Source organism: Leucobacter allii, assembly GCF_022919155.1.
GTDB lineage: Bacteria > Actinomycetota > Actinomycetes > Actinomycetales > Microbacteriaceae > Leucobacter > Leucobacter allii.
This window is the reverse complement of sequence record NZ_CP095045.1, coordinates 3392051-3448541: the sequence shown is the minus strand read 5'-3', so window position 1 is coordinate 3448541 and position 56491 is coordinate 3392051. Positions and strand designations below refer to the sequence as shown.

48 protein-coding genes, 2 pseudogenes and 1 riboswitch (2 of these 51 cut by a window edge) are annotated in these 56491 nt (G+C 72.6%); of the genes and pseudogenes, 15 read left to right on the top strand and 35 right to left on the bottom strand.

What is annotated here, in order from left to right; translation table 11 throughout:
• Positions 1-810 carry the 5' portion of an aldehyde dehydrogenase family protein gene (locus MUN78_RS15995; RefSeq protein WP_244727738.1) on the bottom strand. It extends 567 nt beyond the left edge of the window, so 810 of the gene's 1377 nt are visible here — the first part of the coding sequence; it begins with the start codon at positions 808-810; the stop codon falls past the left edge of the window.
• A gap of 123 nt (positions 811-933) precedes the next feature.
• Positions 934-1371 carry a MarR family winged helix-turn-helix transcriptional regulator gene (locus MUN78_RS15990; RefSeq protein WP_244727737.1) on the bottom strand — a complete coding sequence of 146 codons (438 nt, stop codon included), beginning with the start codon at positions 1369-1371 and terminating at the stop codon, positions 934-936.
• Positions 1372-1588: 217 nt separating this feature from the next.
• On the opposite strand from MUN78_RS15990, the pseudogene MUN78_RS15985 reads away from it, so the two are divergent.
• Positions 1589-2857, top strand: a pseudogene (locus tag MUN78_RS15985) (MFS transporter); the annotation flags it as partial.
• 74 nt (positions 2858-2931) lie between these two features.
• Here MUN78_RS15985 and MUN78_RS15980 read toward each other — a convergent pair.
• Entirely contained in the window at positions 2932-4626 is a 1695-nt protein-coding gene (locus MUN78_RS15980; protein WP_244727735.1) for an ABC-F family ATP-binding cassette domain-containing protein, read from the bottom strand.
• Between the two features lie 267 nt (positions 4627-4893).
• Positions 4894-5904 (bottom strand): NADP-dependent oxidoreductase, encoded by a 1011-nt coding sequence (locus MUN78_RS15975; RefSeq protein ID WP_244727733.1) that lies wholly within the window; start codon positions 5902-5904, stop codon positions 4894-4896.
• A gap of 80 nt (positions 5905-5984) precedes the next feature.
• On the opposite strand from MUN78_RS15975, the gene MUN78_RS15970 reads away from it, so the two are divergent.
• Positions 5985-6569 carry a TetR/AcrR family transcriptional regulator gene (locus MUN78_RS15970; protein WP_244727731.1) on the top strand — a complete coding sequence of 195 codons (585 nt, stop codon included), beginning with the start codon at positions 5985-5987 and terminating at the stop codon, positions 6567-6569.
• Here MUN78_RS15970 and MUN78_RS15965 read toward each other — a convergent pair.
• The 10 genes from MUN78_RS15965 to MUN78_RS15920 form a co-directional block, all read right to left on the bottom strand.
• On the bottom strand, positions 6550-8016 hold the full coding sequence (locus MUN78_RS15965) for an MFS transporter (RefSeq protein ID WP_244727729.1): 1467 nt from the start codon (positions 8014-8016) through the stop codon (positions 6550-6552). The genes MUN78_RS15970 and MUN78_RS15965 overlap by 20 nt on opposite strands.
• Positions 8017-8240: 224 nt before the next feature.
• Positions 8241-8891, bottom strand: a complete 651-nt coding sequence (locus MUN78_RS15960; protein WP_244727728.1) for an NAD(P)-dependent oxidoreductase — start codon at positions 8889-8891, stop codon at positions 8241-8243.
• 139 nt (positions 8892-9030) lie between these two features.
• Positions 9031-10059: an LLM class flavin-dependent oxidoreductase gene (locus tag MUN78_RS15955; protein WP_244727726.1), complete on the bottom strand. Its 1029-nt coding sequence runs from the start codon at positions 10057-10059 to the stop codon at positions 9031-9033.
• Positions 10060-10312: 253 nt separating this feature from the next.
• Complete coding sequence (locus MUN78_RS15950; RefSeq protein WP_244727724.1) at positions 10313-11449, bottom strand: LacI family DNA-binding transcriptional regulator; 1137 nt, start codon at positions 11447-11449, stop codon at positions 10313-10315.
• A 324-nt stretch (positions 11450-11773) separates the two neighbouring features.
• Positions 11774-11935 (bottom strand): hypothetical protein, encoded by a 162-nt coding sequence (locus tag MUN78_RS15945; protein ID WP_244727723.1) that lies wholly within the window; start codon positions 11933-11935, stop codon positions 11774-11776.
• 355 nt (positions 11936-12290) lie between these two features.
• Positions 12291-13046 (bottom strand): TIM barrel protein, encoded by a 756-nt coding sequence (locus tag MUN78_RS15940; RefSeq protein ID WP_244730141.1) that lies wholly within the window; start codon positions 13044-13046, stop codon positions 12291-12293.
• A 38-nt stretch (positions 13047-13084) separates the two neighbouring features.
• Complete coding sequence (iolG, locus tag MUN78_RS15935; protein WP_244727721.1) at positions 13085-14107, bottom strand: inositol 2-dehydrogenase; 1023 nt, start codon at positions 14105-14107, stop codon at positions 13085-13087.
• Between the two features lie 123 nt (positions 14108-14230).
• A complete protein-coding gene (locus MUN78_RS15930; protein WP_244727719.1) occupies positions 14231-15067 on the bottom strand; it encodes a hypothetical protein in 837 nt (278 codons plus the stop codon).
• Positions 15049-15642 carry an RNA polymerase sigma factor gene (locus MUN78_RS15925; protein ID WP_244727717.1) on the bottom strand — a complete coding sequence of 198 codons (594 nt, stop codon included), beginning with the start codon at positions 15640-15642 and terminating at the stop codon, positions 15049-15051. Before MUN78_RS15925 ends, MUN78_RS15930 begins: the two co-directional genes overlap by 19 nt.
• Before the next feature lie 30 nt (positions 15643-15672).
• The gene (locus MUN78_RS15920; RefSeq protein WP_244727716.1) at positions 15673-16710 is read right to left on the bottom strand and encodes a LacI family DNA-binding transcriptional regulator; all 1038 of its coding nucleotides are present in this window, start codon (positions 16708-16710) and stop codon (positions 15673-15675) included.
• A gap of 187 nt (positions 16711-16897) precedes the next feature.
• On the opposite strand from MUN78_RS15920, the gene MUN78_RS15915 reads away from it, so the two are divergent.
• The 3 genes from MUN78_RS15915 (at position 16898) to pnuC (ending at position 20140) form a co-directional block, all read left to right on the top strand.
• Positions 16898-18088, top strand: a complete 1191-nt coding sequence (locus MUN78_RS15915; protein ID WP_244727714.1) for a Gfo/Idh/MocA family protein — start codon at positions 16898-16900, stop codon at positions 18086-18088.
• Between the two features lie 79 nt (positions 18089-18167).
• Entirely contained in the window at positions 18168-19169 is a 1002-nt protein-coding gene (locus tag MUN78_RS15910; RefSeq protein ID WP_244727712.1) for a sugar phosphate isomerase/epimerase family protein, read from the top strand.
• A gap of 50 nt (positions 19170-19219) precedes the next feature.
• A riboswitch (FMN riboswitch) is annotated at positions 19220-19360 on the top strand.
• Positions 19361-19432: 72 nt separating this feature from the next.
• The gene (pnuC, locus tag MUN78_RS15905; protein WP_244692218.1) at positions 19433-20140 is read left to right on the top strand and encodes a nicotinamide riboside transporter PnuC; all 708 of its coding nucleotides are present in this window, start codon (positions 19433-19435) and stop codon (positions 20138-20140) included.
• Positions 20141-20483: 343 nt separating this feature from the next.
• Here the strand turns inward: pnuC and MUN78_RS15900 are convergent, their stop codons facing one another.
• Together MUN78_RS15900 and MUN78_RS15895 are read right to left on the bottom strand one after the other, a co-directional pair.
• The gene (locus MUN78_RS15900; protein ID WP_244727710.1) at positions 20484-21524 is read right to left on the bottom strand and encodes a Gfo/Idh/MocA family protein; all 1041 of its coding nucleotides are present in this window, start codon (positions 21522-21524) and stop codon (positions 20484-20486) included.
• A 30-nt stretch (positions 21525-21554) separates the two neighbouring features.
• A complete protein-coding gene (locus MUN78_RS15895) occupies positions 21555-23033 on the bottom strand; it encodes a sugar porter family MFS transporter (RefSeq protein WP_244692216.1) in 1479 nt (492 codons plus the stop codon).
• Positions 23034-23208: 175 nt separating this feature from the next.
• On the opposite strand from MUN78_RS15895, the gene MUN78_RS15890 reads away from it, so the two are divergent.
• Positions 23209-23952 carry a sulfite exporter TauE/SafE family protein gene (locus tag MUN78_RS15890; protein WP_244692215.1) on the top strand — a complete coding sequence of 248 codons (744 nt, stop codon included), beginning with the start codon at positions 23209-23211 and terminating at the stop codon, positions 23950-23952.
• Between the two features lie 141 nt (positions 23953-24093).
• On the opposite strand, the gene MUN78_RS15885 is transcribed toward MUN78_RS15890, so the two are convergent.
• The 8 genes from MUN78_RS15885 to iolC all read right to left on the bottom strand — a co-directional run bounded on the left by MUN78_RS15885 (position 24094) and on the right by iolC (position 33711).
• Positions 24094-24966 (bottom strand): sugar phosphate isomerase/epimerase family protein, encoded by an 873-nt coding sequence (locus tag MUN78_RS15885; RefSeq protein ID WP_244692214.1) that lies wholly within the window; start codon positions 24964-24966, stop codon positions 24094-24096.
• Positions 24967-25202: 236 nt separating this feature from the next.
• Positions 25203-26219 (bottom strand): Gfo/Idh/MocA family protein, encoded by a 1017-nt coding sequence (locus tag MUN78_RS15880; RefSeq protein WP_244692213.1) that lies wholly within the window; start codon positions 26217-26219, stop codon positions 25203-25205.
• Between the two features lie 45 nt (positions 26220-26264).
• Positions 26265-27188 carry a sugar phosphate isomerase/epimerase family protein gene (locus MUN78_RS15875; protein WP_244692212.1) on the bottom strand — a complete coding sequence of 308 codons (924 nt, stop codon included), beginning with the start codon at positions 27186-27188 and terminating at the stop codon, positions 26265-26267.
• 181 nt (positions 27189-27369) lie between these two features.
• Positions 27370-29295, bottom strand: a complete 1926-nt coding sequence (iolD, locus tag MUN78_RS15870; RefSeq protein ID WP_244692211.1) for a 3D-(3,5/4)-trihydroxycyclohexane-1,2-dione acylhydrolase (decyclizing) — start codon at positions 29293-29295, stop codon at positions 27370-27372.
• Positions 29292-30254 carry a 5-deoxy-glucuronate isomerase gene (iolB, locus tag MUN78_RS15865; RefSeq protein WP_244727708.1) on the bottom strand — a complete coding sequence of 321 codons (963 nt, stop codon included), beginning with the start codon at positions 30252-30254 and terminating at the stop codon, positions 29292-29294. The genes iolD and iolB overlap by 4 nt, the downstream gene beginning before the upstream one ends.
• Positions 30255-30284: 30 nt before the next feature.
• Positions 30285-31796 (bottom strand): CoA-acylating methylmalonate-semialdehyde dehydrogenase, encoded by a 1512-nt coding sequence (locus MUN78_RS15860; protein ID WP_244727706.1) that lies wholly within the window; start codon positions 31794-31796, stop codon positions 30285-30287.
• A 51-nt stretch (positions 31797-31847) separates the two neighbouring features.
• On the bottom strand, positions 31848-32732 hold the full coding sequence (locus MUN78_RS15855) for a class I fructose-bisphosphate aldolase (protein ID WP_244727704.1): 885 nt from the start codon (positions 32730-32732) through the stop codon (positions 31848-31850).
• Position 32733: 1 nt separating this feature from the next.
• Positions 32734-33711, bottom strand: coding sequence for a 5-dehydro-2-deoxygluconokinase (gene iolC, locus MUN78_RS15850; protein ID WP_244727702.1), 978 nt, complete (start codon positions 33709-33711; stop codon positions 32734-32736).
• A gap of 238 nt (positions 33712-33949) precedes the next feature.
• Here iolC and MUN78_RS15845 point away from each other — a divergent pair, with 238 nt between their 5' ends.
• Positions 33950-34708, top strand: coding sequence for a GntR family transcriptional regulator (locus tag MUN78_RS15845; protein WP_244727701.1), 759 nt, complete (start codon positions 33950-33952; stop codon positions 34706-34708).
• On the opposite strand, the gene MUN78_RS15840 is transcribed toward MUN78_RS15845, so the two are convergent.
• On the bottom strand, positions 34705-35967 hold the full coding sequence (locus tag MUN78_RS15840) for a glycosyltransferase (RefSeq protein WP_244727699.1): 1263 nt from the start codon (positions 35965-35967) through the stop codon (positions 34705-34707). The genes MUN78_RS15845 and MUN78_RS15840 overlap by 4 nt on opposite strands.
• Positions 35968-36052: 85 nt before the next feature.
• Here MUN78_RS15840 and MUN78_RS15835 point away from each other — a divergent pair, with 85 nt between their 5' ends.
• The 3 genes from MUN78_RS15835 to MUN78_RS15825 all read left to right on the top strand — a co-directional run bounded on the left by MUN78_RS15835 (position 36053) and on the right by MUN78_RS15825 (position 38434).
• Complete coding sequence (locus tag MUN78_RS15835; protein WP_244727697.1) at positions 36053-36493, top strand: YdeI/OmpD-associated family protein; 441 nt, start codon at positions 36053-36055, stop codon at positions 36491-36493.
• 260 nt (positions 36494-36753) lie between these two features.
• Complete coding sequence (locus MUN78_RS15830; protein WP_244730138.1) at positions 36754-37689, top strand: cation diffusion facilitator family transporter; 936 nt, start codon at positions 36754-36756, stop codon at positions 37687-37689.
• A 100-nt stretch (positions 37690-37789) separates the two neighbouring features.
• Complete coding sequence (locus tag MUN78_RS15825; RefSeq protein ID WP_244692202.1) at positions 37790-38434, top strand: MIP/aquaporin family protein; 645 nt, start codon at positions 37790-37792, stop codon at positions 38432-38434.
• Between the two features lie 75 nt (positions 38435-38509).
• Here MUN78_RS15825 and MUN78_RS15820 read toward each other — a convergent pair whose 3' ends face one another.
• Genes MUN78_RS15820 through MUN78_RS15800 form a run of 5 tightly spaced genes read right to left on the bottom strand, consistent with a single transcriptional unit; the run spans position 38510 to position 45002 of the window.
• Positions 38510-40171 (bottom strand): CocE/NonD family hydrolase, encoded by a 1662-nt coding sequence (locus tag MUN78_RS15820; protein WP_244727695.1) that lies wholly within the window; start codon positions 40169-40171, stop codon positions 38510-38512.
• 23 nt (positions 40172-40194) lie between these two features.
• Positions 40195-41508: an LLM class flavin-dependent oxidoreductase gene (locus MUN78_RS15815; RefSeq protein ID WP_244727694.1), complete on the bottom strand. Its 1314-nt coding sequence runs from the start codon at positions 41506-41508 to the stop codon at positions 40195-40197.
• 17 nt (positions 41509-41525) lie between these two features.
• Positions 41526-43328 (bottom strand): ABC transporter permease, encoded by a 1803-nt coding sequence (locus MUN78_RS15810; RefSeq protein ID WP_244727692.1) that lies wholly within the window; start codon positions 43326-43328, stop codon positions 41526-41528.
• Positions 43325-43861 carry a nuclear transport factor 2 family protein gene (locus MUN78_RS15805; RefSeq protein ID WP_244692198.1) on the bottom strand — a complete coding sequence of 179 codons (537 nt, stop codon included), beginning with the start codon at positions 43859-43861 and terminating at the stop codon, positions 43325-43327. Before MUN78_RS15805 ends, MUN78_RS15810 begins: the two co-directional genes overlap by 4 nt.
• A gap of 58 nt (positions 43862-43919) precedes the next feature.
• Complete coding sequence (locus tag MUN78_RS15800) at positions 43920-45002, bottom strand: ABC transporter substrate-binding protein (protein WP_244727690.1); 1083 nt, start codon at positions 45000-45002, stop codon at positions 43920-43922.
• 330 nt (positions 45003-45332) lie between these two features.
• Between MUN78_RS15800 and MUN78_RS15795 the strand changes: the two genes are divergently transcribed.
• From MUN78_RS15795 to MUN78_RS15775, 5 genes are read left to right on the top strand one after another with little or no spacing between them, the layout of a single operon-like run.
• Positions 45333-46856 (top strand): GMC family oxidoreductase, encoded by a 1524-nt coding sequence (locus MUN78_RS15795; RefSeq protein WP_244730136.1) that lies wholly within the window; start codon positions 45333-45335, stop codon positions 46854-46856.
• Positions 46857-46869: 13 nt separating this feature from the next.
• Positions 46870-48318, top strand: a complete 1449-nt coding sequence (locus tag MUN78_RS15790) for an aldehyde dehydrogenase family protein (protein ID WP_244727688.1) — start codon at positions 46870-46872, stop codon at positions 48316-48318.
• Positions 48319-48321: 3 nt separating this feature from the next.
• Positions 48322-48870, top strand: a complete 549-nt coding sequence (locus MUN78_RS15785) for a MarR family winged helix-turn-helix transcriptional regulator (RefSeq protein WP_244727687.1) — start codon at positions 48322-48324, stop codon at positions 48868-48870.
• Positions 48871-48904: 34 nt separating this feature from the next.
• Complete coding sequence (locus MUN78_RS15780) at positions 48905-50059, top strand: flavin reductase (protein WP_244727685.1); 1155 nt, start codon at positions 48905-48907, stop codon at positions 50057-50059.
• 29 nt (positions 50060-50088) lie between these two features.
• Positions 50089-51141 (top strand): ABC transporter ATP-binding protein, encoded by a 1053-nt coding sequence (locus MUN78_RS15775; protein ID WP_244727683.1) that lies wholly within the window; start codon positions 50089-50091, stop codon positions 51139-51141.
• A gap of 22 nt (positions 51142-51163) precedes the next feature.
• Here the strand turns inward: MUN78_RS15775 and MUN78_RS15770 are convergent, their stop codons facing one another.
• From MUN78_RS15770 to MUN78_RS15750, 5 genes and pseudogenes are all read right to left on the bottom strand, one after another.
• Positions 51164-52264, bottom strand: coding sequence for an NAD(P)-dependent alcohol dehydrogenase (locus MUN78_RS15770; RefSeq protein ID WP_244727682.1), 1101 nt, complete (start codon positions 52262-52264; stop codon positions 51164-51166).
• A 159-nt stretch (positions 52265-52423) separates the two neighbouring features.
• Positions 52424-53779 carry a dihydrolipoamide acetyltransferase family protein gene (locus tag MUN78_RS15765; RefSeq protein ID WP_244727680.1) on the bottom strand — a complete coding sequence of 452 codons (1356 nt, stop codon included), beginning with the start codon at positions 53777-53779 and terminating at the stop codon, positions 52424-52426.
• A gap of 50 nt (positions 53780-53829) precedes the next feature.
• Positions 53830-54831, bottom strand: a complete 1002-nt coding sequence (locus tag MUN78_RS15760; protein WP_244692191.1) for an alpha-ketoacid dehydrogenase subunit beta — start codon at positions 54829-54831, stop codon at positions 53830-53832.
• Positions 54828-56008: pseudogene (locus MUN78_RS15755) on the bottom strand (thiamine pyrophosphate-dependent enzyme). The gene MUN78_RS15760 and the pseudogene MUN78_RS15755 overlap by 4 nt, the downstream one beginning before the upstream one ends.
• A gap of 227 nt (positions 56009-56235) precedes the next feature.
• On the bottom strand, positions 56236-56491 hold the 3' end of the coding sequence (locus MUN78_RS15750) for a histidinol-phosphate transaminase (RefSeq protein ID WP_244727678.1). Its footprint extends 833 nt past the window's final position; 256 of the gene's 1089 nt are visible here — the last part of the coding sequence; its start codon lies off the right edge, out of view; its stop codon occupies positions 56236-56238.

The following is a 56491-nucleotide window of genomic DNA, read 5'->3' as shown; positions in this document are numbered from 1 at the left end:
GAGGCGCTTGTTCGAGTTGCACACCTGCCCCGCGTTGTAGACGCGGAAGTCCCATGCCTCCTTCGCGACGGCCGCGACGTCGGCGGCGTCGAGCACGACCATGGGGTCGATGCCGCCCAGCTCGAGCACGCACTTCTTGAGGTGCTCGCCGGCCTGCGCGCCGATGATCGCCCCGGCGCGCTCGGAGCCGGTGAGCGAGACGCCCTGCACCCGGGGGTCCGCGATCATGGTCGCGATCTGCCCGTGCGAGGCGAAGACGTTCTGGTACCCGCCGACCGGGACGCCGGCCTCCTCCATGATCTCCTGGATGGTGAGCGCGGAGCGCGCGCAGATGTCGGCGTGCTTGAGCAGGATGGTGTTGCCGAGCACGAGGTTCGGCGCCGCGAAGCGCGCCACCTGGTAGTAGGGGAAGTTCCACGGCATGACGCCCAGCAGCGTGCCGATCGGCAGATGCTCGACGATCGCCTTGCCCGGGATCGTCGACGGGATCTCGGAGTCCGTGATGAAGCTCGGGCCGTGCACGGCGTAGTAGTCGATGATCTGCGTCGCGAAGTCGACCTCGTCGAGGCTCTCGGCGATCGACTTGCCCATCTCGAGCGCGATGAGCCGCGCGAGCTCCTCGCGGCGCTCGGCGAAGAGCTCGGCGACGCGCTTCACGACCGCGGCGCGCTCCTGCACGCTGCGCTCGCGCCACTCCTTGTACACGGTGTCGGCGGCGTCGAGCGCCGCCTCGATCTGCGCATCGGTGGCGGCCTCGAAGGTCTCGAGGATCTCGCCGGTGGCAGGATTCTGTACCCGGTACTTAGACATGCATATCGTTTCCTTCAGATAGGGGTTCACGGCGCTGTCGGCGGTGGATACGCGACGCGCCAGTTGAAAGCTACCACCCCGCCCGGGGGAAATCACGGGGCGTCGGCGGCCCGCGGGTCCCGTTCAGCCGGCGCGGCCCTCGCGGTAGCGCTCGATGGAGTGATTGAAGGCCCGCAGCAGCTCGCCGAAGCGCGCGACATCGGCGTCGGGCCAGTCCGCGAGGATGCGCTCGAGCGCGGCGAGCGAGCGCGCGCGGGAGGCCCGCAGCCGCTCGCGGCCGTGGGCGGTCAGGGCGAACTTCCTCGCGACCCCGCCCGCGGGGTCAGGGATGCGCTCGAGGAGGTCGGCGCGCATCGCGGCGCCCGTCTGCCGCTGCAGGGTCGACGCGTCGAGGCGGAAGAGCTCGCTGAGTTCGCCGATCGAGAGCGGGCCGTCGGCGTCGATGCGGCTGAGCAGGAGGTAGACGCTGCGGTCGAGCCCGTCATCGCCGCGGTGCTGGGCGATCGTGTACCGGCTGAGCAGCATCTGCTCGTACTCGATGTCGGCGATCGGGCGATCCATCGGCTCCCCCTTCGTGGCTGCCTGGCGTTCATTCTACGGATGCGTCACGCGCCATCGTCAGTAATGTGTATGATGCACATATTATGCATCATACACACTTTCCCCCCTCCCTCGCCGCCCGACGCACGGACGCCCCGTGACCGCCGCCGCCCGCCGCCCGGGGCTCGTCGTCGCCGTCCTCGCCTCCGCGGGGATCGCCTCCTCCATCACGCAGACCATGGTCACGCCCCTCATCGCGCAGCTCCCCGCGATCTTCGCCACCGACGCGGCGAACACCGCCTGGATCGTGACCGCGACGCTGCTCGCGGCCGCCGTCGCGGTGCCGATCTCCGGCCGCCTCGGCGATCTCTTCGGCAAGAAACGGATGCTCCTGATCCTCGCGCTGCCCCTCATCGCCGGCGGCATCGTCTGCGCGCTCGCCCCGAACGTGCAGCTCATGATCGCGGGCCGAGCGCTGCAGGGCATCGGGTCGGGCATGGTGCCGCTCGGGATCGCGCTGCTGCGGGACGTCGTGCCGCGCGAGCGCCTCTCCTCCGCGATCGCGACCGTGAGCGCGACCCTCGGGGTCGGCGGCGCGATCGGCATGCCGCTGTCGGCCGCCGTCATCGAGTACGCGGACTGGCGGGTGCTGTTCTGGATCGGCTCCGGCGTCACGGTGCTCGCCGCGATCGCGATCGCGGCGCTCGTCCCCGACGTCCCCGCGGGCGCGCGCGGACAGCGATTCGATGCGCCGGGCGCGGCGGGCCTCGCAATCGGGCTCGTCGCCGGGATCCTCGCGATCTCGAAGGGAGCCGAATGGGGCTGGGGGTCGGGCCTCACCGTCGGTCTGCTGGCGCTCGCGCTCGTCTCCTTCGCGCTCTGGGGCGTCTGGGAGCTGCGCGCCCGCGACCCGCTCGTCGACCTCCGCACGACCGCGCGGCCGCGCGTGCTGCTCACCAACCTCGCCTCGATCTTCGTCGGCTTCGGCATGTACGCGAGCATGCTCGTGATGCCGCAGGTGCTGCAGCTGCCCGCCATCACGGGGTACGGACTGGGCCAGTCGATCCTCGCCGCGGGCCTCTGGATGGCGCCGGCCGGCCTCATGATGCTGCTGCTCTCCCCCGTGGGCGGCCGGCTCAGCGACGCCCGGGGGCCGAAGTTCACGCTCGTGCTGGGCGTCGGCATCCTCGCCGCGGGCTACGGGATCGGGCTGCTCGGGATCGGCAGCACCTGGGGCGTGCTGCTGACGGGGCTCGTCATCAACGGCGGCGTCGCCCTCGCCTACGGCGCGATGCCCGCGATCATCATGGGCGCCGTGCCGCGCTCCGAGACCGGCGCCGCGAACGGCTTCAACACGCTCATGCGCTCGCTCGGCACGACGATCGGCGCCGCAGTGATCGGCGCCGTGCTCGCGCGGATGACCGCGCCGCTCGGCGGGGCGCAGGTGCCCTCGGAGGCGGGCTTCCACGTCGCGCTCCTCATCGGCGCGGGCGTCTCGCTCGTCGCAGCGATCATCGCCGCGTGCATCCCCGCCGCGCGGGACCGGGCGACGGCCCCGGAGGCGGGCGGCGGGGACTCCGACTACGCGGGGAGCGACGGGAGCCGCACCAGCCGCGCGCCCGGCGCCCCGTCGCCGGACGCCCGCTCGCCTCGCGGTCCCCGATCCGGCTCGAGCTCGAGCACCGTGTCGATCCCGATCCGCTCGAGGAAGCCGGTGTCGTGGCTGACGACGAGGATCCCGCCCCGGTAGGCGTCGAGCGCCTGGGCGAGCTGCTCCACGCTCGCGATGTCGAGATTGTTCGTCGGCTCGTCGAGGACGAGCAGCTGCGGCGGCGGCGCGGCGAAGAGCAGCCGCGCGAGGGCGACGCGGAAGCGCTCGCCCCCCGAGAGCGTGCGCGCGGGGCGGTCGACGCTCGCCCCGCGCAGCAGCAGCCTGGCCAGGCCGTTGCGGATGTCGCCGGGCGTCGAGCCCGGCGCCGCCGCGCGCACCTGGTCGAGCGCACTCGCCTCCTCGTCGAGCACGAGGCGCTGCGGCAGATAGCCCACGCGCTCGGTGCGCAGCGCCCCCGCCGGACGGCCGGGCGCGGGCGGCGCGCCCGTCACGAGTTGGGCGAGCAGCGTCGACTTGCCCGCGCCGTTGGCGCCGACGATCGCGACCCGCTCGGGGCCCTGCACGACGATCGGCGCCCCGGCGTCGGGCCCGCCCGGCTCGGGCGCGCGCGCCGTGAACTCGACGAGGCGCCGGCCCCGCGGCACCTCGGGGTCCGGGAGCACGAGCGAGATCCGCTCCTCCTCGCGCACCCGCGCATCGGCGGCGTCGACGGCCTCCTGCGCCGCGCGCACCCGGTCGTCCAGGTTCGTGCGCATGGCCCCCGCCGAGACCTGGGCGGCGTTCGCGCGCTTGCCCGCGAGGATCTTCGGCAGGCTGCCGCTCGCCTGCACCTTCCGCGCGGTGCGCTCGCGGCGCGCGAGCTTCGTCTCGGCCTCCACGCGCTGCCGCTTCTCGCCCTTCAGCGACTGCTGCGCCGTGCGCGCGGCCTGCTGCGCCGCCTCCTGCTCCGCATCGCGGTGGGCGCGCCACGCGCTGTACGGGCCGCCGAAGCTCGTGAGCGCGCCGGCGTGCAGCTCCGCCGTGTGCTCCATGCGCTCGAGCAGTTCGAGATCGTGGCTCACCACCACGAGCGTGCCCGGCCACTCGTCGACGAACTCGGCGAGCCGGGCGCGCGTGGCCCGGTCGAGGTTGTTGCTCGGCTCGTCGAGGAGGGTGATCGGGGTGCGGCGGATCCGGAGCCCGGTGATCGCGATGAGCATCGACTCCCCGCCGGAGACCGCGGCGACGGGCCGGTCGAGGTCCGACGCGGAGAAGCCGATGCGGTCGAGCGCCTCGTCGGCGCGGGATTCGATGTCCCAGTCGTCGCCGACGGCGTCGAAGTGGCGCTCGGAGACGTCGCCGGTCTCGATCGCGCGCAGCGCGGCGAGGGTGCCGTCGATGCCGAGCAGCTCGGCGATCGTCGTCTCGGGGCGCAGGGCGATGTTCTGCGGCAGGTAGCCGACCTCGCCGGCCGTGTCGATCGCGCCCGAGCTCGGGCGCAGCTCGCCCGCGATGAGGCGCAGCAGCGTGGACTTCCCCGCGCCGTTGCTGCCGATGAGGCCGGTGCGGCCGGGGGAGAAGACGCCGGAGACCTCGGTGAGCGCGGGCGTGCCGTCGGGCCAGGCGAAGGAGACCCCGCGCAGCGCGATCGCCGAGGCGGAGGGGGAATGGGGGTGCGGAGACATGCAGAACTCGATTCTGTCGCCTCGGGCCGCCTCCGCATCGGAGGGATCGGGCGCCGAGGAGCGTACGGGTGACTCGTCGTGCCGCGACGGGGGCGGGCGATGGCGTGCATCCTCCCGCACCGGGAACCGCGAGCTCCGGCAGGCGCCGGCTCAGCGGGTCCGCGCGACGGCGGCTAGATTCTGTCGACCTCGATCTCCATGGCGATCAGTATAGCGCCCCGGGCGCGTCGCGGGCGGGTCCCGCCCGCGACGCGCCCGGCCTCCGCCTCAGACGCGGACGAGCATCTTGCCGGTATTGGCGCCCCGCATCATGTCGAGGAAGGCGTCGACCGTGCGCTCGATCCCGTCCACGATCGTCTCGTCGTAGGCGATCTCGCCCGCCGCGAGCCACTGCGCCATCCGCGCCTGGAACTCGGGGGCGTGCCCGAGATGATTGCCGATCGTGAAGCCCTCGAGCTTCAGCCCGCGAGTGATGATGTTCGCGAGATTGTCGGGGCCCGGGACCGCGGTCTCGCTGTTGTAGCCGGAGATCGCCCCGCACAGCGCCGCACGCCCGCCGTCGGCGAACGCGTCGAGCGCCGCCTCGAGGTGGTCCCCGCCGACATTGTCGAAGAAGACGTCGATGCCGTTCGGAGCTGCCTGCGCGAGCTGGCCGCGGACGTCGCCGTCCCGGTAGTTGAATGCGGCGTCGAAGCCGTACTTCCCGGTCAGCAGCGCCACCTTCTCGGCGCTGCCCGCCGAGCCGATGACGCGCCCGGCGCCGAGCAGCCGTGCGATCTGGCCGACGGCGGTGCCGACGGCGCCGGCGGCGCCCGACACGAAGACGGTGTCGCCCTCCCTGAGCTGCGCGATGGCCGTGAGCCCGACGTAGGCGGTGAGCCCCGTCATCCCGAGGACGTGCAGGCGGAGGGAGAGCGGCACGCCGGGCGTTTCCGGGACGACCCGGAACGTCGCCGCATCCGCCTGCACGAGGTCGGACCAGCCGTGCTGGTGGAGCACCGCATCGCCCACGGCGAAGCCGTCGGCAGCGCTCGCGACGATCCGTCCGATGGCGCCGCCCTGGATCGTCTCGCCCAGCGCGTAGGGCGGAACGTAGCTGCGGACGTCGTTCATGCGACCGCGCATGTACGGGTCGACGGAGAGGAACTCGTTCTTCACCCGCACCTCGCCCGCGGCGAGCGGGGCGAGCTCGCAGCGCACCGTGCGGAAGTCGTCGGGGGTCGGCCAGCCGTCCGGACGGGCGGCGAGGTGGATCTGGGTGCTGAGCGCGTCGGACATGGGGGCCCTTCTGAGATCATCTGTTTCGGGAACGATCGTTCCAATATATACTGGAATGACCATTCCCGAAAGGCGGCTCCATGGCCCGCACCGCGTCCTTCGATCGCGACACCGTCGTGCGCGCGGCGCTCGACGTGTTCTGGCGGGTCGGCTACGAGGCCGCTGCCATCCCGGAGATCGAACTCGCCACGGGCCTCAGCCGATCGAGCCTCTACAACACCTTCGGATCCAAGCGCGGTCTCTTCGACGCCGCGGTCGCCCTCTACCTGGACGGCGTGATCCGCCCGCGGCTGCGTCCGCTCCAGGCCGATCCCGTCGCGCCCGGAGCGATCGCCGAGTACCTCGCGGGCCTCCGCGATGCACTCGCCCGACCCGATTCCGCCGCCGCGCGCAGCGGCTGCCTCCTCGTGAACACCGCCGGCGCCCCGATCGCCGAGGACGCCGCGGTCGCCGGCATCATCACCGCCTACCGCGCGGAGCTCCGCACCGCCCTCGGCCGCGGCATCGCCGCCTGCCTGCCCGACTTGCCGGGGCCCGACGCCGCGCGCCTCGCAGACGCCTGCACCGGGCAGCTCCTCGCCGCCTACGCGCTCGCCCGCGTCGACGCCGCGGCGGCGGCCGCGGCAGCGGACACGGCCCTCGCGCTCATCGAGGCCGCGGCATAGCACCCCGCGCGCTCCCGCGGAAGGACCGGCTCAGGCTCAGCCCGCCCGCCGCGAGGACGCACGCCGCGCAGATCCCGAGCACGAGCGCGAGCCCCGCCCCGCCGGTCCCGCCGAGCAGCAGCAGTCCCGTGCCGAGCGCGATCATCAGCGTCGCCGCCAGCCGCTGCGTGAGCTGCAGGAAGGACGCGGCGACCCCGGCCATCCCCTCCGGGGCGTGCGCCAGCACGAGCGCGCGGATCGAGGGCTCCGACAGGCCGCTGCACACCCCCTGCACGAGCTGCAGCACCGCCGCGACCGCGACGAACGCGACGGGGGCCAGGAGGAGCGCGGCACCCGCCGTGAGCAGCATGCCCGTCCCCTCCGCCGCCATGCCGAGGGCTACGATCCGCGGGCCGACGCGCGCGTACGTGCGGGAGCTGAGACGCGCCGCGAGTAGCCGCGCGAACGCACCGGGCAGCATGACGAGCGCGAGCACGAGCGGCGGGACCGCGAGCGCCTGCAGCAGATGGACGGTGAGCACGGTGCCCGCGGCGAGGACCGCGCCGAACCACAGCAGCGCGACGAGATTGCCGAGGAGGTACCCGCGCCGCCGCATGAGCGGCGGCGCGAAGAGGGGCAGCCTGCCGGTGCGGGCGTACCGCCGTTCCCAGAGCACGAGCAGGAGGGCGAGGAGCAGGACCGCCGCCGCCGCGGCGACGAGCCGGGGCCCGGGGATCCCAGGGTCGATGACGGGGATGGTGACGATCACCACGAGGGCTCCGGTGAGCCCGATCCCCGGCAGATCCAGCGCGGGCCGCGGACGGCCGGCGAGCGGGGCCTCCGCCGGCAGGCGACGGGCGACCAGCCACATCGTCGCCGCGACGAACGGCACCGGGAGGAGCAGGACCGCACGCCACGCGGCGTCCGCGGGCAGCGCCCCGAGGGCTGCGCCGGCGAGCAGCGGCCCCGCGATCGCGGCTGCCGCGCCCGCCGCGGAGTACGCCCCGAGCGCGCGGATCCGGTCGATGCCTCCGAAGTGATCCTGGATCAGACCGAGCACCTGGGCGCTGATCGCCCCGGCGCCGAGCCCCTGCACGAGCCGCCCGGCGACGAGCGTGACGGCGCTCGGCCCGAGCGCCGAGACGAGAGCGCCGAGGAGGAAGAGAAGGAGGCCGACGAGCATCGGACGGCGGCGGCCGAACGCGTCGCCGAGCCGACCGGCGGGCACGAGCCCGAGCCCGAAGGTGAGCGAGTACGCCGCGAGGTACCACTGCAGGATCGCCGGGGACTCCGCGATGCCGCGGCCGAGCGCCGGGGCGGTGTAGGCCACCACGGCGGAGTCCAGCAGCGTCGCGAAGCCCGCACCGACGCAGGCGAGAAGCGCCGCCCGGGCGGCCGGAGGGACCGGAGGGGCCTGGGCGGGCCCGGAGACGGGGGCGGCGGTGCTCGCGGGCCGATCCGTGCGCACCGCTCCCCCGTTCCCCGCAGCTCCGGCCGTCGGGCGCGTGATCGACGCGACGGCGGGATTCGAACCCGCTGCTCACCGGTATGACCCGTTCACCGGAACCATCCGGATCGCCGCGATGATTCTTATCGTAGATATTCGGCGACGTTATCGGTGGCGCATGACCGAGTGTTGCAGCGGGGCCGGTCGCGCCGGACCGGCGGTCCCGGGGCCCCGGGGTCCCGGCCTCAGCCGATCGCGGTGAAGCGGGCGCGGTGGTGCGCCGGCTGCTCGATCTCGTCGAGGATCGCGAGCGCGAGATCGGCAGCCGAGATCGTCGAGACGCCGGCCTCGTTGCGCAGCAGCACGTCGCCGCCGAGCGTGTAGCGGCCCGTCGAGGGCGTCTGCAGCCACGCGCCGAACTCCTCGGGCGGGCTGACGTAGAACCAGTCGACGCTCTCCGGGCTCTCCCGCAGCAGCTCGAGCGCGTTCAGCCCGGTCACGATCTCGGGCTTGACGTCCTCCGGGATCTGCGCCTCGGTCTCGTCCCACAGCCGCGGGCCGCCCTCGGCCACGAGCAGCGACGAGGCGCCGCCGACGTAGCCGAAGCGGGTCGGGGTACCGACGATCCGCTCGAGCAGCTCGCCGACGATGCCCTCGAGCTTCCCGGCCATGTCCCCGCGCGGCGACAGCGCGAAGAGCACGACGTCGCTGCCGTCGATCGCCTCGGCGAGCACGGACGCATCGAGCGCCGAGCCCGCGAGGTAGCGCACGCCATCGACCGGCGCTGCCGGGAGCGTGCGGCTGAGCGCGACGACCTCGTGCCCGCGCTTGCGCGCCTCGGCGACGACCGCGCCGCCCGCGTAGCCGCTGCCGCCCAGAACTGTGATCCGCGCCATGTTCGTCCTTCCCTCCGGGGCTCGCGCCCGACCGCTCGTGCCTCATCACAACCTCGGGGGCGCGGCGGGTATTCCGACCGCGACCCGTCACGGATCGGGCACGATCCGGTGTGCGGAGATCCCGAGCCGCCGAACGAGCTCAGCGGGCGGGGCGCCAGCCCAGTGCCGGCCCGATCCGGGTCGCGAGCTCGTGCAGGATGTGCTTCCAGTCCGCCAGCTCGAACTCGAAGGGGAGCTCGAAGAGGTAGTCGTCGGCGGCGCGGAAGGCGGCGTCGTCCTCGATGTGCGCGACGATCTCGTCGAGCGAGCCGAGCACGTCGCGGGCGATGATCGTGTTCTTCCCGTGGACCCGCTGCGTGCGCGGCGTGCGCGCCTCCGCGTAGTCGCGGTACTTCGCCCGCTGCGCATCGGTGGCGCCGTCGGTCGGCACGATCACCCGGGCGACCGTGGCGCGCGCCGCCTCGCCCCGCGGGCTGGCCGCGCGGAACGCGTCGATCTGCGCGCGCTGCGCGAGGGCGAAGTCGGCGATCCCGTTCTCAGTCGAGCTGATGTTGCTCACGAGCCAGTTGAGGTCCGCGGCGCCCGCCCACGCGGCGGAGCGGAGGGAGCCCCCGCCGTACCAGAGCCGATCGGCGAGCCCGGGGCTGTGCGGCTCGACGCGGGCGGAGTCGATGTCGCCGCCGATGCCGCGATACTCGGGCACCTCGCGCAGCGGATCGCCCGCGAGGAAGGAGCGCAGCCGCTCGATGCGCCCGTAGCCGTAGTCCTCCGCGCGCCAGCCGGCGTCGTGCACGAGATCATTCACGGCGTCGTCGCCGTAGCCGGGCGGGTGCACGCTCAGCCCGGCGCGCACCCGGCCGCCGGAGAGGACGTCCGCGGTCGCGAGATCCTCGGCGAGTCGGAACGGGTTCTCGTGTCCGACCGGGATCACGGCCGTCCCGAGCGCGATCCGCTCCGTCGCCTCGGCGAGCGCGCCGAAGAGCACCGCGGGCGAGGGGAGGCCGCGCTGCAGGTGGCGCGTGCGGACCCAGCCGCTGTCGAGACCGAGCTGCTCGGCGTAGCGGAAGAGCTCGATCGCGTCGCGGAAGCCGCTCGCGGGCGCCTCGCCGTCGAAGGGGACGAGGTGGATGAAGCCGAGGTGCCGAAGCGTGCGTCGGGGGGTGCTCATGGGGCGCTCCTTCCGGGTGGGTGATGCTCAGCGTAGGAAGCGCGCGCCCGAACCCCAAACCGGGGCGTCACATTCCGCCCCGCCCGGGGCCGTCGGCTGGACCCGGCACCGAAACCCTCGGAAGTCATCGACACCCTACGAACCTCGCTTCGCGTTTCGTAGGGTGTCGCGCGGACCGTAGGGTTTCGCACGGAGACAGGGGCGGACGGGCACCCGGACGCACGAGCGTGCCAGTGGTCCGGCGGAGCGCGCCCTACGCGGAGTCGCGCACGACGAGGCTCGGCGGGATGAGCACCTCACCGAGCCGGGTGCCGTCCGCGATCGCCGCGAGCAGCGCCGCAGCCGCCTCACGGCCGATCCGCCGGTTGCCGGGGTCGACGCTCGTCAGGGAGATGCGCGGGATCGCGGAGAGGCTCGTGTCGTCGTAGCCCGCGACCCTGCAGTCCTCCGGCACCCGGATTCCCGCCTCCTCGAGCGCCGTGATCACGCCGATCGCGGTGAGGTCGTTGCCCGTGACGATCGCATCGGGCACGCGATCCTCGGCGATGAGGCGCCGCACGGCGCGCGACGCCGCCTCCTCGGTGAAGTCTGCGGCCTCGACCCACGCCCGGGCAGCGGCGCGCTCGTCGGCGTCGGCGATGGCCATGGCGCTTTCCGCGCTGTCGTCGGTGCTGCAGGGGGCAACCGCGCTCTGGACGGCGCCGGCGATGCCGCGACGCGCGACCGCGGATCGGAAGGCTGCCGCGCGGGAGGCCGAGACCGTGCCGCCCTCGCCGCCGACGAAGGCGATGCGGCGCACCCCCTGCGCGGCGAGGTGAGCCACCACGAGGTCGATCCCGGCCTCGTCGTCGCTGCGGATGGTCGCCGTGACGTCACCCGTCGCATCGATCGCGCTCGCCACGACCGTCGGGATGACCGCCGTGAGATCCGCGAGTTCGGCGAACTCGGGGATCGTGCCGACGGTGATGAGACCCGAGGGGCGCAGATCCCGGAGCACGGCGAGGTTGTCGCGGTCGAGCACCGGCGAGCCGCTGCCGTCGTCGACCTGGGCGCTCACGATGATGGTGCGCTGCCCGGCCTCGGCGAGGCGCGCCTTCGCCGCGCCGACGATCTCGGCGAAGAGCGGATTATGGAGGTTGGAGACGAAGATCGCGACGAGATCGCGACGGCCCGAGGAGAGGGACTGGGCGACGAGATTCGGTCGGTAGCCGAGGCGATCGGCGGCGTGCAGCACGCGCAGCCGCCGCTCCTCGCTGACGTTCTCACCGCCGTTGAAGACGAGGGAGACGAGCGACTTCGAGACGCCCGCCTCGCGCGCGACATCGCGGATGGTGGGGGGACGGCCCGGCGCGACGGGGGCCGCAGCCCCGCTCTCGTCGTACTCCGCCATCGCCACCCGCCTTCATCGCCGCGGCCCGGCCGCTGTCCCGCCCCCTATCCTAGGGCTGGACCGGTCCACATGCGGCCCGGATGCCGACGGTCGGCGGCCTCGGACTCGGCCGGCACCGGCCCCCGGCGCCACGCCCTTCGCCCGCGGCGCCAATCCCTCCGCGCTCAGCGCCGCACCTTCGCGCTCAGCGCCGCGCCTTCGGCCCTTGCGCCCGGTCCACGGCCCCGTGCCCTCGCCCTCGGCCCTCGCAGAATTCACGCGTTGCGGGCTCACGCGCGCGTTCCAGCGCAAGACGCGTGAATTCCGGTTCGCTTCGAACCGGGCTCATCCCGACGGCGCCGTCGGATCCGAGAAGAACTGGAAGATCCCCTGATCGCCGAGGTCGGTGCCCTCCTGCGTGAACAGCCAGAGGGCGGCACCGGCTCCGACGACGAGCATCGCGAAGACGACGATCCGGGCGATCGTGCGGCCGCGATCCTCATTCATGCCCCGAGTCTAGAGGCACCGCATCCCTCCCCGGGCTCTGCGTCCCATCCCTGCAGCCCACCCCTGCACGGGTCGCAACCGCGCAGGAATCACGCGAAGCGGGGTCATCCGGCCGAGTGGCCCCGCTTCGCGTGAATTCCGCGGCGCGCGCCGGGCGCGGAGGTCTGGTGGGGAGGGCGAAGGACCGGGGTCGCGGACAGGCGCCGGGAGCGGGCAGCAGCAGAGAGCGCGGAGCGCGCCTGGGGCGGACCAACGCGGATCGGGCAGACCAGCGCGGAGGGCGCATCGGGCGGGCCCGCGCGGAGGGCGCACCGGGCGTACCCGCGCGAACGCCCGCTGCTCCGCCGCTACGCCACTACGCTGGGATGTCGGCGAAGGCCGCGGCGAAGGCGTCGAGGGCGGCATCGGAATCACCGCTCGCCCAGGCCTCCATGCCGACGACGCCGGCGTAGCCGAGCTCGCGCAGCGCCCGCGCGACGGCCTCGTAGCGGATCTCCCCCGTGCCGGGCTCGCACCGTCCCGGCACGTCGGCGACCTGGATCTCGCCGATCCACGGCAGCGCCTCGGTCACGAGCGCGATGAGATTCCCCTCGCCGATCTGCGCGTGGTAGAGGTCGAGGTTGAGCCGCAGCGCGGGGTGATCGACGGCGCGCACGAGCGCGAGCGTGTCGGCCGCGCGGGCGAACGGGGTGCCCGGGTGGTCCACCGCGGTGTTGAGATTCTCGAGCACGAAGGTGCACCCCGCCGCGGCTCCGAGCTCCGCGATCTGCCGGAGCGTCTCGGCGGCGTGCAGCCAGTCGGCGCCGGACACCACGGGGTGCGGCGCGACGGGGATCCCGCCCTCGCCGAGGCCCGTGCCGTGCAGGTTCAGCCGCGGCGCATCGAGGATCTCCGCGGCCGCGAGCGACTCGCGGGCGGTGGAGAGGAGCGCGGCGCGCCCCTCCGTGCTGGTGAGATCGCCGCGGAGGTAGCCGGTCATCGAGGAGAACTCGGCGCCGGTCGCCGCGAGCGCGGGGAGATCCTTCGCACTCCAGTCCCAGATCTCCACGAGGAAGCCGCGCTCGTGGATGCGGCGCACCCGCTCCTCGAACGGCAGCTCGAGGAAGAGCATCTCTGCGCAGGCGGCGAGCCGTGCGCGAGATCCGGCGCTCACAGCGCGACCGCGACCGCGACGCCCTCGACCGCCGATCGCTGGGCGGCATCGGCGAGGACGAGCGCGGCGCGGCCGTCCTCGAACGTCGGGCTCGTCGAGGCCTCGCCGCGCGCGAGCTTCACGAACTCCTCGAGTTCGGCCGCGTACGCCGCGGCGTAGCGCTCGAGGAAGAACTCGGGGTAGGCCGGACGCGCCTCGACGGCGGCGGCCGTGGAGACCGAGACGGTGTTCGAGAGCGGATTGCCCACCTGCAGCATGCCGCCCGAGCCGAAGGCCTCGATCCGCTGATCGTAGCCCACGGCGCTGTGCCGAGAGTTCACGATGGTGATGACGGCGCCGGCGGAGGTCTCGAGGGTCACGACCGCGGTGTCGAAGTCGCCGTGCTCGCGGGCCCCGGGATCGAAGGCGCGCGTGCCGGTGGCGCTGACCGAGACGATATCGGGGGCGAAGAACCGCGCCATATCGAAGTCGTGGATGGTCATATCGCGGAAGATCCCGCCCGAGACCGCGATGTAGTCGGCGGGCGGAGCCGCCGGATCGCGGCTGATGATGATGAGCTGCTCGAGCGCCCCGATCTCGCCGGCGGCCACCCGCGCGCGGGCCGAGGCGTGGTTCGGATCGAAGCGGCGGTTGAAGCCGAGCGCGACCGGCACGCCGAGCTCGGCGACGAGCGGGCGCAGCGCGTCGACGCGCGCGATGTCGAGATCGATGGGCTTCTCGCACAGCACGGGGAGGCCCGCGCGCACCGAGGCCTCGATGAGGTCGACGTGGGTGGGCGTCGGCGAGGCGATGAGCACGGCGTCGATCTGCGGCGCGGCGCCGGTACCCGCGGCGATGAGCTCCGTCGCGTCGGCGGTCGCGGTCGCGCCGTACCGCTCGGCGAGGGCGTTCGCACCGTCGACGAAGGGGTCGGCGACCCAGGCGAGGGCGGCGTTCGGGGAGGCGGCGATGCTGGCGGCGTGCACCTGGCCGATGCGGCCGGTGCCGATGAGTCCGAAGCGGATGGGCTGCTGCGTCATTGCGGGATTCCTCTGCGGGACGGGTGCGGATTTAGCACGATCTAAATTGTTCAGACAATAGCACCATGGTACGTCCTGCGCGTCGTGCGATCCAGCCCGAGCACCCCTGGTCGGCCGCGACGCTCAGTCGTCCCCCACCGCGATCCTCCGGGAGAGACCGGGATCCTCACCCTCGATGATCGTCACGCTCGAGGCGCCGTGGATCACGAACTCGCCGATCACGGTGATGCCGTCGGCCTCGTAGACGGGGATGACGCGGTCCTCGAGGTTCTTCCCAGTCAACTCCGCCGCCTCCTCCGGGGAGGCGGGCGTCTCGCCCCGCACATCCTCGGCGTACACGTATCCGGGGCGCCCGTTCGTCGCCAGGGCCGCGACGAGCTCCGGGTCGCCGCGCTCATTGTGCAGGCCGAACGTCACACCCGACCCGTTGACGCCCCAGTCGGTCGTCTCCATGCGGACATAGCGCGCCTCGGCCGTCCAGCGCGCCCCGGGGTCGGTCTCGACGGTGAGCGACTGCCCCTCGATCGCCGCGAGCGGAACGAGTCCGGTGACGGGGGCTTCGTCGGGCACCGTGCATTCGATCCCGGTGAGCACCTCGGGGTCGGCGGGACGACTCGGGTCGGGCGATTCGCTCGGAAAGCTGTAGTGGCCCGCGCTGAGACAGGTGAACTCCACCTCGACCGCGTTCGCTCCGGCGGGCGGCGCGCCGAGCACGAGCTCGCCGCTCCCCTCGAACGCACCCGCGGCGGGTCCGGCGAGCTCGGTCACCTCGTTGCCGCCGGGCAGCACGAGGGCACCGGTGGCGACCGCCGCACCCCCGCCCACGAGCACGGCGACGAGCCCGATTCCCGCGCCGGCGAGCAGCCGGCGCCTGCGCGGACGCGCCGCTCGCGCGACCCGCTCGACGAGCGCTCCGCGCAGTGCGGCCGCGAACTCCGGGCTCAGGGTGTCGGTTCGCATGCTGCCTCCTCGGCTCGGGACCCCGCGGCTTCGGGCTCGAGATGCGCCCGGAGGCGCGTGCGGATCCGGTGCAGCCGTGTGCGGACCGCCCCGCTGCTGCGACCGAGCACGACGGCCGCCTCGGCGGGCGAGTAGCCCTCGAGCGCGACGAGCGCGAACAGCCGCGCATCCGCGGCGCCCAGGCGTTCGAGCGCGACCGCGAGTTCCGGGCTCAGCTCCGATGCGAGCTCGGCCCGATCCTCGGCGGAGGGCGCGGTCTCGCTGCGCGGCAGGCGCTGCAGAACGCGCTGGTACCTGCGGCGCGAACGATGCAGATTGCGGCACGTGTTGGTGGCCGTGACGAGCAGCCACGGCAGGATCGAGCCGTCCACCGTCCGCGCATCGGCGCGCTTGCGCCAGAGTTCGAGGAAGGCGACGGCCGTCGCGTCCTCCGCGTCGTGGAACGACTGCAGCGCGCGGAGGCAGTGGGCGAAGACGCGATCCCGATGAGCGTCGAAGATCGCCCCGAAGGCGTCTCCGTCGCCCTCCAGTGCCCGCCGCCACAGCGCGTCGTCCGGCGCTCCTCGTGCTTCCATACTTCTGTATGTCCGCAGCCCCGCGTCGCGTTACACCGGACCGGCGCCGGGCGAGCGGCGATGCGCGCGCGGGGCGGCCGTCGAACGGCGCACCACGAGGCGCGGGGCGAGCCGCCGCGACGGCGGGAACTCGCCCTCGCCCTCCAGCATCGCGACGAGGTCGGCGCCCGCCGCCTCGCCCAACTCGCGGACATCGCCGCTCACGGAGGTCAGCGAGACCAGCCGGTAGCTCGCGATCGGCGAGTCGTCGTAGCCCACCACCGAGACGTCTCGCGGCACCTCGAAGCCCTGACCGCGGAGCGCGCCGATGGCACCGACGGCGAGCGGGTCGTTCACGGCGAACACCGCGGTGGGCGCCTCGGCACCCGGTGCGGATGCGAGCTCCGCGAGCATCGCGTCGGCAGCGGCGGCGCCCGCGGCCTCCGTCGTCTGCTCCGCGCGCACCAGGCTCGCCCCGAGTCCTCGCGCGGCGAGCTCCGCCAGATAGCCGGCCTCGCGCGCCGAGGCGCTCGGCCCCGGCCCGGAGATGCACGCGATGCGCCGGTGGCCGAGTTCCGCGAGGTGCGCCGTAGCGAGGCGACCCCCCGCCGTCTCGTCGCTCGCGATGACCGGCACCCGCGCCGCCTCGATCGCGCGCGTGCCGAGCACCACCGCGGGAACCGCGAGCTGCCGCGCCGCCTCGGCCGAGATCTCCCCGGCGAGCACGACGCCGTCGACCCGCAGCGAGCGGAACACCGCGATCGGATCCTGGCTGAGGTGGGCGTTGAGCGCGGTGTCGGCGACGCTCAGGCTGTAGCCCCCGGCGGCGACTGCGGCGCGCAGCCCCTCGAGGGCGGGGGCGAACCAGAGGTTCGCGAAGTCGTCGACGACGACGCCGATGCTGCGCGTGCGGGTCCCCGCGAGGCCGGCGGCGAGGCGGCTCGGCGTGTAGTCGAGCTCGGCGACCGCGGCGAGGACGGCCTCGCGCTTCTCCTCGCTCACGCGCGGGGAGCCGCGCAGCACGAGCGAGACCAGCGACTTGGAGACGCCGGCCCGCTGGGCGACGTCGTAGATCGTGGGCCGTTTCATGCCGCCTCCTCCCCGCGATCCGACGATGCCGCGCCACCCGGGCGGCGGTGGCGCGGCGCGCAGACTCCATATTGACAGAACATTCGCCGCCGCGTTAGCGTGATCCAATTGGAGCGCTCCAACGCAGTCGGCGCACCGATCCTCCCACGACACCCCGCCCCGATCCCCTCTGCGAAAGGACCCTCCCGTGACCGCATCCCTCGGCGTCGCCGTCATCGGCGCCGGCATGGCGGGCAAGGCGCACGCCGCCGCCTACCGCGCCGCCTCGACTCTCTACGCCCCCGTGCTGCCCGAGATCCGCCTCGTCGCGATCGCCGACGTCTACGCACCCCTCGGGCAGGAGACCGCGAAGCGCTTCGGCTTCGAGCGCCACGTCGCCGACTGGCGCGACATCGCCGCGGCCGACGACATCGACGTCGTCAGCGTGGTCGTCGCGAACGCGCTGCATCGCGAGATCGTCGAGGGCCTCCTCGCGGCCGGCAAGCACGTGCTGTGCGAGAAGCCGCTGAGCGACACCATCGAGGACGCCCGCGCCATGGCCGACGCCGCCGCGGCTGCAGCAGCGAACGGCACCGTCGCCCGCATCGGCTTCAGTTACCTGCGCGGCCCCGGCCTCGCCTTCATCCGCTCGCTCATCGACGACGGCCGCCTCGGCGAGGTGCTCCATTTCTCCGGCCGCTACTGGACCGACTACGCCTGCCGACCCGGCACCCCCATCAGCTGGCGCTACCAGGGTCCGGCCGGATCCGGCGCGCTCGGCGACGTGGGCAGCCACCTCAGCTATATCGCCGAGTACCTCTGCGGCCCGGTCCGCGAGGTCTCCGGCGGCCGCTTCCACACCTCCATCACCGAGCGCCCGAAGCCCCTCGGCCAGGTCGTCGGGCACACCGGCGGCGCGGTGAGCGACGAGACCGCCCCCGTCACGAACGACGACTACGCGAGCTTCAACGCCGCATTCGAGCGCTGCGTGGGCACCCTCGAGGTCTCCCGCGTGGCCGCCGGCCACCCGAACGACCTGTACGTCGAGGTCTTCGGCTCGCGGGGCGCCGCCCGCTGGTCGCAGACGAACCCGGGCCAGGTGGAGGTCATGCTCCACGACGAGCAGGGCGACCTCGCCGGGTACCGCACGGTGCCCCTCGGCCCCGCCCACCCGCACTACGCCGGCGGCTGGGCGATGGACGCCCCGGGAGTCGGCATCGGCCAGAACGACCTGTTCGTGCACCAGGCGCGCGCCTTCCTCGAGGAGGTCGCGGGGATCCCCGAGGCCGAGTCGCTCCCGCGCTGCAGGAGCTTCGCCGACGGCGTGCACAACATGGAGTTCCTCGCCGCCGTCGCCGAGTCCGCCGCGCAGGGCGGATCCTCCGTCGCCGTGGCGTGATCCCGCGCCGTCCGCGCTCCGCACCCACCACCGCGCATCCCCACCCGCAGCACCGCTTCGCAGCAGAAGAGAGCACCCCATGAAACTCGGCGTCTACAACGCGATCCTCCACGACCGGAGCCTCCCCGAGGCCATCCGCGTCGTCCGCGAGCTCGGCCTCACCGGCATCGAGCTCAACACGGGAGGCTTCCTGCCCCCGACCCACATCCCCAACCGGGAGCAGATCCTCGAGTCCGACGCCGCGCGCGACGAGTTCCTCGGCCTGTTCGAGGGGACCGGCGTGCGGATCGCGGGCCTCAACTGCAACGGCAATCCGCTGCACCCGAAGCCTGCCATCGGCGAGGCCCACGCGGAGGACGTCCGCCGCTCGATCCGGCTCGCCGAGCGGCTCGGGCAGGATCGCGTGGTCACCATGTCGGGGCTCCCCGGCGGCGAGCCCGCCGCGACCGTCACCAACTGGGTGGTGAACGCCTGGAACTCGGCCGCACTCGACGTGCTCGACTACCAGTGGGATGTCGCGGCGAAGTTCTGGCGCGAAACCGACCGCTTCGCGGCCGAGCACGGGGTGAAGGTCGCCCTCGAGCTGCACCCGCAGAACCTCGTGTTCAACTCCGCCGACGTGCACAAGCTCATCGAGCTCACGGGCGCCACGCACGTCGGAGTGGAGCTCGACGCCTCGCACCTGTTCTGGCAGCAGATGGATCCCGTCGCCGTCGTGCGGCACCTCGGCGAGCTCGTCGTCCACGCCGCCGCGAAGGACGTGCGCGTGAACCCGGAGTGGGCGCGGCTCAACGGCGTGCTCGACAACTCCTTCCGCCGCCTCTCCCCGGAGGAGCCGCGCACGAACCTCGGCGGCGACGAGTGGGCCAACGAGTGGCCGCAGCACTCGGCGTGGGACTTCGTCGCGCTCGGCCGCGGACACGACACCGCGTACTGGACGGAGTTCCTCCGCGCGCTGCACGAGGTCGATCCCGAGATGTGGGTCAACATCGAGCACGAGGACGTCTCGCTCGGCCGGATCGAGGGGCTCGAGGTCGCCTCGCGGGTGCTCCGCGACGCCGACGCCGCCCTCGGGGCCTGAGCCGCGTCCGCGGGCGCGCCCGCGGAGGAGTAGCATTCGAGGCGAACACACACGTGCTCCGGGGTCGGTGGAAGTCCGAACCGGCGGTGACAGTCCGCGAACCGGGCCGGCGAGGCGATCCGCCTCGCGGGACCGGCCGATCCGGTGGAACTCCGGGACCGACAGTACAGTCTGGATGAGAGCAGCACGGGCGTGGGCGGGCCCGCGGGCCCGCGGGCCCGCCCACGCGCCCCTCGGCGGCACCGCACCCCGAGGAGGATCCCATGAACGCGCTGCAGTGGCTCGTCGAGGCCTTCACCGCGCACTGGGAACTGCCCGGCGGGCAGACGCTGCTCGTGCGCGAGGTGGTCGGCAACGTCTTCGGGCTCGCGAGCGCGCTCGGCGGTATGCGCCGGCGCATCTGGGCCTGGCCGGTCGGGATCATCGGCAATCTGCTGCTGCTCACCGTGTTCCTCGGTTCGATCCTCACCCCCGAGCACTCGCTGCCGAGCCTGCTCGGCCAGGCGGGCCGCCAGGTGATGTTCATCGCCGTCGCGGTCTACGGCTGGATCCGCTGGCGGCGTGCGGGCGACGGCGGCCGGCTCACGCCGCGCTGGGCCCCTGCGGGAGCACGCGTCGGCATCGTGCTCGTCCTGCTGCTCGGCACGGTCGCGCTGACGCCGGTGTTCCGCGCGCTCGGCTCCTGGGATCCGGTCTGGGCCGACGCCTGGACCTTCGTCGGCTCGCTGCTCGCCACCTACGGCATGGCGAAGGGGTGGACGGAGTTCTGGCTCGTCTGGATCGCCGTCGACCTCGTCGGCGTGCCGCTGCTGTTCAGCTCCGGCTATTACGCCACGGCCCTCATGTACGTCTTCTACGGCGTGTTCACCGCGATCGGCTTCGTCGTGTGGTGCCGCGCCCACGCCAAGCCCCGGATCGACACGCTCATGCCCGACCCGCGGACCACCCCGGCCGTTCGCGGGCGGGAGTAGGGCTCCGTTCCCGAGCCCACGTTCCGCTCGGTTCCGGGCCCCGCTCCGCCCCGTCCGGGTCGCTCCGGGTCGCCCTGGCCCGGATCCGGGTCACCGCGGCAGGGTGGCGGAGGGGCCGACCCTGCCGGAGCGACCCGGATTCATGCGGAGGAGAGGTTTCGGGGCGGAGGGAGATCGGCCCCGGGGGTTGGGGGCGCGGAGGCGCAGGGTGAGAGGGGGCGCGGGCGCAGAAGTGCGGTGGTGGGAGGTGCAGGGCGAGAGGGGGCGGGGACGGGAGAGGGGGCGGAGCGGGAGGTGCGAGGCGGGGCGGAGCGGTGCGCGGGGCGAGGGATGCGGCGGCGGGTCAGGATCCGGGGGTCGCGGCCACCTCGACGCGAGTGCCCGAGATCGCGCTCTCGCGCGCCGCGTCGAGCACCGCGACGGTGTGCAGCGCCTCGGAGAGCCGCACCGCGGGCGGCGTCCCCGTCGCGATCGCGCGATGCAGATCCCGGTAGAACTCGGTGTAGTCCCCGCGCAGGGAAGGGATCGGGGTCGGGCCGGATCCGTCGTGCAGCACGCCCCAGCGCTCGGGCGCCTCGACCCCCCAGGCGTCCGCGTCGGTGGCGGGCCGCAGGCCCGCCCGCAGCTGCTCGACCTGCACATCGGACATGTGCGACTCGTAGTTGCCCTCGCGGCCGTAGACGATCATGCGGCGGTCCTCCCGCCGCGCGCCCTTCGAGGAGGAGACGGAGCTGTGGACGCCGCCCGCGTGGTGGAGCCCGAGCACGAAGCCGACGTCGACGCGGGCGTCGCCCGCGCCCACCCAGTCGAGGTGTGCGTCCACCCGCGCGACGGGTCCGAAGAGCTGGGCGAGCTGATCCACGACGTGCGCGCCGAGGTCGCGCAGCAGGCCCTCATCCGGTCCCTGCGCGAGCACGGAGCGGTCGTCCTGCTCGAGCGCGAAATCGGCGCGCCACACGCGGCCGAGCCGACCCGAGTCGAGCACGGAGCGCAGCGTCACGAGGTCCGTGTCCCAGCGCCGGTTGTGGAAGACCGTGAGCGTTCGGCCGGCACGGTCGGCGGCGGCGATGAGCTCGCGCGCCGTCGCCGCATCGGGGGCGAAGGGCTTGTCGGCGACGACGTGCACGCCGCGCTGGAGCGCGCGCAGCACGAGCTCCCGCCGGGTGGCCGGCGGGGTGGTGATGACCACCGCGTCGACGCCGGCGTCGATGATCGCATCGAGCGAGGCGAACGCGGGCACGCCGGGCGCCTCGGCCGCGAGCTCGGCGACCCGCTGCGGCGAGCGCGCCACGACGCCCGCGAGCTCCCACTCCGTCGCCGCCTGGAGGTAGGGCAGATGGAAGAGCCTGCCCCCGACGCCGAATCCGACGAGTCCGATCCTCATGCGATGCCGTCCTCTCCGCGCCCGCCGGCTCTACCGCTCGCGGGGCACGTAGATCGCGCCCGTCATCACGTCCTCCTCGAGCTCTTCGAGCGTGCGGCCGCGGGTTTCGGGGACGAAGCGCTTGATGAAGAGGAAGGAGACGACGTTGACGATCGCGAAGATGACGAACAGCCCCATGCCGACCGCGCCCACGATGGAGGGCACGAGCAGCGCGAGCACGCCGTTCGCGATCCAGAGCACGAAGACGGAGACGCCCATGCCGATCCCGCGCATGTGCAGCGGGAACACCTCGGAGAGGTAGACCCAGGTGGCGATGTTGAGGAACAGCTGGATCGAGCCGATCATGATGACGATGAGCACGAGGAACACCCACGGGCGCGCGGGGCTGCCCTCGGGGAAGAGGAACATCATCGCGACCGCGATGAGCACGTGCGAGAGGGCGGTGAGCCCGTAGCCCCACAGGAAGTTGGTGCGACGGTCGACCCGGTCCATCATGAAGAGCGCGACGACCCCGCCGATCACGGCGATCACGCCGGGGGCGATGTTCACCCAGCCGATCATGTCCTCGCTGAACCCGGACTCGGCGAGCATCCGCTGGCCGTAGTACATGATGGCGTTGACGCCGGTGAACTGCTGGGCGATGCCGAGGCCGCAGGCCACGAGCAGGATCACGAGGAGGTTCTTGTTGGAGAGCACGGCGCGGATGCCGAGGCGGCGCTCCGACTCGGCGCGCTCCTCCTGGGTGACGCGCTGCACCTCGGCGAACTCCGCGGCGGCCCGATCCTCCGAGCGCACCGTGCGGAGCACCGCGAGCGCGTCGTCGGCGCGCCCCTGTTCCACGAGCCAGCGGGGGGACTCCGGCATCCGCAGCATCCCGAAGAAGAGCACGATCGCGGGCAGCGCGCAGATGGCGAACATGATGCGCCAGACGCCGTCGACATGCCCCCACAGCGCCGCGATGATGGCGTTGACGATGAAAGCGGCGAGCTGACCCACGACGATCATGAGCTCGTTGCGGCCGGAGAGCGAGCCGCGGATCTCGAAGGGTGCGAGTTCGGCGAGGTACACCGGCACGACGGCGGACGCGCCGCCGACGGCGAAGCCGAGCGCGATCCGCCCCGCGACCAGCAGCGAGAAGCCGAGCGTCGTGTGCGTACCGTGCTCGGGGCCGCTCGGGGAGGTCACGACGAGCAGGGTGCCGCAGAAGAAGAGCACCGCCAGCAGGATGATGGTCGGGCGGCGGCCGATCTTGTCGGCGATGCGGCCGAAGAGCATCGCGCCGAAGGCCGCGGCGAAGACGAGCGAGCTGATCACGATGCCGATCTGCAGCGTGTCGAAGCCCATCTCGGCCTGGAGCGGGCGCTCGGCGCCGTTGGCGACGCCCGTGTCGTAGCCGAAGAGAAGGCCGCCGAAGGTCGCGATGACGGCGACGAGGCCGAGCCGCCGCTGGTGCGGGCCTGCGGTGAGCGGCGGCAGTGTCGAGGTGTTCTGGCCTGGTGTGGCGGACATCCGGAGGACTCCTTCGTCGAGCAGGACCCGGAGTGTCCGGGACGCTCACCGAGATCCTAACAATGTAACGACAAAACAACAAAATCGTTTCCGCCCGGTATCGCGCCGATGGCCGGCGGCACTCATGTTCGAACAATTGAACATGGAACCCGTGCCGCCCTAGGCTGGTCGAGTGATGACGCTCCTCCCCCAGCTCCCCGCCGTCGCCTGGGCGCTGCTCGCGACGGCGGCGCTCATCGTCGGCTTCTCGAAGACGGCGCTGCCCGGCGTGAACACGATCTCGATCGCGATCTTCGCCGCGATCCTGCCGGCGCGGCACTCCACCGGAGCGCTGCTCGTCCTGCTCATCGTCGGCGACGCCTTCGCGGTCTGGGCGTACCGCAAGCACGCGAGCTGGCCCACGATCCTGCGACTGGCCCCCGCGGTCGTCGGCGGCCTCGCGCTCGGCGCGGTGTTCCTCGCGCTCGCCGACGACTCCTGGGTACGGCGCGTGATCGGGATCATCCTGCTGCTCGTCGTGGGCTTCACCGTCTGGCGGCGCTGGATCTCCTCGGGGGGCGCCCCTGCCGGTCGGGCCGCCAGCATCGGCTACGGCTCGCTCGGCGGCTTCACCACCATGGTCGCGAATGCGGGCGGCCCCGTGATGTCCATGTACTTCCTCGCGGCCCGCTTCCCGGTGAAGGCGTTCCTCGGCACGGCCGCGTGGTTCTTCGCGTGCATCAACCTGGCGAAGCTGCCGTTCTCGATCGGGCTCGGCCTCATCGACGCGGGCAGCCTCGTGCTCGATCTGCTGCTCGTGCCCGGCGTGATCATCGGGGCGCTGCTCGGGCGCTGGGCGGCGAACCGCATGCGCCAGGGCTTCTTCGACGTCGCCGTGCTCGGCGCGACCGTGCTGGGCGCGGTCTATCTGCTGATCTGAGACCGCGGGGACGGCCGGGGGCCGCAGGACCGGGGACCCCGCAGCAACCGCGGAAACCCCAGGACCGCGAGGGCCGCAGGACCGCGAGGAGCGCGGCGACGCCGGGTCCGCGAAACCCGGCGCGCGCTCCGCCGACGCCGCCTACGCCCCCGCGATGAGCTCGCGCAGCGCCGCGAGCTGGTGCCGGGCGCTCTCGTCCGCGCGCTCGTCCTCCGCGAAGACGTTGGACACGATGAGCGCGTCCTCCCGCGCGAGGAACCCGCTCTGCGCGAGCGCCCCGAAGAGCCCGCTCCAGTCGACGTCGCCGTCGCCGATGTCCAGGTGCTGGTGCACGCGCACCGCGTTGCCCGGCGGGTTCGTGATGTAGCGCAGCCCGTTCGAGCGGGTGTGATCGAAGGTGTCCGCCGCGTAGACGGCGCCGAGGCGGTCGCCGACCTCGGGGATCAGCGACGCGGCGCGGTCGCCGTAGTGGAACGTGTGCGCGGCGACGTAGACGAAGCCGACTCGCGTCGTGTTGAGCCCGCGGATGATGCGCCAGCCCTCGAGCCCGTCCTCGACGAAGTCGTCCGGGTGCGGGTCGATGTTCATGGTGACGCCCTCGCGCTCGAGCACCGGGATGAGCGCCGCCATCGCGTCGTAGAACGCGTTCTCGGAGTCCTCCTCGCGCTCGGGGCGGCCCGAGAACTCCGTGTTGACGATCGGCGCCTCGAGCTCCGCCGCGATCTCGATGTATCGGGTGGTGTTGCGCACCGCCGCCGCGACCTGATGCGGCTCCGGCCCGCCGAGGCGCTGCACGGGCAGCACGGAGGTGATGGTCACCCCGGCGTCGCGCGCCCGCTTCTTGAGCTGCGCGATCATCGCGGTGTCCACCTTGGGGTGGTGGAAGTGCCGCCCGAAGTCGGGGTTCGGCGTGAGCTGCAGATACTCGTAGCCGAGCCGCGCGACGAGGTCGGGGAACTCCAGCAGATGATGCGTGCCGTTGTAGGGGGTGGGATCGAGGGCGATGCGGACCATGGGTGCTCCTGTGCTGAGGGCGTCGCTCGGGGCGAGGGATGGGTGGGAGTGGGGCGCGGATCCGGGATCGGTGACGGACCGGGGAACGGGGACGGATCGGGGATCGCGGATCGGGGATCGCGGATCCGGGATCGGGGATGCCGGTTCCGTCGGGGATGCGGCCTCCGTCGGACCGGAACCGCGGATCCGGGATCACCGAAGCCGCATCTCCGACGGACGGCGCCGGCCGCCGCCGCTCAGGCGTAGAACGCGGGCCGCTCGGGCGCCGGGACGGGCACGATGCCGCCCTCGTTGAGGGCCTGGACGCCCGCCTCGCAGGACAGCGCGACGAGATAGCCGTCCCACGCGTTCGGGCCGTCGATGAGTGTGCCCGCGCGCACCGCGTTCACCCAGCGCTGGATCTGCGCGTCGTACGCGGCGGCGAAGCGCGTGGTGAAGCTCTCGTGATCCTTCACCCGGAAGTAGCCGGCGTCCCAGCGCTGGAGCCCCGCGGGCTGGCCGATGCGGGCGACGCCCTGCTCGAAGACCGCCTCGGTGGCGACCTGGTAGCCGAACTGCACGCTGACGTTCATCTCGACGTCGACGAGCACGCCGTTCTCGAGCTCCATGATCACGAGGATCGGCTCGCGCAGCCGCTCGGGCGCGAGGGAGTTGCGGCGCGGGTGCTTCACCTCGACGCTGACGACGCGGGATCCCGCGAGCCACGGCACGACGTCGAACTCGTGCACCACGGAGTCCGTGATGAGCATGTTGTTCGTGTAGCTCTCGGGCACGGAGGGGTTGCGGTGCAGGGCGCGCACCATGAGGAGCTCCCCGCTCTCGCCGGAGACGACGAGCTCGCGCAGCGCCTGGTACTCGGCGTCGAAGCGGCGCATGAAGCCGAGCTGGATGTGCGGGCGGTCGAGCTGCTGCTCGAGCTCGAGGATCTCGAGCGAGGAGGCGGAATCCTGCGTCAGCGGCTTCTCGCAGAGGATCGGGAGCCGCGCGTCGAGCGCGGGCTTGAGCACCGGCGCGTGGAACTGCCCGGGCGTCGCGATGAGCACGGCGTCCATGGCGCCCGCGGCGATCGCCGCTTCGATGCTCGTGTAGGCGGCCGATCCCGGCGCGTGTTCGGCGGCAGCCGCGGCGCGGCCGGCGTCCGGCTCGACGATCGCGGAGACGCGGGCGCCCGCGATCCGCCGGGTGATGCGCTTGATGTGGTCGGCGCCCATCATGCCGGCGCCGACGACGGCGATGCGGAGGTCTTCGGTCATTGCGGTGTCCTTCTGTGCTCGGGGCTGCGGGGCGGGGCTGCCGGATCAGCTGATCCGCGCAAGGTGCGTGCAGCCGAAGATGTGCTCGCGCGTGCGCTGGGCGATGGGGAACGGGGCGTCGACGCTGCAGCCGTACATGTCCTGCTCCACGATCGCGAAGATCTCGGGGTCGAGCTTCGCGACGGCCTCGATGATCGGGGCGAGATCGGGTACGCCGTGCGGGGGCTCGATCATGATGCCGTCGGCCACGGCCTGGGCGAAGGGCACGTCGTTCTTCAGCACGTCGAAGAGCTGGCTCGGGTCGACCTGCTTGAGGTGGAGGTAGCCGATGCGCTCGGGGCGCTCCTCGATGAGCTTCACGTTGTCGCCGCCGTAGTAGGCGAAGTGCCCCGTGTCGAGGCACAGGTTCGTGTAGCGCGCGTCGGTCTCGTCGAGGAAGCGGAGCACCTCGCGCGTGGTGCCGATGTGGCTGTCGGCGTGCGAGTGGAACTGCTGCTTCATGCCGAACTCCTCGAGCAGCGCCTTCCCGAGGCGGTCGTGCCCCGCGCCGAGCTTCGCCCACTGCGCGTCGTCGAGCACGCGCGGCTCGAGCACCTCGCTCGTGGCGTCGCTGCGCCAGAGGTCGGGGATCACCACGAGGTGCTCGGCGCCGAGCTTCGAGGCGAGCCCGGCGACGTTCAGCGCCTGGTCCCAGGCGCGCTGCCACTCGTCCTCGCCCTTGTGGAAGCCCGTGAAGACGGTGCCGGCGGAGAGTTTCAGGCCGCGGGAGCCGAGTTCGTCCTCGAGCTGGTGCGGATCGGTCGGGAGGTAGCCGTAGGGGCCGAGCTCGATCCACTCGTAGCCGGCGGCCACGACCTCGTCGAGGAAGCGGTTCCAGGGGACCTGCTGCGGGTCGTCGGGGAACCAGACGCCCCAGGAGTCGGGGGCCGTGCCGATCCGCAGACCGGGGTTCTCGGTGGTCTCGCCCATGGCAGCGAACCTTTCTCTCGGCGACGGTGCCGGATGCAGCGGGTGCCGGTCGCGGCGCGGATGCCGCGGCATCCGTCCATCATCGCAGGGGAACTTTGATATGACAATAGGCCATAGTAGCGGATGCGCGCGAGCCCGGGGAGCGCACCGTCGGCGGGGGCTCCCCGGGCTCGCCCGCGGCTCAGCCGAGGAGGGGGCGCTGCGCCCGCTGCTGCTCCTCGTACTCGGCGCGCGCCCGCTGCGTCGACGCCAGGGTCGAGGTCTGCGGCACGGGCACGTCCCACCAGCCCGCGCCGTCGGGCGCGTAGATGAGGGGATCGCTGTTGATGTGGATGAAGGTCGCGCGGTCGGAGGCCTTCGCGCGGGCGATCGCCGCCTCGAGATCGGCGATCGCCGAGGCCCCGGGCTCCACCTCGATGACGTCCATGCCGTAGCTGCGGGCGTTCATCGCGAGGTCGACGGGCAGCACCTGGTCGCCCTGGAAGTTGCGCGCCTCGGCATCGTACTCCCGGTACCAGGTGCCGAATCGCTCCGAGCCCACGGTCTCCGAGAGGTGCCCGATGGAGGCGTAGCCGTGGTTCTGGATGAGGATCACGATGATCTTGATCCCCTCGGCGACCGCCGTCACGAGCTCCGTGTTCAGCATGAGGTACGAGCCGTCGCCGACCATCACGATCACGTCGCGCTCGTCCCCCGCCGCGGCGAGCCCGCGCTTCGCGCCGAGGCCGCCCGCGATCTCGTAGCCCATGCAGGAGTAGGCGTACTCGACGTGGTAGCCGAGCGGGTCGCGCACGCGCCACAGCTTGTGGAGGTCGCCGGGCAGCGATCCGGCGGCCTGCACGACGACGTCCTCGGGCGCCGAGGAGCGCTGCACGGCGCCGATGATCTCGGGCTGGCCGGGGAGCGCGAGCCCCGAGGGGGCGAAGGCGGCGTCGACCGAGGCGTCCCACTCGCGCTGCTCGGCGGCGATGCGCTCCGCGTACGCGGCATCGACGCGGAGGTCCGCGAGCTCCGCGGAGAGCGCGAGGAGCGTCTCCCTCGCGTCCGCGACGACCGGGATCTGCGTGCCGTGCTTGTAGGCGTCGAACGCCGCGACGTTGATGTTCACGAAGGTCGCGTCGGGGTCCTGGAAGGCCGTGCGGGAGGCGGTCGTGAAGTCGCTGTAGCGCGTGCCGATCCCGATGATCACATCGGCCTCGGCCGCGAGCCGGTTCGCGGCGAGCGTGCCCGTCGCCCCGATGCCGCCGAGGTACTGCGGGTGGTCCCACGAGAGCGCGCCGCCGCCCGCCTGCGAGGTGCCGACCGGGATCCCCGTCGCCTCGACGAAGGCGCGCAGCTGCGCCTCGGCCTCCGAATACAGCACGCCGCCGCCGGCGACGATGAGGGGGCGCTTGGCCCCGCGGATCGCCCGCACCGCGGCGGCGAGCGGGGCGCGCTCGGGCAGCGGTCGCCGGATGCGCCACTCGCGCGGCTGCAGGAACTCGACGGGCACGTCCCACGCCTCCGCCTGCACGTCCTCGGGGAGCGCGATCGTGACGGCGCCGGTCTCGGCCGGATCGGTGAGCACCCGCATAGCCGCGAGCGCGATGGAGAACAGCTGCTCGGGCCGCTGCACGCGGTCGAAGAACCGGGAGACGGGGCGGAACGCGTCGTTGACGGTGAGGCCGATGTCGTGGGGCTGCTCGAGCTGCTGCAGCACCGGATCGGCGACGCGCGTCGCGAAGGTGTCGCTCGGCAGCAGGAGGGCGGGCAGACGGTTGGTCGTCGCGAGGGCCGCGCCCGTGAGGAGGTTGGTCGCGCCGGGGCCGACGGAGGCGGCGGAGGCGTAGGTGCCGCGGCGGCGGTGCATGCGCGCGTAGCCGACGGCCTGGTGCACCATCGCCTGCTCGTTGCGGGCCTGGTGGTAGGGCATGAGCTCCGGGTGCTCGACGTTCAGCTGCTTGAGCGCCTGGCCGACGCCCGCCACGTTGCCGTGCCCGAAGATCCCGAACATGCCGGGGATGGTCCGCTCGCGGACCTCCCGGCCCTCCCCGTCCGTGTCGACCGTCCACTGCTGGGCCAGGAACTCCACGAGGGCCTGGCTCACCGTCATCCGTCGCGTCGTCATCGCGCCTGCTCCGTTCCGTGCGTTGCGCCGCCGGACGCGCTCGCGCCCGCGGTGAAGGGGAGGCGGGCGTCGAGCGCCTGCCCCTCCCAGGTGTCGCGCACCCAGCCGTGAGCCGGGTCGTCGCTGATGAGCCAGCTCCGCTCGGGGTCGGGGCCCGCCATCACGTTGAGGTAGTACATGTCGTAGCCGGGCGCCGCGACCGCGGGGCCGTGGTAGCCGTAGGGCACGAGCGCGACGTCGCCGGTCTTAACCTGCGCGTCGATCTCGATCTCGCCCGCGGGCGAGGAGGAGGTGCTGAAGAGGCCGAAGGCGCGCTCGGGATCGACGCCCGCGGGCGCGTCCTTCGTCGGCGCGACCTCGAAGTAGTAGATCTCCTCGAGCTGGGACTCGTGCCCGGCGACGTGCTCGTCGTGCTTGTGCGGGGGGTAGGAGGACCAGTTCTCGGCGGGGGTGATCACCTCGACGACGATGAAGCGGGCGGCGTCGAGCGCCTCCTTGCGGCCGAAGTTGTGCACCTGCCGGCTCGAGGCGCCGGCGCCGCGGAGCTCCACCGGCACCTCGTCCACCGGCATGTAGCGGCTGGGCCGCACGATGCCGGTGGGCGAGGTCGCCACGAGGAAGCGGCTCTCGCCCGCGGACGTCGCCGTGACCGTCCCCGTCGCGGCCGAGGAGAGGTACAGCACGTCCGTCGGCCCGTCGAAGACGGAGGCGCGTCCGGCGAGCCGCGCGGTCGACGCCGCGCCGTCCTCGGCGTAGCTCACGGAGAACGAGCCGGAGAGCGGGACGATGAGCCGCTCGACGCCGGTGCCCTCGAGCGCGATCGAGCCGCCCTCGGCGAGGCGGGCCACCCGGACCCCCGTGTGCTCCCACCCCGGCGTGCGTTCGTCGACCACCGTCTCCCAGCCGCCCTCGGCGAGCGCGCCGCGGCGGTGGAACCAGCGTTCGGCCTGCTGCGTCATGTCGTCCCTCTCCTCGATCCGGTCGTTCGGCTAGTCGTTCTGCGGGAAGCCGAGGTTGATGCCGCCGTGCGTGGCCGGATCGAGCCAGCGGCTCGTGATGGCCTTCTCGCGCGTGAAGAACTCGAAGCCCTGCACGCCGTACGCCTTCGCGTCGCCGAACAGCGAGGCCTTCCACCCGCCGAAGGAGTGGTAGGCCACCGGGACCGGGATCGGCACGTTGATGCCGATCATGCCGACCTGGATCTCGTGCTGGAAGCGGCGCGCCGCCCCGCCGTCGTTCGTGAAGATCGCGGTGCCGTTGCCGAAGGCGCCCGAGTTGATGAGCGCCACGCCCTCCTCGAAGGTCTGCACGCGCACGACCTCGAGCACCGGGCCGAAGATCTCCTCGGTGTAGGCGCGCGAGGTGGTGGGCAGCTGGTCGATGAGCGTCGGCCCGACGAAGAAGCCGTTCTCGTGTCCGTCGACCTGGAAGTCGCGGCCGTCGACCACGATCACGGCGCCGTCCTGCTCGGCGATGTCGATGTAGCCCCGCACCTTGTCGCGGTGCACGTCGGTGATGAGCGGGCCCATGTCGGGCTCGGGCGTGGAGGCGCCGTTGCCGATGCTGAGCTTCGCGATGCGCTCCGTGATCTTCGCGATGAGCTCGTCGGCGACGGGCTCGACGGCCAGCACGACGGAGATCGCCATGCAGCGCTCGCCCGCGGCGCCGTAGCCGGCGTTGATCGCCTGGTCGGCGACGAGGTCGAGATCCGCATCGGGCAGCACGAGCATGTGGTTCTTCGCTCCGCCGAGGGCCTGCACGCGCTTGCCGTGCTTCGAGGCGGTCTCGTAGATGTACTGGGCGATCGGCGTCGAGCCCACGAAGGAGATCGACTGCACGACCGGGTCGGTGAGCAGGCCGTCCACCGCGAGCTTGTCGCCGTTGAGCACGGTGAAGACGCCGTCGGGGAGCCCGGCCTCGCGCCACAGCTCCGCCATCCAGATCGCGGCCGAGGGATCCTTCTCCGAGGGCTTGAGGATGACCGAGTTGCCCGCGGCGATGGCGACGGGGAAGAACCACATCGGCACCATGGCGGGGAAGTTGAAGGGCGAGATGATCCCGACGACGCCGAGGGGCTGCTTGATCGAGTAGACGTCGATGCCGGTCGAGGCGTTCTCGGAGAAGGCGCCCTTGATGAGGTGCGGGAAGCCGGTCGCGAGCTCGACGACCTCCTGGCCGCGGAGGATCTCGCCCATCGCGTCCGAGACGACCTTGCCGTGCTCGGAGGTGATGATCTTCGCGAGCTCGGGCTTGCGCGCATTGAGCAGCTCGCGGAACTTGAAGATGACGGCCTGGCGCTTCGCGATGGAGTACGCGCTCCACCGCTCGAAGCCGCGCTGCGCGGAGGCGATCGCTTCGGCGATCTCGGCCTCGTCGGCGAGGGCGACGTGGGCCTGCACCTCGCCGGTCGCGGGGTTGTAGACCGGGGCGGTGCGGCCGGAGGCGGAGGGGCGGCGGGTGCCATCGATCCAGTGCGGGATCACGGGGAGTTCGGTGCTCATGGGGTCTTCCTTCGGTGTCGGGGCGTGCGGGGGGGGCGGCTCGGGATCAGGCTACGCGAGGTCCCGGTGGACGAGCCCGGCCGCGGTGTCGACCGCGGCGGCGACGTCGCCGTCGTGGGGGTAGAGGAGCGTGCGGCCGACGGTGAGGCCGCGGACTCCGGGGAGCGCGAGCGCCGCTTCCCAGGAGGCGAAGGTCTCGTCGGGATCGCCGCCGTTGTCGCCGCCGAGCAGCAGCGTCGGCATCGTGGTGGCCGCCATGACGCGCTCCATCTCGGGGACGACCGGGAGCTTCATCCAGGTGTAGGCGCTCGAATTGCCGAGACCGGAGGCGATGGCGGTCGAGAGGATGACGGCGTCGGCCGAGAGGTCGTTCACGACCTTCCCGTTCACGCGGCTGCTCATGAAGGGCTCGAGCATGATCGGGAGCCCGGCGGCGGCGGCGGCGTCGACCGCGCGCGCGGTGGCCTCGAGCGTCGGGGCCGTGCCGGCGTCGGCGAGGTCGACGCGGATGAGGGTCTTCGCGAAGTCGAGGCCCTGGCGCGCCATCGCCGCGACGTCGTAGGCCGTGTAGCGGTCGTCGAGCTCGAAGGACGCGCCGCGCAGGCCCCCGCGGTTCATGGAGCCGACGACGATCTTGTCGTCGAGGAGGCCGAGGGCGGCGAGGTCGTCGATGATGTCGGGGGTGCCGAGCACGCCGTCCACGCCGGGGCGGGAGAGTGCGAGCGCCATGCGCTCGAGGAGCTCGTAGCGGTCGGCCATCGCCGTCGCGTCGGAGCCGACGGCGATCGCGCCGCGCGCCGGATGATCGGCGGCGACGATGAAGAGCCTGCCATCGCCGCGGATGACCTCGCGCCGCGAGCGCCCGGCGAGCGCGCGGCCGATGCCGGCGGGATCGGCGGCGCGCAGCTCGCGCAGGCGGTCGAAGTCCAGTGCCATCTCAGGCCTCCTTCGGTGCGGGGATCGCGCCGCCGGCGAGGACCGTCTCGATCTCGGTCGCGTCGGGCATGGCGGTGGAGCATTCGCGGCGGGTCGCGACGATCGCGCCCGCGACGTTCGCGAAGGCGAGGATGCGCTCGAGGCCCCAGCCCTCGAGCAGGCCGTGGCAGAGCGCGCCGCCGAAGGCGTCGCCCGAGCCGAGCCCGTTGATCACGTCGACGAAGTGCGGGGGGACCTCGACGCGCTCGTCGCGCGTCTTGGCGAGCACGCCCTTGGGCCCCTGCTTCACGATCGCGAGTTCGATGCCGCGTTCGAGGAGGGCGTCGGCGGCGCGGTCGGGCTCGGTCTCGCCCACGGCGACCTCGCACTCCTCGCGGTTGCCCACCGCGACGGTGACGTGGTCGAGCGCCCGCGCGACCTCGGCGCCCGCCTCGGCCGGATCGGCCCAGAACATGGGCCGGTAGTCGAGGTCGAGGACCGTGTGGCTGCGGCGCTCGCGCAGGCGCAGCGCCTCGTGGTGCGCGGCCCGGCTCGGCTCCTGGCTGAGGCCCGTGACGGTGAGCCACAGGATCCGCGCGGCCCGGATCGCCTCGGCGTCGAGATCCTCGGGCGCGATCTCGAGGTCGGGCGCCTTCGGCTCGCGGTAGAAGTAGAGCGGGAAGTCGTCGGGCGGGAAGATCTCGCAGAAGGTGACGGGGGTCGCGTAGCGGGGATCGACGCGCACCTCGCGCGGGTCGACGCCGAGCCGCGCGAGCTCGCGGAGCAGGTAGCGGCCGAAGGGGTCGTCGCCGACGCGGGAGACGAGCGCGCTGCCGTGGCCGTACTTCGCGGCGGCCACGGCGACGTTCGCGGCGCTGCCGCCGAGGTACTTGCCGAAGCTCGTGACGTCCTCGAGCCCGACCCCGTCCTGCAGCGGGTACACGTCGACGCCGAGTCGCCCCATCACCAGCACGTCATCAGGACGTCGTTGTTCCGACATTCGCTTCCCGCCTCTCGTCGCGGCAGGCCGGATCGCCTGCGTCGCTGCATTTGTCCTAACAATAGCACGAAGTCCCGCTCACACCAGCCCCGGGGCGGTCGCGCGCCGCGCCGCGCCGCAGCGGAGGATCGATCCGCGCGCGCCCCCGGTTTGGAGGTAATGTTGTCAGCACATACCGACGCAGGAGTCGTGACGCCGTCGTGACGATCCGAGCGCCGTCGAACGCGCAGGAGACCACATGAGCACCGATCCCGTCTGGCCGGAAGAGATGTTCAGCGACCTCGACCGCACCGGTCCGGTCCCGCTGTACTACCAGATCTCCAGCCGGCTCGAGCGCGCGATCCGCGAGGGGGTCATCCCCGCCGGGGCGCGGCTCGAGAACGAGATCGCCATCGGCGAGCGGCTCGGGCTCTCGCGCCCCACGGTCCGCCGGGCCATCCAGGAGCTCGTCGACCAGGGGCTGCTCGTGCGACGGCGCGGGATCGGCACGCAGGTCGTGCAGGCGCGGGTGAGCCGCCCGGTCGAGCTCACGAGCCTCCACGAGGACCTCACCCGGGTCGGGCACCATCCGACGACCGAGGTGCTCTCGGTCGAGCACGTCGCCGCCGACGAGGACGCCGCCGCGCGGCTCCAGGTGCCGGTCGGCACGGTCATCAGCCGGATCCGGCGGGTGCGCAGCGCCGACGGCACGCCGATGGCGATCCTCGAGAACCTCCTGCCGCCGGAGTTCGCCGACATCACGGCGGCGGACCTCGAGAAGCAGGGCCTCTACGAGATGCTGCGGGCCCGCGGGATCACCATCAAGATCGCGAACCAGACGATCGGCGCGCGGCGGACCCACGGCGACGAGCACGAGCTGCTCGACATCGCGAAGGGCAGCCCGCTGCTGACCATGGATCGCGTCGCCTTCGACCACGGCGGCCGCGTGGTCGAGGCCGGGCACCACTGCTACCGCCCCGACCTCTACTCCTTCGAGACGACGCTCGTCTCGCGCTAGGCGGTCGCCCGCGCGCCGGCGATGACCTCGCGGTAGACCGCGAGGAGGCGCTCGGCCGAGGCCGCCCAGCTGCGCCGGAGGGCGTGCTGCCTGGCCGCGGCGCCCATGCGCCCGAGCTCGACGGGGTCGGCGAGCAGCGCCGCGATCGCGTCGGCCCAGAGGCGGGGCTCCTCGGCGGCGTCGGCCGAGGGGATGAGGACGCCCGTGTCCCCGTCGACCACGGCCTCGCGCAGGCCGCCCGCGGCGCGCGCGATCACCGGGATGCCCGACGCCGCCGCCTCGAGCGCGACGAGACCGAAGGTCTCGGAGTGGGAGGGCACCAGCATGAGCGAGGCGCTGCGGATCCGCTCCGCGAGCTCGCGGCGCCGGAGCGCGCCGTCGAAGGCGGTCGTCGCGAGCATGCCGTGGCGCGCGACCGCCTCGTGCAGCGCGCGCACATGCGCGTCGCCGTCCGGGGGCGGTGCGCCGACGATGCGGAGCACCGGGCGGCGATCCGCGGGGATCGCCGCGATCGCGTCGATCACGAGGTCGAAGCCCTTGAGGGGGTGCAGGCGCCCGACGACGATCGCCTCGGGCCGGCCGCCGCGGCTGAACCAGTCGCGCTGCTCGCTGCACTCGTCGGTGACGCAGGGGTGGAAGAGCTCCGTGTCGACGCCGAGCGGGACGACGCGGACGCGCTCGGGATCGCCGGCGAGCCGCTCGAGGACGGTGCGGCGCTCCGCCTCGCTCACGGCGATGATGAGGTCGGCCTCGTGCGCGAGCCGGCGCTCCCCCGCCTGCCGGCCGGGGGACTCGGGGCGCTCGCCGTCGCCGAGCGGGGAGTCGGGGGGCGCGGCGATCGAGTGGTAGCTCTGCACCAGCGGCAGGCGCCGGCGGCGGGCCACCGGCAGCGCGGCGATGCCCGAGAACCAGTGCTCGGCGTGGAGGAGGTCGACGGGATCGCGGTCGAGCGCGACGTCGAGGAGCTCGCCGAACTCCGCCATGACCGCCTCGTGCTCGCCCTTCGCGAGCAGCCTGGCCGGGCCGGCCGCCAGATGCACGACCGTGAGCCCGGAGGCCAGCTGCACGCGCTCGGGCGATTCCTCGTCGCTGCGCCGCGTGAAGATGCGCACCTCGTGCCCCGCGTGGGCGAGCGCCTCCGCCTGCGCGCGCACCACGACGTTCATGCCGCCCGCATCCTTCGTGCCCGGCACGTCGAGCGGCGAGGTGTGCAGCATGACGAAGCCGATGCGCAGCGGAGCGGGGCGGGCGGAATCCATATCCTCGAGCGTATCGCGTGCGCCGTGGCCGGCGGACGACCCCCGCCCCTGGACGCGCACGCCCGGGCGGGCGATACTGGAGCGCATGAGCCTCCGGATCAGCACCGTTCTCGCCCCCGAGGGGCCCGCGACCGCGCTCGAGCTGAGCGCCGATCAGGTGGCGGAGCTCGGCGGGGGCAAGCGCGCCGCCGTGCTCGTGACCATCGGCGGCCGGACGGCCCGGCTGCGGCTCGGCTCGATGGGCGGCCGCTCCCTCATCGGCCTGTCGAAGGCCGCGCGCGCCGAGCTCGGCGTGGAGATCGGCGACGCCGTGGAGGCCGAGATCGCCCTGGACACGGCGGAGCGCGCGGTCGACCTGCCCGCCGAGCTCGCCGCGGCACTGGACGCCGAGCCGCAGCTGCGCCGCGCCTTCGACGCCCTCGCTCCCTCGCACCACAAGGAGCACGCCCGCGCGGTGGCCGAGGCGAAGCGGTCCGAGACGCGGGAGCGGCGGATCGCCGCGGTGCTCGACGCCCTGCGCGGCTGAGTCGCGGACCGCCGCCCGGAAGGATCGCGAAGCATACCCCAGAGGGGTATGCTGGACGCGAAGCGGACAGGAGGCCGAAGAGCGCCATGCACGAACACGACGACGCGACCGGGGCGGCCCCCGGCGGGCCCGGGAACGGTGATCGCGGGACCGGCGGGCCGCGCGCAGGCGACCGCGGCGCCGGCGCGCCGGAGGACTGCGCCCCCGGCCCGGGGTTCAGCACGGGGCACCCGGAGACGCCCGCCCCCGCCGCGACCGCGATGGGAGGGCACGGGCACGGGCACGACCACGGACTTGACGCCCACGGCACGGCGACGGGGCGGCACCGCCGGCGGCTGATCCTCGTCCTCGCGATCACCCTCACGGTCTTCCTCGTCCAGGTCATCGGCGCGGTCGTCTCGAACTCCCTCTCGCTGCTCGCCGACGCCGGGCACATGCTCACCGACGCGACCGGCGTCGCCATCGCCCTCATCGCGAGCCTCATCGCGGGGCTTCCCGCGACCTCGAAGCGCACCTTCGGCTACCTCCGCGTCGAGATCCTCGCCGCGCTCGTGAACGGGATCGTGCTCGGCGTCATCGCCGTCGTCATCTTCGCGCAGGCGATCGCGCGCTTCGGCAGCGAGGTCGAGGTGCAGTCGGGCCCGATGCTCGTCGCGGCGATCATCGGCGCCGCGGCCAACCTCGCCTCGCTGCTCATCCTCCGCTCCGGGCAGCGCGAGAGCCTCAACGTGCGCGGCGCCTACCTCGAAGTGCTCGGCGACCTCCTCGGCTCGGTCCTCGTGATCGCCGCCGGCATCGTGATCCTGCTCACCGGCTGGACCCCCGCCGACCAGATCGCCTCGATCCTCATCGCGGTGCTCATCCTCCCCCGCGCGATCAGCCTGCTGCGCGACGTCGTCGACGTGCTCCTCGAGGCGAGCCCCAAGCACATCGATGTCGACGCCGCCCGCGCCCACATGCTCGCGGTGCCCGGGGTGACGGCCGTGCACGACCTGCACGCGTGGACGATCACCTCGGGGGTGCCGGCGTTCTCCGCGCACGTGACCATCGCCGACGAGGCCTGGGGCGAGCGCGCCTACCACGCCGTTCTCGACGAGCTCCGATCCTGCCTCCGCGAGCACTTCGGCACCGCGCACGTCACGCTGCAGCTGGAGCCGGCGAGCCATCGGAGCGAGGGCGAGCACGTGCATCGATGATGACGCCGCGCGGCAATACCCCTGTTCAGAGGTCAGGCGGTTTGACATAATGGGAGCCGCCTGAGAAATCACCCTGGACACTCCGAGAAAGAGAGCCCTCATGACCGGTACCGTGCGCAATGCGGTAGCTGAAGCACTCGCCACCTTCCTGTTCGTCTTCACGATCATCGCCGCGGTCAACAGCGGCAGCGATCTGACGCCCGTCGCCATCGGTTTCACCCTCATGGTGCTCGTCTACGCGACCGGCCACATCTCGGGGGCGCATCTGAACCCTGCCGTCTCCCTGGGCGCGCTCATCCGCGGCGCGCTCGACGGCGTCGGCTTCATCGCCTACGTCGTCGCGCAGCTCATCGGCGCGGCCCTCGCCGCGCTCGCGAGCATGGCCATCTGGGAGCGCCCCGCAGCGCCCACCGAGATCGAGCTCGCCCCGGCGTTCATCGTCGAGCTCATCGTGACCTTCATCCTCGTCTACGTCGTGCTGAACGTCGCGACCTCGAAGGACAACGACGGCAACTCCTTCTACGGTCTCGCCATCGGCGGCACGGTCACGGCCGGCGCGATCGCCGTCGGCGGCGTCTCGGGCGGCGGCTTCAACCCGGCCGTCGCGTTCGGCCTCTCCATCAGCGGCCAGTTCGACTGGGCGTACATCTGGCTGTACGTGCTCGCCCCGCTCGTCGGCGGCGCGCTCGCGGCCCTCGCCTTCCGCGCGCTGAACACGCACGACCTCGCGAAGGCCGACGCCTAGGACGGCGCAGCAGGAACGGCCGAGGCCCCCGCACCGATCCCGGATCGGTGCGGGGGCCTCGGCCGTTCGCCGTCGTCAGCTCCGCGGCACGACGAGGGCCGAGGGGTGCTCGGGCCCCGTCCAGAGGGTCCACGCACCCGAGTTCCGGAGGTCCTCGTGGAGGATCTGCAGGGGCGGCACGCCGTCCGCGGGCGCCCGCTTCACGAAGTCGCGTCCCTGGACGTCGACGGCGAGGCGCTCGCCGGGGTGGAACACCGTGCCCGAGGCCCAGATCTCGATGTCGAGCCGTACGGGCTCCCCGGGAACGAGCGGCTCCTCGCGGTCGTGGGGGTGGACGGGAACGAGCGCCGTGGACGCCTCAGGGGCGAGCGCCCGGTGGCTGGCGCGCAGCCAGCCGAGCGCCACCGGCCCATCGGCGAACAGCGCGTTGAAGGGGAAGCGGATCTCCTCGCCGTCGGCGCCGAGCTTGCGCACGATCACGAAGACGTCGGCGTCGTCGGCGTCGTCGGCGCTCAGCCAGAGCCGGAGCGCCATCGGCCCGACGATCCGGGTCTCCTCCGAGAACACCCGGGTGAACGTCGCCGTCTCCGCGAGCGGGTCGAGGGTCACGGTCCGCTCCGCGTCGGGCGCGGCGGGGCCGAGACGGCCGCCGGCCGCGTCGAGGTGCCAGACCTCGTGGCGGTCGGGCGGCGGCCAGTCCGCGAGTTCCTCCCAGCGCGACGCGCGGGGATCGCCCGTGTCGCGCACCTCGAGGCGCACCCGGGGCCAGTCCGCGAGGGCGCCCGCGCCGCCGCCGTCGCGGAGGAAGGCGTCGAAGAAGCGCCGCTGGCGCTCGACGCTCTCGGGCGTGTAGAAGTACTCCCACTTCTTCTGCCCGTGGATCTCGAGCCACTTGTGCTCCGAGGCGATCGCCGCGAAGGCGTTCAGGGTGCCGCGCGAATGCAGCCCGTGATCGCTCCAGGACGCGACCACGTAGGCCGGCACGGCGATCTCGGAGAGGTCTCCGTACTTGTCCGCGTAGTAGTCGTCGTCGAGCGGGTGGGCCGCGAGGTTCGCCGCCGTGTCCTCGGTCCGCGAGAGGCCGTACGACACGTTCTGCGAGACCCTCGGGCGGAACCCGGTCTCGGGGATCCCGCCGTGGGTCGCGAACTCCCGGTACCAGTCCGAGAAGCACTCCCAGGGACTGATCGCCCGCAGCGACGGGGGCGCGGCGGCCGCGGCCTGGTACTGCGCTCCCGCGAGGTAGGAGACGCCGAGCATGCCGACGCGGCCGTTCGCCCAGTCCGCGGCGGCGAGCGCCTCGATCGCGTCGTACAGATCCTCGCGCTCCTGCGGCCCGTTGTGCGAGAAATCGCCCTCCGAGTGCCAGAGCCCCCGGGGGTCGGCGAACACCACGGCGTAGCCGTGGGCGGTCCAGTACCGCGGATCGGGGGCCTCGAATCCCGTGAACTCGGACACCCACTCGGGGTCGACGCCCGAGCCCGCGAAGGTGCGGGAGGTCACCCAGTGCTTGCCGTACGGCCCCCAGGCCAGGAGCACCGGGAGTCCCGTCGCCTCCCGGGACGGGCGGTAGACGTCGACGTAGATCCGCACGCCGTCGCGCATGCGCAGCGGCAGGTCGCGTTCCACGACGAGCTCCGGATGCTCGACCAGTTCGTGCCGCAGCGGCGGGGGCGGCGGCTTCCCGACGACCTCGTCCGGATCCACTCCCGGCCGGGTGATGATGCGCTCCTGCATGGCCGCGTCTCCTTCCGTTCCGCTCAGAACTCGACCGCGGGCCGCGCGAGGCCCAGGTGGCCGCGCAGCGTGGTCTCCGCGTACTCGGCGCGGAAGAGCCCGCGCTCCTGCAGCTCGGGGACGAGGCCGTCGCAGATCCGGTCGAAGCCGTCGGGGTTGTAGGGCGAGTTGAGGTTGAAGCCGTCGCAGGCGCGCGACTCGAACCACTCCTGCATGCGATCGGCGATCGTCGCCGCGGTGCCCGCGATCCACTGGTGCCCCGTCGATCGCGCCCGGTCGAAGATGAGCTCGCGGAGCGTCAGCCCCTGCTCGAGCGACTTGCGCCGGTAGATGCCCTGGCGGCTCGAGAGCGTGCCGATCTCGGCGAAGCGCTCGGCCGGGATCGCCTCGTCGAGCTCGAGGTCGGCGAGGTCGACCCCGAGGTCGCCGGCGATCTGCACGCGCCCCTGTTCGACGTCGAGGAAGGAGCTGAGCTCGGCGGCGATCTCGTCGGCCTCGCGCTGGGTGTCCGCGACGACCGGCACGATCCCCGGGATGATCTTCACGTGCTCGGGATCGCGCCCGGCCTCCGCGATCATCCGCTTGCTGCGCGCGTAGAACTCGACCGCCTGCGCGTGGTCCGGCTGCGCGGTGTAGATGGCGTCGGCCACCGAGGTTCCGAGCGCCATCCCCGGCCCCGAGGATCCGGCCTGCACGAGCACCGGGCGGCCCTGCGGCGAGCGCGGGATGTTGATCGGCCCCTCGACGTCGAAGTACTCGCCGGCGAAGTCGATCCGGCGCAGTTTCGCCGTATCCAGCCAGCGCCCGCCCTCCCGGTCGACGACCACCGCGTCGTCCGACCAGCTGTCCCAGAGCGCCTCCACCACGGCCACGAACTCGGCGGCCCGCCGGTAGCGCTCCGCCGGCTCGGGCGCGCTCGGGACGCCGAAGTTGCGGAAGCCGTCGGCCGAGGTGACGATGTTCCACCCGGCGCGTCCGCCGGAGAGATGGTCGAGCGAGGCGAGCTGCCGCGCCGTGTTATACGGCTCCGTAAGGGAGGTGGACATCGTGCCGATGAGGCCGATGCGCGAGGTGCATGCGGCCAGCGCGGAGAGCGTGGTCATCGGCTCGTAGAAGCCGTTCATCATGGTGTCCCCCCGCATGGTGGGGGTCGCGTGCACGACGTCGCCGAAGAACAGCGCGTCGAGCTTCGCCTGCTCGGCCTTGCGCGCGATGTCGGCGAGGAAGGCGAGGCCGGGCACCTCCTCGGCGCGGCTCCCGGGACGGCGCCAGCTGTTGCGGTGGTATCCGAGGGGCATGACGAAGGTCGTCAGCGCCATCTGCCTGGGTGCGGTCATGGGGGTCTCCTCCGGGTTCAGGAACGGACGCGCTGCGGGGCGCGGGGCCGCCGGGTCGCGATGGTCACGGTGTCGGTCTTCGCGGGCGCGGCCGGCGCAGCGGCCTCGCGGGGCACGCGCGCGGCCCGCGCGACGAGCAGGCGGATGAGCTGCGCGAGCCCGTAGAGGACGGCGAAGCCGATGATGAGCAGGACGAACGCCGCCGCGGCGACCGGAGCCTTGCCCTCGGTGTAGAGCTTGTAGACCTCCACGGACAGGAACGTGGACTCCGGCCCGGCGAGCAGCAGCGGCGACGAGAGGGTGCCGCAGATGATCACGAAGCTCAGCACCCACCCGCTGATGAAGCTCGGCAGGATCAGCCGGGCGACGATGAGGAGCAGGGCCCGGCTCTTCGAGGCGCCGCTCATCCAGGCGGCCTCCTCGAGCGAGCGCGGGATCTGCACCATGGCGCCGCTCGTCGCGCGGCTCGCGATGGGGATCGTCGTGATGAACAGCGCGAACATCAGGATGACCGGCGTCCGGTAGAACTGGTGCAGGGCGGGGACCGCGAGGAAGAGCCAGAGGACCCCGAGCGCGAGCACGAGGCCGGGCATCGCGAGGCCGATCCATTGGCTGAACTCGATGATCCGCGCCAGGGGGCCGGCGCGGAAGCGTGCGGCCCAGGTGAGGAGCATCGCCGCGAAGACGGCGAGGAGCCCGCCGACCGCGGCGACGACCGCGGTGTTGCCGTAGGCCTCGAGCATCTTCTGGTCCTCGAGGATGCCGACGAAGTGCTGCAGGGAGAAGTTGCCCGTCGCACCGAGGAAGGGCGAGAGCGACACCGTGACGAGCTGGATCGTCGGGAGGATGGTCGCGAGCAGCGCGTAGACCACGATGCAGCCCGAGAAGACCCACTTCCACGGTCCGGCGTCCCGGAGGAGCCCGCGCGCCTCCTTGCCGCCGACGGTCGTGAAGGAGCGCTTGCCCAGCACCTTGATCTGCAGCAGGACGAGCAGGAAGAGCACGACCATGAGCATGATGGACACGGTGCTCGCCTCGGCGAATTGCGGCCCCGTCGACTGCGACAGGTACGCGTAGATCTCGGTCGGCACGACGTAGATGCCCGCGGGGACGCCGAGGATCTGCGCGACGTCGAAGGTCTCGAGGAAGAGGATGAAGGCGAGGATCATGACGCCGGAGATCGCCGGGAGCATGACGGGGAGCTGGATGCTGAAGAAGGCGCGCACGGGGCTCGCCCCGCTCATCCGCGCCGCCTCGTCGAGCGAGTGGTCCATCGCCATGAACGGCCCGAGCAGCAGGAAGAACTGGAGCGCGATGAGGCGGAGCGCCGAGGCGAAGACCACGCCCCACCACGACTCCATGTTGAGCACGCGCCCGTCCTCGCCGAAGAGCATCGCGAGCCCGGAGTTCAGCAGGCCGATGCGCGGGTTGCCGAGCAGGCCCCAGGAGATCGCGAAGAAGAGCCCGGGAGTCGCGACCACGATGCCCATGATGACCGGGATCGCGCGCCGCAGCGGCGTCCGCGTGCGGGTGTAGATCGTCGCGAACAGCGCGGCGGCGAGCGTCGAGATCACGACGGTCGCGATGCCCATGCCGACCGTCGTCGTCATCACCTCCCAGGTGCGCTCCTTGCCGAGGACGCGGAGGACCGGGGCGACGGTCCAGTCCGAATCGCCGAAGGCGGAGGTGCGGAACGCGCCCTGGACCACCATGACGGCGGGGGCGATGAAGCAGACGAGCGAGACGACGACCGCGCTCAGCTGGGGGTTGCGCAGACCGCCGCGCAGGCGGTTGAGCGTGCGCGTGCGCGTGGCGTTCATGGCCGTCCGTAGCCTCCGCCGATGACCGCCTGCTCCCGGCCCGCGGCGGCGATGTCCGCATCGCTGTCGGGCGCGTGCACGCGGAACCAGAGCTTCGAGATCTTCCAGACCCCGTCGATCCGCGCGTAGTCGACCACGTACTTGCCCTCGGACCACGGCCCCCACACCCGCATGACGCCGAGGCCGGTCTTGAAGTCGGCCTGGAAGCGGTGCCAGGTCCAGACGCCGTGCGCGCGGTCGCCGTCGACGACGATGTTCGGCGACGACAGGATGTAGCCGTCGCGCGAGTGCACGACGGGGAGCAGCTCCTCGTCGAACATCCCCTGGATCGCATCGCGCCCGCTGTGGACGCCGTGATTGCGGATGTCGCAGATCGCGTCGTCGGCGTACGCCTCGGCGACGCCGCTCCAGTTGCGATCCGCGAGATCGCGCACGTAGGTGTTGTGGAGCTCCGTGATCTGCTGCACGGATTCGAGGCGGTCGAGGCGCGTCAGCAGCTCGGCGATGGTCGGCTCGGGGGCGGTGGGGGTCATGGGTCCTCCTTCGGGACGCGGTGCCGGCGTCCGGGGCCGGCACCGCGCGCGGATCTGGCTACTCGGCGAACGTCGACTGGTAGAGGGGCGTGTACTCCTCGATCGCCGGCCGCAGCTCCGACTGGGCCTTCAGCGGCAGGATCCCCGCGTCCTGGAGCGCCGGCCAGCCGTGGGGCGACTCGAGCGAGGGGTCCTGGTTGGTCGGGAAGTTGCCGATCGCCATGGCCTGCTGCTGCCCGTCGAGCGTGTGGAGGTAGTTGAGGAACAGCTTCGCCGCGTCCGGGGACGGCGCACCGGCGGTGAGCATCCACTTCTCGGTGGAGACGACGTTGTCCTCGGGGAGGAAGAAGGACTCCACGGGGGCGCCGCTCTCGGCGGCGTTGAGGATGGAGGTCGTCGCCGCGAGCGGCTGCACCGGGAACTCCCCGGCGCTGATCCCCTGCAGTGCGAGCTGATCGGTCGCGACGGCCTTGGCGTTGCCGGCGATGGCCGCGAGCTCGGACTCGTCGATGACTCCCGAGAAGAGGAGCTGGGTCAGGACGGTCTGGGTGCCGCCCGGGGTGGAGGGGTTCATGAAGGTGAGCTTGCCCGCCCACTCCGGATCGGCGAGCTCGGCCCAGGACTGCGGCAGCTCGTCGGCGTCGATGAGCTCCGTGTTGTAGGAGAAGTTGAACATCAGCGCCCAGGGCGAGTAGTAGTTGTGCTCCTCGTCCGTGAGCTGGGCGGGGTCGACGAGTCCGTCGAGCGCGGGGTTGTCGCTGTAGGTGAGCACCTCGTAGGGCTCCGCGAACCCCTGCTCGACGTAGCGGTCGCCGTTCGGGTTGGAGAGCACGGAGACGAGGTGCTTCCCCGTCTCGCGCTCGGCCTCGAGGGTCGAGGTCAGCTCGGCGCCCACGTAGGAGCCGGTGCTGATGCTGAGGCCGGGGAACCGCTCCTCGAAGGCCTCGTAGAGCGGGACGAACTCGTCGTGGTGGCCCGCGTAGATCATCACCTCCGTGTCGCCCGACTCGATCGCGGCGTCGTACAGCGCGACGAGCTGCTCCTCGATCTCGGCGGAGAGACCGAGTCCCTCCAGGTCGGCGCCGTCTGCGGAGGCGGTCTGCGCGGAGCATCCCGCCAGTGCCAGCATGCCGATGGCCACTACCGCTGCGCCGCGCGCAAGCGAACGTTTCTTCAACACCATTGTTGGGTTCCGTTCCGTATCTCCGGTGGACGCGGCCGCGGCCGCGCGCCGCGCTCGCCGATCGCGAGGGGCTGTTGCCCGATCGTAGACAAGCATGAACAAGTTAGTCAACTACTAAAACTGTTTACGCGAGGGATGTCCCGTCAAGATCCCGTATTTTCAGGCAATACACGCAGTCGGTCGAGAAAAACAAGTTCACTGCTTTACCAAATCGTGCATCACTGTTAGAGTCGGGCCACCCGGAACGTGCGCAGAGCGGCGCACCGATGCGTGAAGGAGCCAGTGCAGATGTGGGATGTCATCGTCGTCGGCGGCGGCTCGGCCGGAGCCGTCGTCGCGGCCGGCCTCAGCGCCGATCCGGACCGCCGCGTCCTCGTCCTGGAGGCCGGGCCCGACTACCGCGCCGCGGACACGCCCGCCGAGTTCCGCGATCGCACCCGCGGCCTCGGCATGCAGCTCGCGAGCCCGCCCACCCTGCGCAGCCCGGAGTTCTACCACACCGGGGTGACCGCACGCCGCGGCGACGGGCACGAGGCGTTCTCCTACCGGCGCGGCCGGGGGCTCGGCGGCAGCTCCACGGTCAACGGCCTCTACGCGATCCGCGGCGTGCCCGCGGACTTCGCCCACTGGGAGACGAGCGGGGCCGCGGGCTGGGGCCCCGCCGAGATGCTCGAGAGCGCCATCGCGATCGAGGACGATCACGACTTCCCCGCGTCGCCGGTGCACGGCACGGACGGCCCGTTCCCCGTCTACCGCGAACCGGAGTCCGGCTGGGGCGGCATCGACCGCGCGCTGCGGGAGGCGGCGCTCGACGCCGGATACGCCTGGGCGCCCGACCACAACGACCCCGCGAGCACGGGGGTGTCCCCGTTCGCGATGCACATCAGGGACGGGCTGCGCGTCTCGACCAACCACGCCTGGATCGAGCCGGCGCGCGGGCGGGCGAACCTGGAGATCCGCGGCGGCGTGCAGGTCGACCGCGTCGAGTTCGCCTCGGGGCGCGCGAGCGGCGTCCGCGACGCCGAGGGCAACGTCTATCGCCTGAGCGCCCGGGGAGAGGTCGTGCTCTGCGCGGGCGCGGCCCACAGCCCCGCGATGCTCTGGCGTTCCGGGATCGGCCCGCGGGCCGAGCTCGCGAAGCTCGGCATCGACGCGGTGGCCGATCTGCCCGTCGGGATCGGCGCGCAGGATCACGCGGTCGTGTTCGCCGAGATCTCGGTCCCCGAGCGCGAGCAGACCTCCGTCGGCAATCGCCCGACGAACGTGATCGTGCGCTACTCCTCGGGGCTCGCGGACGGTCGGGAGAACGACATGATGCTCCTCGCGACGAACCACAACTACTGGTTCGGCCAGCCCACGGCGGGCGTCGCCGTCTCCCTCGAGCAGCCGCACTCCACCGGGCGGATGAGCCTCGCGAGCGCCGACCCGCGCGCCGACCCGCACTTCGAGCTGCGCATGCTCTCCGACGAGCGGGACCTCGAGCGGATCCGGGACGGTCTCGTCCGCGCCCGCGGGCTCCTCGAGCACGACGCCTTCGTCTCCCGACGCACCGGCGGCGTCTCCGCGCCCCGCGACGACGCCGAGCTGCGCGCCACCGTGAAGGACACGATGCACCTCACCTCGACCGCGCGCATGGGCGCCGCGGGCGATCCGAGCGCCGTGGTCGATCCCGACTGCCGGGTGCAGGGCGTCGAGGGCCTGCGCGTGGTCGACGCCTCCATCATGCCGACCGTGGCCTCCGCGAACACGCTGCTCACCGTGCTGGCGCTGGCCGATCGATTCCTGCGCCGCGCCCCCGGGCTCGGTCTGTAGAAAGGGACACCGCATGCACGACGAATCCGCCGCCGGCCGCTGGTACGCGCGGCTCGGCGCCCTCCTCGCCGAGCACGGCCTCGACGCGATCCCGCCGGGTCGCCCCGCGGGGCGCGTCACCGTGCCCTGGCGCACGGAGTGGGGCTTCGACCACGCCGTCGCGACGCCCGCGGAGGCCGACGCGGCCGTCGCGGCGGCGCACGCGGCCTTCGGCGCCTGGCGGCGCGACGAGGCGGCGCGACGCGCGGCGCTCGTCGCGGCGGCCGAGGTGCTCGAGCGGCACGCCGAGGACTTCCTGCACCTCATCTGCTTCGAGAACGGCAAGCTCCGGTCCGCGGCGGACATGGAGGTGCGGGCCTCGGTCGCGGCCCTCCGCCACTTCGCCGAGCTCGAGATCCCCGCCCAGACGCTCCGCGACGACGCGCACGGCGAGCTCAGGCTCGTCCGGGAGCCGCTCGGGGTGGTCGTCGCCATCACGCCGGCGAACATGCCGCTGCTCATGCTCGTGAACAAGCTCGCCGTGGCCGTGCTCCTCGGCAACACCGTCGTGTCGAAGCCCTCCCCCGAGACCCCGCTCACCGCGCTCCTGCTCGAGCGCGTGCTCGCCCCGGTGCTCCCCGTCGGCGTCTTCCGGGTCGTCGCGGGCGATGCCGCGATCGGCCGCCGCCTCGTGGAGCACCCGCGCACCGCGCTCATCACGCTGACCGGGTCGCGCGCCGCGGGCAAGGCCGTCATGGCCGCCGCCGCGGGCGCGCTGAAGCGCGTCCAGCTCGAGCTCGGCGGCAACGATCCCGCGATCGTGCTCCCCGACGCCGACGTCGCCGAGATCGCCCCGCAGATCTTCCGCTCGGCCTTCGCCTCGAGCGGGCAGGCCTGCGTCGCGACGAAGCGGGTCTACGCGCCGGAAGGCCTCGCTGCGCCGCTCGCGGCGGCGCTCGCGGACCTCGCGACGGCCGCGCGCGTCGGCACGCCGTTCGACGACGACGCGACGCACCCCGCGCTCACCGCCCCCGCGCAGTACGAGCGGGTGCGCGCCCTGATCGCCGAGGCGGACGCCGGGACGGGCGAGCTCGTCGCCGGCGCGGCGGCCGCGGCCCCGGGATCGGGCCAGTTCATCCCCCCGACGCTCGTCATCGGCGCCGCGGAGGGCACGGCGCTCGTCGACGACGAGCAGTTCGGGCCGATCCTCCCGCTCGTCGCCTACGACGACCTCGACGCCGTGGTCGACCGGGTCAACGACGGCCCCTTCGGGCTCGGGGCCACCGTGTGGGGCTCGGACGCGGCGCGGGCACGGGCGGTCGCCGAACGGCTGGACGTCGGCATGGCGTGGGTGAACCGCACGCCCATGCCCGACCCCGCCGTCCCCTTCGGCGGCATGCGGGAGAGCGGCATCGGCCGGGAGGGCGGGGCCGCGGGCCTCGACGCCTTCTGCGAGCTCAAGACCATCGGAACGGCGAGGTAGGACATGGCAGACCAGCAGCACAGCGGACGCGACGGGTTCCTCGACTTCGTCGCGGAGGCCGAGGAGCGCGCCCGCACGGAGTTCGGCCCGCTCGGGGCGGGGCCGGCGGGGGCGATCGGCCTGCTCATCCGCCGCGTCACGAAGCTCATGTCCGTGGAGGCCGAGCACGAGCTGCAGCTCGACGGTCTCACCTGGGCCAGCTTCCGCGTCTGCTTCGATCTCTGGGTGGGCGGGCCGCAGGAGCCGCACCGCATCGCGGCGCGCACCTCGATGAGCCGCGCCGCGGTCTCCGGCGCCTACAAGTCGCTCGTCGCGAGCGGCTACGCGACCACCGCTGACTCGCCGACGGACCAGCGCTCCATCGTCATCTCGCTCACCGACTCGGGCGCCGAGCTCACCGCGGGCATCTACCGCAGGCACCTCGAGATCACCGAGGGCTGGCTCTCCCCGCTGTCGACCCCCGAGCAGCAGATCCTCCTCGGCCTCCTCGGCAAGGTCATGACGAGCCCCCGCGGCAGCGCCTTCGGCCCCGGCCGCGCCGTGAACACCTGAACCCGCATCCGCCATCCCAGAGAAAGCAGTCAGCATGCCGCAGCACGCGCATCCGGTCGACGACGCCCGGATCACCGTCGACGAATCCGTCTTCCGCAACGTGGCCGGGCACTTCGCCTCCGGCGTCACCGTCATCACCACCGACGACGGCGAGCGCCGGTACGGCACGACCGCCTCCGCCGTGTCCTCGCTGTCCATGGACCCCCCAATGATGCTCGTGTGCCTCAACCGCTCGAGCACGACGCACGACGCCGTCGCCCGCTCCGGCCGCTTCGCGATCAGCATCCTGTCGGTGGAGCAGGATCTCCTCGCCAGGCACTTCGGCCGCAAGGGCGAGGACAAGTTCGCCGACGTCCCCTGGAGCGCGGGCCCCCACGGCCTGCCCCTGCTCGACGGCGCGCTCGCGACCGTGGAGTGCACCGTCGCGGAGACCGCCGTCGGCGGCACCCACACCGTCTTCCTCGGCACCGTCGTGAGCGCGGAGGCCCGGCCGGGCGAGCCGCTCGCCTACTACCGCGGCCGTTTCGGCGCGCTCGAGCAGTCGACGGAGGCCGCCGTCTACGCGGGCGTGCGCTCCTGGGTGCTCACCCGCCGCACCCCGCTCGGCAGCGCCCTCGAGGTGGCCGGGCTCGCCGCCGAGCTCGAGGCCGACTCGGCCTACGTCTACAACGCGCTCGTCCGGCTCGTCACCGAGAACCTCGTCGAACGAACGGTGGACGGGGGCTTCGCGCCGACGCCCGTCACCGAGGCGCTCGTGCGGAATCTCTACGGGGCGCGGGCCACGATCGAGACGGGGGTGGTCGACCAGTACCTCGCCCGCGCCTCCGATGAGGAGCTCGCCGCGATCGCAGAGCGGGCCGCGGCGCTCGCGACCGCGCCGACGAGCACCTCGGCCGAGCTCGACGCCTTCCTCGAGGCGAATCTCGAGTTCCACTGCACCATCGTCGGCCTCGCCGGGTCCCGGCAGCTCGTGCAGCACTTCCGGCAGCTCAGCATCGCCACGGTCTGGCGCGAGAGCTACCGCTCGCGGATGTGGCAGGACCGGGAGGGGCATCCCTTCATCCCGCGGATCGCCGAGGCGCTCGTCTCGCGGGACACCCCCGCGGCGCTGGAGCTCATCCGACGGCAGGTCGACTTCGTCACGGCGACGGCCATCCGCATGATCACCGAACAGGGCGGCGCGCTCTAGCGCGGCCGCGAGCAGAGAGGAATCCCGGCATGGGCGGCATCGCGATCGAGGGTCTCGCGAAGACCTTCAACTCCACCCGCGTTCTCCATTCGATCGACCTGCGCATCGAGCGGGGGGAGTTCATCACCCTGCTCGGTCCGAGCGGCTGCGGCAAGACGACGACGCTGCGCTGCGTCGCGGGTCTGGAGACGCCGAGCGCGGGCAGGATCCGCATCGGCGAGGACACCGTCGTCGACAGCGAGCTCGCCGACTTCACTCCCCCGCACCGTCGCCGGGTCGGCATGGTGTTCCAGAGCTACGCGATCTGGCCGCACATGTCGGCGCGCGCGAACGTCGAGTTCCCGCTGCGGCGGCGCAAGCAGGGCTCGCGCGCGGAGCAGCGGGCGATCGCGGCGCGCGCCCTCGAGTCGGTCGGCATGAGCGCGTACGCGGAGCGGTACCCCCACGAGCTCTCCGGCGGGCAGCAGCAGCGGATCGCGCTCGCGCGCGGCCTGGTCGCCGCGGGCGAGGTGATGCTCTACGACGAGCCGCTGTCGAACCTCGACGCCAAGCTCCGCGTGGCCATGCGCGACGAGGTCAGGCGGCTCCACGACGAGTTCGGGCACACCTCGATCTACGTGACCCACGATCAGGAGGAGGCGCTCGCCATCTCCGACCGGATCGTGATCATGAACGCCGGTCGGATCGAGCAGTCGGGCACCCCGCAGGAGATCTTCGACGCGCCCACGACGCGCTACGTCGCCGACTTCATCGGCTTCGAGAACATCCTCACCGTGGAGGAGGCGTCCGGCGGGATCGCGGTGGCCGGCGGCATCCGCTTCTCGGGCCTCCCGGACGCCCGTCCGGGCGACGCCCTCGCCTTCCGCAGCGGGGCGGTGTCCCCGGGCGCGCACGACGACGCCGCGGCGACCTTCGACGCCCCGGTCGCCCGCGAGGTGTATCTCGGCGAGGACGTCGTGCTGCATCTCGAGGTCGCCGGCGGCCCGGGCGTCGTCGCCCGGATCCCGGCCCAGCGCCGCGCGCAGGGCCTGCCCGAGCGGTTCCACGTCGACGCGGCCGACATCGCCGTGCTCACGGCGTAGGCCGATCGGAGCCGGCTGCCGGTCAGTACACGAGCACGGGCTTGATGGTCTCGCCCGACTCCGAATCCGCGAAGGCCCGGTTGATCTCCGCGAAGGGGTAGCGCTTCACGAGACGGTCGAACGGGAACAGTCCGCGCTCGTGGAGCGCGATGAGCTTCGGGATGAACTCCCGCGGCACCGCATCGCCCTCGACCACCATCGAGATGCTGATCCCGCTGGTGAGCAGCGTGCCGATGTCGAACGGCGCCTCGGTGCCGAGCTTCGCGGCGCCCACGAGCACGCCGTGGCCGCGGAGCGCGAGCGACTTCGTCATCTGCGCGAACACCTGCGGCACGCCCGTGGTGTCGAGCGCGTACTGCACGCCGCGGCCCCCGGTGATCTCCCGGATCGCCTCGACCGGATCGACCTCCCGCGAGTCGACGACGTGGGTCGCGCCGAGCTCCTTCGCGAACTCGAGTCGGGAGGGGACGATGTCGACCATGATGATCGTCGTCGCCCCGGAGGCGACGGCGGCGAGCATCCCTGCGAGGCCGACGGCCCCCGTGCCGAACACCGCGATGGACTCCCCCGCCCCCGGGCGCAGCACGTTGAGCACGGAGCCCGAGCCCGTCATGATGCCGCAGCCGAGCGGGCCGAGCAGTTCGAGCGGCGCGTCGTCGGCCACCTTCACCGCGTTGCGCGCTCGCACGTTCGTCACGGACGCGAAGGAGGACTGGCCGAAGAAGTTCGAGGAGATCGGACTGCCGTGCTCGGAGAACATCCGGGCGCCGTCCGGCCGGCTGCCGCCGAAGTTGAGCGGGGAGAAGTCGACGCAGTACTGCGGGTGACCGGCGATGCAGTGCTCGCAGACCCCGCAGGACGCCGGGGCGAGCACGACCTTGTCGCCGACGGCGAGGTCGGTCACATCGGCGCCGACGGCCTCGACGACGCCGGATCCCTCGTGGCCGAGCACGGCGGGCAGCGGCACCGGATACCACTGATCGCGCACGATCGCGTCGGTGTGGCACACGCCGCTCGCGACGAGGCGCACCGTCACCTCGTCGGGGCGGGGCTCGTCGAGCTCCAGCTCGCGGATCTCGAGGTCGGTCTGGGGTGCGGTCGCGACCGCCGCCTGGATCTTCACGGATGGCCCTCCTTCTCCGCCGGTGGGCGGCGTCGACCCCCGTCGCCCGGCGGCGCGGAGCGGTCCTCCGGGCCGGGCGCCGAGGCGTTCATCACTGCCCTCCCACCCTACGCCCGCACGATCCGGCGGCGCCAGGCCGCCCGCGGGCGGCCCGGGCGATCAGTCGAGCAGGAGCGCCGGCTCCTCGAGCACGGAGGCCACGTCCGCCACGAAGCGGGAGATGACGTCGCCGTCGACGATGCGGTGGTCGAAGGAGCCGCCCACGGTCGTCACCATGCGCGGGCGCACCTCGCCGTCCACGACCCAGGGCTTCTCGCGGATCGTGCCCATCGCCATGATCGCGCACTCCCCCGGGTTGAGGATCGGCGTGCCGAAGTCCATGCCGAAGACGCCGATGTTCGAGATGGTGACGGTGCCGCCCGACATCTCCGCCGGCTGCGTGCGGCCGTCGCGCGCGGTGATGGTGAGCTGCTCGATGGCCCCCGCGAGCTCGAGCAGGCTGAGCTCCTGCGCGTCCTTGATGTTCGGCACGACGAGCCCGCGCGGGGTCGCCGCCGCGATCCCGAGGTTCACGAAGTGGTGCCGGATGATCTCGGTCTCGGTGAAGGTCGAGTTCACCTCGGGGTTGCGCCGGATCGCCCACAGCATCGCCTTCGCGAAGATGAGCAGCGGCGACACCTTCACCCCGGCGAAGTCGGTGGAGGCCTTGAGACGCTTCACGAACTCCATGGTGCGGGTGGCGTCGACGTCGGTGAAGACGCTCACGTGCGGCGCCTCGAAGGCGCTCTCGACCATGGCCTTCGCCGTCAGCTTCCGGATGCCCTTGAGCGGGATCCGTTCCTCGCGCGCGGCCGAGGGCTCGGGGGTCGAGAGATTGCGGAAGAGACTCGCCTGCGAGGCCTGACGCACCACGTCGTCGCGGAGCACCTCGCCCGCGATGCCCGTGCCCGCCACCTGCGCGAGATCGACGCCGAGGTCCTTCGCGAGCTTGCGGATCGGGGGCTTCGCGAGGATCGGCGCGGCCTCGGCCACCGGGATCGCCGCGTGGCCGGGCACGGCCAGCAGCGGCTCGCCCCCGCGACGGCGGCGGGAGGCCGCGGAGCCGCCGGTGCCGTAGCCGACGAGCACGGCGCCGCCCGGCTCCTCCGCGGCGGACGGTCCCGGCTCCTCGTGCTCGACGCTCGCCGTCGCATCGGTCACGGCGTCGCGCGTCTCCGCGGTGTCCCGGGGAGGCGCCGCAGCGCGATTCCCGGACGTCTCGGGGGCGTCGTCGCCCACGACCTCGACTCGGAGGATCGCCTCCCCGACGGGAACGGTCGCGCCGACCTCGGCGAGCAGCTCGGTCACGGTGCCGACGAAGGGCGACGGGAGCTCGACGAGCGACTTCGCCGTCTCGATCTCGCAGATCACCTGGTTGAGCGCCACGGCGTCGCCCGGAGCGACCTGCCACGACACGATCTCGGCCTCGGTCAGCCCCTCGCCGACGTCGGGGAGGGGGAAGGTCATCTCGCTCATCGGGGGCTCCTGGGGTTCGGTGGCGATTCGGGCGCGGACGGGCGGCCCGGTCAGTAGTGCATCGTGCGGTCGACCGCCTCGAGCACGCGGTCGGCGTCGGGCAGGAAGAGCGGCTCGATGGCCGCGGCGGGGAACGGGACGTCGTAGCCCGAGACGCGCAGCACGGGTGCCTGCAGGGAGTAGAAGGCCCGCTCGGCGACCGTCGCCGCGATCTCGCTGCCGACGCTCGCGTTCCCCGAGGCCTCCTGGGCGACGACGAGACGGCCGGTCTTGCGGACCGAGGCGAGCAGGGGCTCGTAGTCGATGGGCGAGACGGTGCGCAGATCGACGACCTCGAGGCTCGTGCCCTCGGCCGCGGCGATCTCGGCCGCCTGCAGCAGCGTGGTCACCATCGCGCCGAAGCCGACGACCGTGCAGTCCGTGCCGGTCCGCGCGATGCGCGAGCGGTGCAGCTCGGCGGACGGGGCCGCGGGGTCGACCTCGCCCTTGTGCCAGTACTTGGCCTTCGGCTCGAAGAACAGCACGGGATCGTCGGAGGCGATCGCCTGCTGGATCATCCAGTACGCGTCGTTCGCGGTGGACGGCGCGACGACGCGGAGCCCCGGGGTGTGGGCGAAGTACGCCTCCGGGCTCTCCTCGTGGTGCTCGATCGAGTTGATGTGGCCGCCGTAGGGCACGCGGATGACGACGGGCATCGACACCTGACCGTCGTGCCTCGCGCGGATCCTCGCGAGCTGCGTCACGATCTGGTTGAAGGCGGGGAAGATGAAGCCGTCGAACTGGATCTCGACGACGGGCCGGTAGCCGCGCAGCGCGAGACCGATCGCGCTGCCGACGATGCCGGCCTCGGCGAGCGGCGTGTCGAGGACGCGGGCCGAGCCGAACTCCGCCTGCAGGCGGTCCGTGACACGGAAGACGCCGCCGAGGGGTCCGATGTCCTCGCCCATGAGCAGGACGCGATCGTCCTGCGCCATCGCCGCGCGCAGGCCCTCGTTGATCGCCTTCGCGATCGGGAGGGACGTGCGCTCTGCGAGGGTGGCGATGCCGCTCATGCCGCGCCCCCCTCGAACGACGACTCGTAGCGCGCGAACCACTCCCGCTGCTCGTCGATGCGGGGGTGCGGCTCGGCGTACACGTGCGCGAACATCGAGTCGCCCTCGGGCGCCGGCAGGGCGAGGATCTCGTCGCGCACCGCCTTCGCCTCGCGATCCGCGGTCTCGGCGGTGGCCGCGAAGAACGCGTCCTCGACGCCCTGCGCCCGCAGGTAGGCCTCGAGCCGGGCGATGGGGTCGCGCCGCTGCCACTCCTCGAGCTCCCCCTCGGGCCGGTAGCGCGTCGGGTCGTCGGCCGTGGTGTGCGCGCCGATCCGGTAGGTCAGCGCCTCGATGTAGCCGGGCCCCCCGCCCTCGCGGGCGAGGCGCAGGAAGCGGCGCGCGACCGCGTAGGCCGCGAGCGGGTCGTTGCCGTCGATCTGCACGGCGCGCAGGCCGAATCCCAGCGCCCGCCGGTACAGCGGGGTGCGCGACTGCCTGGCCACCGGCACGGAGATCGCCCAGCCGTTGTTCTGCACGACGAACACCTCGGGGTCTGGTAGCTCGCGGCGAAGATCATCGCCTCGTTGGGATCCCCCTGGCTCGACGTGCCGTCGCCGTAGAAGACCATCGTCGCCTCGCCGGTCGCGACGCCCGCCTCGCCGGCGTCGAGCGCGGTGTCGCCCGCGCGACGCTTCGCGTCGAGCACCTGGCCGAGCGCGTGTCCGGTGGCGTGCTGGGTCTGCGAGCCGAGCACGAGGGTGTAGAGGTGCACGTTGCCGTTCGCCGGATCGGTGATGTCCCAGCCGCCGTGGGTGACGCCGCGGAACTGCGCCGCGACGTCGAGGAGGCGCACCCCGCGGATCCGGGCGACGGCGTGCTCGCGATAGGCGGGGAAGACGTGGTCCTGGGGTTCGGTCGCGCGGGCGACGCCGACCTGGCAGCCCTCCTGGCCGACGCTCGGCACCCACAGCGCGAGCTGCCCCTGCCGCTGGAGGTGGGTGCACTCGGTGTCGAAGGCGCGGGTGACGACCATGTCGGCGTACCACTGCTGGAACGTCTCGACGCCGACGCCCTCGAGCTCCGCGGCGTACTCGGCCGCGGTTCCCGAGGGGGCGTAGGCGCCCGTCTCGTCGAGGAAGCGGATCGGCTCGGGGTCGCCGCCGTGCAGCTGATCCGCCGCGCCGGATGCGCGCATCGTGCTCTGTTCACTCATCCCGACCCAGTGTAATGAGCCACCATCGCCGGGTGCGGATATACCGCCGCGCGCCGAAGCCCGCCGCGTATGACGCGAACGGGGGTCATGCGGCGAGATCATCCCCGCTCGCGTCATTCCCGCGCCATCGCCGACCGGGGACGGGCGGGCGGGGACGGGCGAACGGGAACCGCCGGGCGGGCGGCCTTCGAGCCGAGCGCCGGGCGCGCTCAGCCGAGGAACCGGCGCACGATGTCGAGCACCTCGGGCAGGCTCTCCGCCTCGCCGACCGAGATCCGCACCCCGTGCCCCGCGAACGGGCGCACGAGGGTCCCGGCCCCGGCGAAGGCGGCGGCGAGCGTCTGCGCGTCGGCGACGCCCCCCTCGCCCTCGGGGATCCAGACGAAGTTGCCCTGCGCCTCGGGGATCGCGAGCCCGAGCTCCCGGAGGCCCGCGACGAGCGCGTCGCGTCGCTCCACGATGACC

Coding starts and splice junctions, on each gene's coding strand:
- MUN78_RS15990 (WP_244727737.1), bottom strand. CDS start 1,371: ATGGATCGCCCGATCGCCGACATCGAGTACGAGCAGATGCTGCTCAGC.
- MUN78_RS15980 (WP_244727735.1), bottom strand. CDS start 4,626: ATGTCTCCGCACCCCCATTCCCCCTCCGCCTCGGCGATCGCGCTGCGC.
- MUN78_RS15975 (WP_244727733.1), bottom strand. CDS start 5,904: ATGTCCGACGCGCTCAGCACCCAGATCCACCTCGCCGCCCGTCCGGAC.
- MUN78_RS15970 (WP_244727731.1), top strand. CDS start 5,985: ATGGCCCGCACCGCGTCCTTCGATCGCGACACCGTCGTGCGCGCGGCG.
- MUN78_RS15960 (WP_244727728.1), bottom strand. CDS start 8,891: ATGGCGCGGATCACAGTTCTGGGCGGCAGCGGCTACGCGGGCGGCGCG.
- MUN78_RS15955 (WP_244727726.1), bottom strand. CDS start 10,059: ATGAGCACCCCCCGACGCACGCTTCGGCACCTCGGCTTCATCCACCTC.
- MUN78_RS15950 (WP_244727724.1), bottom strand. CDS start 11,449: ATGGCGGAGTACGACGAGAGCGGGGCTGCGGCCCCCGTCGCGCCGGGC.
- MUN78_RS15945 (WP_244727723.1), bottom strand. CDS start 11,935: ATGAATGAGGATCGCGGCCGCACGATCGCCCGGATCGTCGTCTTCGCG.
- MUN78_RS15940 (WP_244730141.1), bottom strand. CDS start 13,046: ATGCTCTTCCTCGAGCTGCCGTTCGAGGAGCGGGTGCGCCGCATCCAC.
- iolG (WP_244727721.1), bottom strand. CDS start 14,107: ATGACGCAGCAGCCCATCCGCTTCGGACTCATCGGCACCGGCCGCATC.
- MUN78_RS15930 (WP_244727719.1), bottom strand. CDS start 15,067: ATGCGAACCGACACCCTGAGCCCGGAGTTCGCGGCCGCACTGCGCGGA.
- MUN78_RS15925 (WP_244727717.1), bottom strand. CDS start 15,642: ATGGAAGCACGAGGAGCGCCGGACGACGCGCTGTGGCGGCGGGCACTG.
- MUN78_RS15920 (WP_244727716.1), bottom strand. CDS start 16,710: ATGAAACGGCCCACGATCTACGACGTCGCCCAGCGGGCCGGCGTCTCC.
- MUN78_RS15910 (WP_244727712.1), top strand. CDS start 18,168: ATGAAACTCGGCGTCTACAACGCGATCCTCCACGACCGGAGCCTCCCC.
- pnuC (WP_244692218.1), top strand. CDS start 19,433: ATGAACGCGCTGCAGTGGCTCGTCGAGGCCTTCACCGCGCACTGGGAA.
- MUN78_RS15900 (WP_244727710.1), bottom strand. CDS start 21,524: ATGAGGATCGGACTCGTCGGATTCGGCGTCGGGGGCAGGCTCTTCCAT.
- MUN78_RS15895 (WP_244692216.1), bottom strand. CDS start 23,033: ATGTCCGCCACACCAGGCCAGAACACCTCGACACTGCCGCCGCTCACC.
- MUN78_RS15890 (WP_244692215.1), top strand. CDS start 23,209: ATGACGCTCCTCCCCCAGCTCCCCGCCGTCGCCTGGGCGCTGCTCGCG.
- MUN78_RS15885 (WP_244692214.1), bottom strand. CDS start 24,966: ATGGTCCGCATCGCCCTCGATCCCACCCCCTACAACGGCACGCATCAT.
- MUN78_RS15880 (WP_244692213.1), bottom strand. CDS start 26,219: ATGACCGAAGACCTCCGCATCGCCGTCGTCGGCGCCGGCATGATGGGC.
- MUN78_RS15875 (WP_244692212.1), bottom strand. CDS start 27,188: ATGGGCGAGACCACCGAGAACCCCGGTCTGCGGATCGGCACGGCCCCC.
- iolD (WP_244692211.1), bottom strand. CDS start 29,295: ATGACGACGCGACGGATGACGGTGAGCCAGGCCCTCGTGGAGTTCCTG.
- iolB (WP_244727708.1), bottom strand. CDS start 30,254: ATGACGCAGCAGGCCGAACGCTGGTTCCACCGCCGCGGCGCGCTCGCC.
- MUN78_RS15860 (WP_244727706.1), bottom strand. CDS start 31,796: ATGAGCACCGAACTCCCCGTGATCCCGCACTGGATCGATGGCACCCGC.
- MUN78_RS15855 (WP_244727704.1), bottom strand. CDS start 32,732: ATGGCACTGGACTTCGACCGCCTGCGCGAGCTGCGCGCCGCCGATCCC.
- iolC (WP_244727702.1), bottom strand. CDS start 33,711: ATGTCGGAACAACGACGTCCTGATGACGTGCTGGTGATGGGGCGACTC.
- MUN78_RS15845 (WP_244727701.1), top strand. CDS start 33,950: ATGAGCACCGATCCCGTCTGGCCGGAAGAGATGTTCAGCGACCTCGAC.
- MUN78_RS15840 (WP_244727699.1), bottom strand. CDS start 35,967: ATGGATTCCGCCCGCCCCGCTCCGCTGCGCATCGGCTTCGTCATGCTG.
- MUN78_RS15835 (WP_244727697.1), top strand. CDS start 36,053: ATGAGCCTCCGGATCAGCACCGTTCTCGCCCCCGAGGGGCCCGCGACC.
- MUN78_RS15830 (WP_244730138.1), top strand. CDS start 36,754: ATGGGAGGGCACGGGCACGGGCACGACCACGGACTTGACGCCCACGGC.
- MUN78_RS15825 (WP_244692202.1), top strand. CDS start 37,790: ATGACCGGTACCGTGCGCAATGCGGTAGCTGAAGCACTCGCCACCTTC.
- MUN78_RS15820 (WP_244727695.1), bottom strand. CDS start 40,171: ATGCAGGAGCGCATCATCACCCGGCCGGGAGTGGATCCGGACGAGGTC.
- MUN78_RS15815 (WP_244727694.1), bottom strand. CDS start 41,508: ATGACCGCACCCAGGCAGATGGCGCTGACGACCTTCGTCATGCCCCTC.
- MUN78_RS15810 (WP_244727692.1), bottom strand. CDS start 43,328: ATGAACGCCACGCGCACGCGCACGCTCAACCGCCTGCGCGGCGGTCTG.
- MUN78_RS15805 (WP_244692198.1), bottom strand. CDS start 43,861: ATGACCCCCACCGCCCCCGAGCCGACCATCGCCGAGCTGCTGACGCGC.
- MUN78_RS15795 (WP_244730136.1), top strand. CDS start 45,333: ATGTGGGATGTCATCGTCGTCGGCGGCGGCTCGGCCGGAGCCGTCGTC.
- MUN78_RS15790 (WP_244727688.1), top strand. CDS start 46,870: ATGCACGACGAATCCGCCGCCGGCCGCTGGTACGCGCGGCTCGGCGCC.
- MUN78_RS15785 (WP_244727687.1), top strand. CDS start 48,322: ATGGCAGACCAGCAGCACAGCGGACGCGACGGGTTCCTCGACTTCGTC.
- MUN78_RS15780 (WP_244727685.1), top strand. CDS start 48,905: ATGCCGCAGCACGCGCATCCGGTCGACGACGCCCGGATCACCGTCGAC.
- MUN78_RS15775 (WP_244727683.1), top strand. CDS start 50,089: ATGGGCGGCATCGCGATCGAGGGTCTCGCGAAGACCTTCAACTCCACC.
- MUN78_RS15765 (WP_244727680.1), bottom strand. CDS start 53,779: ATGAGCGAGATGACCTTCCCCCTCCCCGACGTCGGCGAGGGGCTGACC.
- MUN78_RS15760 (WP_244692191.1), bottom strand. CDS start 54,831: ATGAGCGGCATCGCCACCCTCGCAGAGCGCACGTCCCTCCCGATCGCG.